The 57671-nt window shown below is 62.9% G+C and carries 42 protein-coding genes and 1 pseudogene (2 of these 43 cut by a window edge); 30 read left to right on the top strand and 13 right to left on the bottom strand.

Annotation, left to right across the window (positions count from 1 at the left end; all coding sequences use genetic code 11):
* From ACX80N_RS04040 to ACX80N_RS04030, 3 genes are all read left to right on the top strand, one after another.
* Positions 1–2597: the 3' portion of a sarcosine oxidase subunit alpha family protein gene (locus ACX80N_RS04040; protein WP_459338376.1), read on the top strand. The gene continues 346 nt to the left of window position 1, outside the view; the window shows 2597 of its 2943 coding nt (coding positions 347–2943); the start codon falls outside the window, past its left edge; its stop codon occupies positions 2595–2597.
* Positions 2590–3225: a sarcosine oxidase subunit gamma gene (locus ACX80N_RS04035; RefSeq protein ID WP_459338375.1), complete on the top strand. Its 636-nt coding sequence runs from the start codon at positions 2590–2592 to the stop codon at positions 3223–3225. Before ACX80N_RS04040 ends, ACX80N_RS04035 begins: the two co-directional genes overlap by 8 nt.
* 117 nt (positions 3226–3342) lie before the next feature.
* Complete coding sequence (locus tag ACX80N_RS04030) at positions 3343–4740, top strand: L-serine ammonia-lyase (protein ID WP_459338374.1); 1398 nt, start codon at positions 3343–3345, stop codon at positions 4738–4740.
* 399 nt (positions 4741–5139) lie between these two features.
* Here the strand turns inward: ACX80N_RS04030 and ACX80N_RS04025 are convergent, their stop codons facing one another.
* On the bottom strand, positions 5140–6321 hold the full coding sequence (locus ACX80N_RS04025; RefSeq protein WP_459338373.1) for an ATP-binding protein: 1182 nt from the start codon (positions 6319–6321) through the stop codon (positions 5140–5142).
* Between the two features lie 524 nt (positions 6322–6845).
* On the opposite strand from ACX80N_RS04025, the pseudogene ACX80N_RS04020 reads away from it, so the two are divergent.
* Positions 6846–7471: pseudogene (locus ACX80N_RS04020) on the top strand (TraG/TraD/VirD4 family protein).
* Between the two features lie 85 nt (positions 7472–7556).
* The gene (locus ACX80N_RS04015) at positions 7557–7901 is read left to right on the top strand and encodes a DUF4913 domain-containing protein (protein WP_459338372.1); all 345 of its coding nucleotides are present in this window, start codon (positions 7557–7559) and stop codon (positions 7899–7901) included.
* Between the two features lie 133 nt (positions 7902–8034).
* Here the strand turns inward: ACX80N_RS04015 and ACX80N_RS04010 are convergent, their stop codons facing one another.
* The 5 genes from ACX80N_RS04010 to ACX80N_RS03990 all read right to left on the bottom strand — a co-directional run bounded on the left by ACX80N_RS04010 (position 8035) and on the right by ACX80N_RS03990 (position 14119).
* Complete coding sequence (locus tag ACX80N_RS04010) at positions 8035–8295, bottom strand: hypothetical protein (protein WP_459338371.1); 261 nt, start codon at positions 8293–8295, stop codon at positions 8035–8037.
* A 282-nt stretch (positions 8296–8577) separates the two neighbouring features.
* Positions 8578–10800: an MMPL family transporter gene (locus ACX80N_RS04005; RefSeq protein ID WP_459338370.1), complete on the bottom strand. Its 2223-nt coding sequence runs from the start codon at positions 10798–10800 to the stop codon at positions 8578–8580.
* Positions 10801–10953: 153 nt separating this feature from the next.
* Positions 10954–11622, bottom strand: coding sequence for a response regulator (locus tag ACX80N_RS04000; protein ID WP_459338369.1), 669 nt, complete (start codon positions 11620–11622; stop codon positions 10954–10956).
* Entirely contained in the window at positions 11619–12665 is a 1047-nt protein-coding gene (locus ACX80N_RS03995) for a sensor histidine kinase (RefSeq protein WP_459338368.1), read from the bottom strand. The genes ACX80N_RS04000 and ACX80N_RS03995 overlap by 4 nt, the downstream gene beginning before the upstream one ends.
* 470 nt (positions 12666–13135) lie before the next feature.
* Positions 13136–14119, bottom strand: coding sequence for a LacI family DNA-binding transcriptional regulator (locus ACX80N_RS03990; protein ID WP_459338367.1), 984 nt, complete (start codon positions 14117–14119; stop codon positions 13136–13138).
* A gap of 606 nt (positions 14120–14725) precedes the next feature.
* On the opposite strand from ACX80N_RS03990, the gene ACX80N_RS03985 reads away from it, so the two are divergent.
* The 4 genes from ACX80N_RS03985 to ACX80N_RS03970 all read left to right on the top strand — a co-directional run bounded on the left by ACX80N_RS03985 (position 14726) and on the right by ACX80N_RS03970 (position 21527).
* On the top strand, positions 14726–16984 hold the full coding sequence (locus ACX80N_RS03985; RefSeq protein ID WP_459338366.1) for a glycoside hydrolase family 2 TIM barrel-domain containing protein: 2259 nt from the start codon (positions 14726–14728) through the stop codon (positions 16982–16984).
* 31 nt (positions 16985–17015) lie between these two features.
* A complete protein-coding gene (locus tag ACX80N_RS03980) occupies positions 17016–19283 on the top strand; it encodes a beta-glucosidase family protein (protein ID WP_459338365.1) in 2268 nt (755 codons plus the stop codon).
* Between the two features lie 212 nt (positions 19284–19495).
* Positions 19496–20680: a glycoside hydrolase family 1 protein gene (locus tag ACX80N_RS03975; RefSeq protein WP_459338364.1), complete on the top strand. Its 1185-nt coding sequence runs from the start codon at positions 19496–19498 to the stop codon at positions 20678–20680.
* A 43-nt stretch (positions 20681–20723) separates the two neighbouring features.
* Positions 20724–21527, top strand: coding sequence for an SDR family NAD(P)-dependent oxidoreductase (locus tag ACX80N_RS03970; RefSeq protein ID WP_459338363.1), 804 nt, complete (start codon positions 20724–20726; stop codon positions 21525–21527).
* 473 nt (positions 21528–22000) lie between these two features.
* Here ACX80N_RS03970 and ACX80N_RS03965 read toward each other — a convergent pair whose 3' ends face one another.
* A complete protein-coding gene (locus tag ACX80N_RS03965; RefSeq protein WP_459338362.1) occupies positions 22001–24544 on the bottom strand; it encodes a glycoside hydrolase family 78 protein in 2544 nt (847 codons plus the stop codon).
* A 34-nt stretch (positions 24545–24578) separates the two neighbouring features.
* Here ACX80N_RS03965 and ACX80N_RS03960 point away from each other — a divergent pair, with 34 nt between their 5' ends.
* The 4 genes from ACX80N_RS03960 to ACX80N_RS03945 all read left to right on the top strand — a co-directional run bounded on the left by ACX80N_RS03960 (position 24579) and on the right by ACX80N_RS03945 (position 28561).
* Entirely contained in the window at positions 24579–24785 is a 207-nt protein-coding gene (locus tag ACX80N_RS03960) for a hypothetical protein (protein ID WP_459338361.1), read from the top strand.
* A 286-nt stretch (positions 24786–25071) separates the two neighbouring features.
* A complete protein-coding gene (locus tag ACX80N_RS03955) occupies positions 25072–26418 on the top strand; it encodes an MFS transporter (protein ID WP_459338360.1) in 1347 nt (448 codons plus the stop codon).
* A gap of 56 nt (positions 26419–26474) precedes the next feature.
* Positions 26475–28277, top strand: a complete 1803-nt coding sequence (locus ACX80N_RS03950) for a family 43 glycosylhydrolase (protein ID WP_459338359.1) — start codon at positions 26475–26477, stop codon at positions 28275–28277.
* A complete protein-coding gene (locus ACX80N_RS03945) occupies positions 28274–28561 on the top strand; it encodes a winged helix-turn-helix transcriptional regulator (RefSeq protein WP_459338358.1) in 288 nt (95 codons plus the stop codon). The genes ACX80N_RS03950 and ACX80N_RS03945 overlap by 4 nt, the downstream gene beginning before the upstream one ends.
* A gap of 196 nt (positions 28562–28757) precedes the next feature.
* On the opposite strand, the gene ACX80N_RS03940 is transcribed toward ACX80N_RS03945, so the two are convergent.
* The gene (locus ACX80N_RS03940; protein ID WP_459338357.1) at positions 28758–29390 is read right to left on the bottom strand and encodes a TetR/AcrR family transcriptional regulator; all 633 of its coding nucleotides are present in this window, start codon (positions 29388–29390) and stop codon (positions 28758–28760) included.
* Positions 29391–29754: 364 nt separating this feature from the next.
* Here ACX80N_RS03940 and ACX80N_RS03935 point away from each other — a divergent pair, with 364 nt between their 5' ends.
* From ACX80N_RS03935 to ACX80N_RS03900, 8 genes are all read left to right on the top strand, one after another.
* Positions 29755–31038 (top strand): extracellular solute-binding protein, encoded by a 1284-nt coding sequence (locus tag ACX80N_RS03935; protein ID WP_459338356.1) that lies wholly within the window; start codon positions 29755–29757, stop codon positions 31036–31038.
* A gap of 81 nt (positions 31039–31119) precedes the next feature.
* A complete protein-coding gene (locus tag ACX80N_RS03930) occupies positions 31120–32076 on the top strand; it encodes a carbohydrate ABC transporter permease (RefSeq protein ID WP_459338355.1) in 957 nt (318 codons plus the stop codon).
* A complete protein-coding gene (locus ACX80N_RS03925; RefSeq protein WP_459338354.1) occupies positions 32073–32915 on the top strand; it encodes a carbohydrate ABC transporter permease in 843 nt (280 codons plus the stop codon). The genes ACX80N_RS03930 and ACX80N_RS03925 overlap by 4 nt, the downstream gene beginning before the upstream one ends.
* Before the next feature lie 216 nt (positions 32916–33131).
* Positions 33132–34583 (top strand): GH1 family beta-glucosidase, encoded by a 1452-nt coding sequence (locus ACX80N_RS03920; RefSeq protein WP_459338353.1) that lies wholly within the window; start codon positions 33132–33134, stop codon positions 34581–34583.
* Between the two features lie 220 nt (positions 34584–34803).
* Positions 34804–36705, top strand: coding sequence for a glycoside hydrolase family 3 protein (locus ACX80N_RS03915; protein ID WP_459338352.1), 1902 nt, complete (start codon positions 34804–34806; stop codon positions 36703–36705).
* A gap of 75 nt (positions 36706–36780) precedes the next feature.
* Positions 36781–39456 carry a glycoside hydrolase family 3 N-terminal domain-containing protein gene (locus ACX80N_RS03910; RefSeq protein ID WP_459338351.1) on the top strand — a complete coding sequence of 892 codons (2676 nt, stop codon included), beginning with the start codon at positions 36781–36783 and terminating at the stop codon, positions 39454–39456.
* A gap of 219 nt (positions 39457–39675) precedes the next feature.
* Complete coding sequence (locus tag ACX80N_RS03905) at positions 39676–41232, top strand: GH35 family beta-galactosidase (protein ID WP_459338350.1); 1557 nt, start codon at positions 39676–39678, stop codon at positions 41230–41232.
* A gap of 185 nt (positions 41233–41417) precedes the next feature.
* Complete coding sequence (locus tag ACX80N_RS03900; protein ID WP_459338349.1) at positions 41418–42413, top strand: Gfo/Idh/MocA family protein; 996 nt, start codon at positions 41418–41420, stop codon at positions 42411–42413.
* 11 nt (positions 42414–42424) lie between these two features.
* On the opposite strand, the gene ACX80N_RS03895 is transcribed toward ACX80N_RS03900, so the two are convergent.
* On the bottom strand, positions 42425–43366 hold the full coding sequence (locus ACX80N_RS03895; protein WP_459338348.1) for an aldo/keto reductase: 942 nt from the start codon (positions 43364–43366) through the stop codon (positions 42425–42427).
* A 412-nt stretch (positions 43367–43778) separates the two neighbouring features.
* Positions 43779–45023, bottom strand: a complete 1245-nt coding sequence (locus tag ACX80N_RS03890) for an endo-1,4-beta-xylanase (protein WP_459338347.1) — start codon at positions 45021–45023, stop codon at positions 43779–43781.
* 963 nt (positions 45024–45986) lie between these two features.
* On the opposite strand from ACX80N_RS03890, the gene ACX80N_RS03885 reads away from it, so the two are divergent.
* Positions 45987–46289 (top strand): DUF4193 domain-containing protein, encoded by a 303-nt coding sequence (locus ACX80N_RS03885; RefSeq protein WP_459338346.1) that lies wholly within the window; start codon positions 45987–45989, stop codon positions 46287–46289.
* Positions 46290–46622: 333 nt separating this feature from the next.
* Here the strand turns inward: ACX80N_RS03885 and ACX80N_RS03880 are convergent, their stop codons facing one another.
* Positions 46623–47306 (bottom strand): FadR/GntR family transcriptional regulator, encoded by a 684-nt coding sequence (locus tag ACX80N_RS03880; protein ID WP_240615124.1) that lies wholly within the window; start codon positions 47304–47306, stop codon positions 46623–46625.
* Positions 47307–47442: 136 nt separating this feature from the next.
* Here ACX80N_RS03880 and ACX80N_RS03875 point away from each other — a divergent pair, with 136 nt between their 5' ends.
* The 6 genes from ACX80N_RS03875 (at position 47443) to ACX80N_RS03850 (ending at position 54542) form a co-directional block, all read left to right on the top strand.
* Entirely contained in the window at positions 47443–48825 is a 1383-nt protein-coding gene (locus ACX80N_RS03875; RefSeq protein WP_459338345.1) for a GntP family permease, read from the top strand.
* Complete coding sequence (locus ACX80N_RS03870) at positions 48825–49595, top strand: SDR family oxidoreductase (protein WP_459338344.1); 771 nt, start codon at positions 48825–48827, stop codon at positions 49593–49595. The genes ACX80N_RS03875 and ACX80N_RS03870 overlap by 1 nt, the downstream gene beginning before the upstream one ends.
* Positions 49596–49643: 48 nt before the next feature.
* A complete protein-coding gene (locus tag ACX80N_RS03865; RefSeq protein ID WP_459338343.1) occupies positions 49644–50663 on the top strand; it encodes an L-idonate 5-dehydrogenase in 1020 nt (339 codons plus the stop codon).
* Positions 50664–50689: 26 nt separating this feature from the next.
* The gene (locus tag ACX80N_RS03860) at positions 50690–52267 is read left to right on the top strand and encodes a gluconokinase (protein ID WP_459338342.1); all 1578 of its coding nucleotides are present in this window, start codon (positions 50690–50692) and stop codon (positions 52265–52267) included.
* A 130-nt stretch (positions 52268–52397) separates the two neighbouring features.
* Positions 52398–53759 carry a Na+/H+ antiporter NhaA gene (gene nhaA / locus ACX80N_RS03855; protein WP_459338341.1) on the top strand — a complete coding sequence of 454 codons (1362 nt, stop codon included), beginning with the start codon at positions 52398–52400 and terminating at the stop codon, positions 53757–53759.
* A gap of 117 nt (positions 53760–53876) precedes the next feature.
* Positions 53877–54542, top strand: a complete 666-nt coding sequence (locus tag ACX80N_RS03850; protein WP_459338340.1) for an HAD hydrolase-like protein — start codon at positions 53877–53879, stop codon at positions 54540–54542.
* A 35-nt stretch (positions 54543–54577) separates the two neighbouring features.
* Here ACX80N_RS03850 and ACX80N_RS03845 read toward each other — a convergent pair whose 3' ends face one another.
* On the bottom strand, positions 54578–55411 hold the full coding sequence (locus tag ACX80N_RS03845; protein WP_459338339.1) for an amino acid-binding protein: 834 nt from the start codon (positions 55409–55411) through the stop codon (positions 54578–54580).
* 310 nt (positions 55412–55721) lie between these two features.
* On the opposite strand from ACX80N_RS03845, the gene ACX80N_RS03840 reads away from it, so the two are divergent.
* Positions 55722–56975, top strand: a complete 1254-nt coding sequence (locus tag ACX80N_RS03840) for an MFS transporter (protein WP_459338338.1) — start codon at positions 55722–55724, stop codon at positions 56973–56975.
* A 188-nt stretch (positions 56976–57163) separates the two neighbouring features.
* Positions 57164–57496, top strand: coding sequence for an ArsR/SmtB family transcription factor (locus ACX80N_RS03835; protein ID WP_459338337.1), 333 nt, complete (start codon positions 57164–57166; stop codon positions 57494–57496).
* 22 nt (positions 57497–57518) lie between these two features.
* Here the strand turns inward: ACX80N_RS03835 and ACX80N_RS03830 are convergent, their stop codons facing one another.
* A protein-coding gene (locus tag ACX80N_RS03830) for a MarR family winged helix-turn-helix transcriptional regulator (protein WP_459338336.1) crosses the window boundary here: on the bottom strand, positions 57519–57671 show its final stretch. It continues 327 nt past the right edge of the window; the window shows 153 of its 480 coding nt (coding positions 328–480); the start codon falls outside the window, past its right edge; the stop codon is at positions 57519–57521.

Raw genomic sequence — 57671 nt, 5'->3', positions numbered from 1 at the left:
GCGCCGAGTACGACAAGAAGTATGTCCACACCGATGTCCTGGTCGTCGGCGGCGGTCCCGCCGGCCTGGCCGCCGCCCGCGAAGCCGTCCGTACCGGTGCCCGCGTCATGCTCCTCGACGACCAGCCCGAGCTCGGCGGATCCCTGCTGTCCGGGTCCACCGCACCCGGGCTGGCCGAGACCATCGAGGGCAAGCCGGCCCTGGGATGGGTGGCGGATGTCGAGGCCGAACTCGTGTCAGGCTCCGAATCCACCGTCCTCAACCGGACTACCGCGTTCGGCGCATACGACGCCAACTACGTCATCGCGGTCCAGAATCGCACCGACCACCTGTCCAGCCCCGCAGCACCCGGCGTCTCCCGCCAGCGTATCTGGCATGTGCGTGCCCAGCAGGTGGTGTTGGCCCCCGGCGCCCACGAACGCCCCCTGGTCTTCGAGAACAACGATCGCCCCGGGATCATGCTGGCCTCCGCCGTCCGCAGCTATCTCAACCGCTACGCCGTGGCCGCGGGACACCGTGTGGTCATCAGCACCACCAACGACAGCGCCTACGCCCTGGCCGCGGATCTGCGCGCCGCCGGCGTCGAGGTCGCGGCCATCGTGGACGCCCGGCAACAACTCACCGATGTGGCTGCTGCCGCCGTCGGCGCTGGCTCCCGGGTGCTGATCGGCAGCGCGGTGGCCGACACCTCTGCGGACGGCACCGGACGCCTGGACACCGTCACCGTCCGCAGCATCGACGACGACGGCGAACTCACCTCCGGCGTCGAGGAGATCGGCTGCGATCTGTTGGCGGTCTCCGGCGGCTGGAGTCCGCTGGTGCACCTCCACTCCCAGCGGCAGGGCAAGCTGCGCTGGGACGACGAGTTGGCCGCCTTCGTGCCGAGTACCGTGGTTCCGAACCAGCAGACCATCGGTTCCGGCCGCGGCAGCTTCGACCTCACGGACGTACTGGCCGAAGGCATCTCGGCAGGCGTATCCGCCGCCAGGGCCGCCGGCTTCGAGTCCGCCACGGAGCCGTCCGTCATCGGCGAGCCGAAGCCCTCCGCACCAACCCGTCAGCTGTGGCTGGTCCCGGGCCAGGCCGGCACGCCGGATGATTGGCACCACCACTTCGTGGATCTCCAGCGCGACCAGTCCGTAGCCGATGTCCTGCGCTCCACCGGGGCCGGCATGCGCTCGGTGGAACACATCAAGCGCTACACCTCCATCAGCACCGCCAACGACCAGGGCAAGACCTCCGGCGTCAACGCGATCGGGGTCATCGCCGCCGCACTTCGCACAGCCGGCGAAGCCTCCCGTGGCATCGGTGACATCGGCACCACGACGTACCGTGCTCCGTTCACCCCGGTAGCCTTCGCAGCACTCGCCGGACGCCAGCGCGGCGAACTGTTCGACCCCGCCCGCAAGACGTCCATCCACCCCTGGCACGAAGCCGAGGGAGCCCTGTTCGAGGACGTGGGACAGTGGAAGCGGCCCTGGTACTACCCGCAGCCGGGGGAGGACATGGACGCGGCAGTACTGCGCGAGTGCGCGGCAGTCCGCGGTTCCGTCGGCTTCATGGACGCCACCACCCTGGGGAAGATCGAGATCCGCGGCAAGGACGCCGGTGAGTTCCTCAACCGGATCTACACCAACGCCTTCAAGAAGCTCGCCCCGGGTTCTGCCCGTTACGGCGTGATGTGCATGGCGGACGGCATGATCTTCGACGACGGCGTCACCCTCCGCCTCGATGAGGAACGGTACTTCATGACCACCACCACCGGCGGCGCCGCCAAGGTGCTGGACTGGCTCGAGGAATGGCTTCAGACCGAGTGGCCCGACCTCGACGTGCACTGCACCTCCGTGACCGAACAATGGAGCACCATCGCCGTCGTCGGGCCCAGATCCCGTGCCGTCATCGCCAAGCTGGCACCGGAACTGGCAGCGGATGGCGGGCTGGAGGCAGAAGCCTTCCCGTTCATGACCTTCCGCGAGACCACCCTCGCATCCGGCGTGCAGGCCCGCGTCTGCCGGATCTCCTTCTCCGGCGAACTGGCCTATGAGATCAACGTTCCTTCCTGGTACGGGTTGAACACTTGGGAAGCCGTGGCAGCCGCAGGTGCCGAGTTCGACATCACCCCCTACGGCACCGAGACCATGCACGTGCTCCGCGCCGAGAAGGGCTATCCGATCGTCGGCCAGGATACCGACGGCACCGTCACCCCGCAGGACGCCGGCATGGACTGGGTGGTGTCCAAGGCCAAGGAATTCATCGGCAAGCGTTCCTACGCGCGGGCCGATACCCAGCGCGGGGACCGCAAGCACCTGGTCAGCGTGCTGCCCGTGGATCGTTCCTTCCGGCTCCCCGAAGGCACCCAGCTGGTGGAGCAGGGCATCGGCGTGGACCCTGCCACTGGTCCCGTCCCGATGCAGGGCTTCGTCACCTCCAGCTACCACAGTGCCGCCCTGGGCCGGACCTTCGCCCTGGCGCTGATCAAGAACGGCCGCAACCGCATCGGGGAGACCCTGGTGGCCGCCGCAGGCGATCAGCTGGTCGACGTCGTCGTCGCCGAAACCGTGCTTTTCGACCCCGAAGGGACCCGCAAGGATGGCTGACACCGCAGCACTCAACGGCATCAATGGACTCCGGGAGATCCGGCGCAGCCCTGCCTCCCATTTGACCGCCGCGATGGAAGCCGGGTCCGTTGAGGGGACGGTGACCCTCAAGGAGGGTCCATTCCAGACCATGGTGGGTCTCCGGGTGGACCCCCGCTCCGAGGAAGGCGCGCGGGTTGCCGCCCTGGCCGGCGGCTTGCCTGCCCGCTGCGGCGAAGTGGGTGGCGCCGACGGCGTCAGGACCCTCTGGCTGGGGCCGTCCGAGTTCCTGGTGGTCGCACCTGAGGAGGCCCACGACTCGCTCGGCGGCGATCTCATCGGTTCCCTCGGCGCCGCCCTGGGCGGAGCCCCGGGCCAGGTGGTGGACCTGTCCGCGAACCGCACCACCTTCGAGCTCTCCGGCACCCGGGCGCGTGCCGTCCTGGAGAAGGGCTGTTCCTTGGACCTGCACCCCCGCAGCTTCCCCCCGGGAACGGCCCTGAGTACCGAGGTGGGCAACATTCCGCTGGTCCTCGAGAAGACCGGGGAGGAGAGCTTCCGGCTCTTCCCCCGTGCCTCCTTCGCGGACTTCCTGGGCCGGTGGCTCCTCGACGCGATGCGCGAGTATGCCTCGCCCGAGGTCCCCTGACGGCCGCCGGCGTTCGGCTTCCGCCTGCTCGGTTCTTCCGCATCACGCGTCGGCGGATCACCGACGCCCTTCCGACAGGATCTTCTGCCGGGCCTCACGACACGAAGGAACGACACCATGGCCGTAGGAGTTTTCGACCTCTTCTCCATAGGGATAGGACCTTCCAGCTCGCACACTGTCGGACCGATGCGGGCCGCAGCGGTGTTCAGCGAAGAACTGAAGGCCTCGGGGGTCCTCGACGAGGTGGAGTCATTGCGAGTCGACCTCTATGGCTCGCTCGCTGCGACAGGGCACGGGCACGGAACGATGACGGCAATCCTCCTCGGTCTTGAGGGTTTCCACCCGGAGCTCATCCAGCCCGAGGAGGTGGAGGAGCGGCTGGCAACCATCGCCGACACCGGCATCCTGCAGCTCGGTCGAAGCGTGTCCCTGCGCTACGGAGTGAAGGACATGGTCCTACGCCCCCTGACGATCCTGCCGCGTCATACGAACGGCATGACATTCACCGTCTACGGGCCGGCCGAGCGAGTCCTCCGTACGGCCACCTTCTTCTCCGTCGGTGGCGGCTTCATCGTGCGGGACGGTGAGGAGGACGCTGCCCGGCAGGAACTCGAAACATCGAGAAAGGAACTTCCGCTACCGTTCCGCACTGCGGCGGAGTTGCTGGAGCACTGCCGTCGAACCTCCTTCGGTATCAGCGATGTGATGCTGACCAACGAGAAGGACAGCCGCACGGAAGAGGAGATCCGGCAGGGCCTGCTCCACATCTACTCGGTGATGGAAAGCTGCGCGGAGGTCAGTCTCACCCGTGACGGACTGCTACCCGGGGGGCTCAAGGTCCGCCGGCGCGCTCCCGACTGGCATGACCGCCTGCTGAAGGAGGACAAGGACCGCGATCCCCGGTACTGGCAGGAATGGGTGAACCTGATCGCTCTTGCCGTCAACGAGGAGAATGCATCAGGGGGCAGAGTGGTCACCGCGCCGACGAACGGAGCGGCGGGCATCATCCCCGCCGTGCTGTACTACGCCCTGCACTTCGCGCCCGGCATGCAGGACGCCGGCCAGCAGGATCGTGACGACGTGGTGGTCAAGTTCCTTCTGACCGCGGGTGCCGTGGGAGTCCTGTTCAAGGAACAAGCCTCGATCTCAGGCGCGGAGATGGGCTGCCAGGGCGAGGTGGGCTCCGCCTCGTCCATGGCTGCCGCCGGTTTGGCCGAAGTGATGGGTGGCAGCCCGTCGCAGGTCGAGAACGCGGCCGAGATCGCGATGGAGCACAATCTCGGCCTGACCTGCGATCCCATCGGTGGTCTGGTCCAGGTGCCGTGCATCGAACGAAACGCCATCGCCGCGGCGAAAGCGATCAATGCGGCGAAAATGGCGCTGTGGGGAGACGGCGTACACCGGGTGTCCCTCGACGAGGTCATCATCACCATGCGGGAGACGGGCAAGGACATGAGCTCCAAGTACAAGGAGACGGCCATGGGCGGGCTGGCCGTCAACGTGGTGGCGTGCTGAGGACAGTTGCGAGTCATCGGGGTGAGACGATCGACGCGTACGTTTCCGCCTTGCACGATGCAGCTGCAAGGAGGACCTTGGTGCTCATTCACCGCTGGCAAGACGTCTGACCCTGGATCGCCGATAACCTAGCGTTATGCCAAGCAACGGACCGGGATGGGTGCACTGAACTGCGACGGCGTAGCGACCTCACTGAGGCAGCGCGATTGTCCAACAGCTTGTTGGACATTTGTGCCCCCGCCGTACCCGCCTTGTCATAACTCGTTCAATGGCTAATCGACTGGCAGATCAAGGACCGAAAAAACGAACGAGCCCCTTGCGGTGGCATTGCGGGATCACGATAAGCCTCCGACTGCGAGAGTGCCGTACTTTCAGAGTTAGTGGCGCTCCGAGCTGCTCCTAAGCAGGTAGGTCCGGCGCGGGGTAGGCGCCCCAACCCCCGTCGTTGCCGCCTTCGCGGGCTTCAGCGGCAAGTTGGCGCCTAATGTAAGCGCCGAGGTACGGCAGGGAGAACTGAACGTAGCCGCGGCCGGCGGGTTGGACGTAGCCGGAGTCGACAAGACGCTTCTTGTAGACCTGGACGTAGGCGTCGGATACGTCCATCCGATTGACGATGTCTGCAACCCTAGAGCGGTCTTCGTCCTCCGCCATGGCGTTGAGAAATTTCTGGTCCACATCGGAGAGATCGCCGTAGACGCGGCTGATAACGCGGCTTTCGATCGCACGAATCGCCCGGTCGTGCGCGACGGTGGCGTCAGCGAGGGTGATGGATGGGGCAGTGCTGTTGTTACGCCAGGCATAGTCCCCCGCGAGCTGTACGAGGTAGGGGTAGCCTTGGGCAAGGGAAACAAGCTTGTCTAGTGCCTCCTCGTTGATGGCGCGTCCGCCGATACCAGCCGTTTCGACGAACACGCGTCGTGTTTCGGGAGCCGACAGGCGTTCAAACTCGAGCTCGCGTGAGCGCCGAAGAAACGTAGTGTGCTCCTCGGCGAGCAGCGCATCCAAGCTGACCTTCACACCCGCAAAGACGACCATGATCTGCGCACCGTCTTCGAGAGCGTGGGAAACTTGCAGCGCAAACCTGCTCAGCTCGCGCAGGCGTACCTTTCCGGCGGACACTTCATCGATGGTGATGAGGATGCCGCCGTCCGCGCCCATTGCGGAGGACAAAGCGACCAGGTCGGTGCGCAACTGTGGTTTTACAACACGGTGCCGGTCAACATACTCGATGTCGGCGCTGAATTCCCAGATGCCGAGGCTGGTAAGGCGCGCGCGAGTTTCTGGTGTCATCTCGTTGATGAGGGTGGGGATGGTCGAGTCCATGACCCGTCCCATGAGTCCGGCGCTGGCGTCATCGCTTATAACGAGCCATCCGGCTTCGCGCGCGGCGTCCTGGAGAGTAGTGAGGAACGAGGTTTTACCGACTCCGCGAAGTCCTGAAACGAGGACGGAGTGGTTCTCACCGAAGTCGAGGGTTTCGAAGACGGCCTTAAGTTCGTTGAGGTCTTCCCCGTGCCCCCCGAAAATGGCAGGCTTCTTGCCATAGCCCGGGGTGAACGGGCTTGGTGCTGTCTCAGCCATTACGGCCTCCGAATCGTATTTACTTTATTCTATCGTAGCGGTTGGAGACCTCCCGCGTCCGATGTGGCGCGGCACCACGGGTAGAGCCTTGTTTGCAGAATTGTGCCTCGTCGCTGTGCACCTTGAACGGGACCTGTATCAGAGAAGAGGACAGTCGTGGTGGGGCCCGCGTAGCTGTTCCACCGGTTTGCGAGTCCTGTTGTCGGGTCCGTCCGCAGTGCTCCCCACGGTGTTGATGCTTGAGGACTGGTGCGTGTCGCGAAGGTGTCTACGGCACCGCACGGCATATAGCCACCTGCCTGAAGAACGAGGAGATCGCCGCCTGGGTGAACCCGAACGGGCCGAATGATCCGCGGCCTCAGTTCACGCCCGAGGACTTCATCAAGGGCAGGAACACCCTCTACGCGCTGTCCAAGGAAGGCGCTGGCACCGCAGGTCCTCTGGTGACGTCTTTGACGGTGGCCACGGCCACCGCAGCGGAGGAGTACGCGGCCACCCAGTCGGGTGGTCGCCTGGCTGTCCCGATGCTGTGTGTGCTCGATGAGGCCGCAAATGTGTGCCGGTGGGGGAACCTGCCGAACCTCTACAGTCACTACGGTTCCCGAGGAGTCGTGGTTTCTACATTCCTACAATCCTGGTCTCAGGGCGTCGACTGTGGGGCGAGTCCGGGATGAAAAAGCTGTTTTCCACGGCCAACGTCTTCACCTACGGCGGCAATGTGAAGGAAGAGGGCTTCCTGAAAATGCTTTCCGAGCTGGTGGGTCAGTACCGGTACACCGCGGTATCAACCTCGCGGCAGAAGGACAGCCGATCCACGAGCCGCCAGGACTCCACCGACGACATCCTCTCCGTCGCGGACCTCGCTGCAATGCCCAAGGGCCGGGCCATCATGCTCGGCTCCGGCTCCCGGGCCGTCCTGCTCCGCACCGTCCCGATCAGCGAACGTCCCTATGCCGATAAGGTCGCGGCGTCGGAAGCCGCTCACAACAGCACACTAGTCGCCTCTGCATCCGCTGCAGCGACACCTCCGGCGGTGGAAAGCATTGCTGAAGTTCCTGCCAGCCCTGCTGTCACGTCCGGCGGCAACCGCTGGTCGGCCATGGTGAAGGAGTACCCCAATGGATCTACACTCACCCTTCGGGTCCGATGACTCTGCCGATGATGTGTTCCCCGGCGAGGAGCCCGACACCGATAGCATCCCCCAAGGTCAGGGGACCGCGCAGCCTGCTCCCGGAATGGTCTTCAACAACCTCGAGGAGTTCGTGACGCAATTTCTGGTGCACCAGTATCAGCGGCCCGTCGTATCTCATGGACGTGCGGAGTTCACCTGGTGCGCGAGCTGGTGGCGGCACAAGGAAGCCGTTAACCGGCTCAACGCGCTCTGGCGTGCATGGGAAGCTCTGCGCACGGACCCGACCACAGGGCTCGCGAACTGGTGGAACAGCTACGCCGACCCCACCATGGCTGTCCTTTTCTCCGGCACCGGCCCCTTCCAGGGTTGCACGGTCACCGAGCACAAGCCGGCGAACAAGCCGCTACCCGTGGTGCCTGCACCGGAGGGGCTTTACTCCAGTCAGTAGAAGACGCCGCTTGATCTTGAACCAAGTAGTTACCTGAACGGATGGGCAATCGCACACCGAGCGACCTCACCCAGGGATCATGATGACCTAAGACCCGATCTCTGTCGCGCAGGACCAACTCGCACAGGTGAACTCATGTCAGCTCGCGAAGTTCGAAGACTTGTGGGCCGCGTTCGCTCACGATCCCCGCATCCGCTGCTCTGCTGATATAAATTCCTTGAATCGTGGCTGATACGTCCTCCAGAGTGCTGAGAATCCAGTTTGCGGCATCTAGATCCTCTTCGTTCATCCTGCAGTTGTTGGCTAGCGTTCGCACCGCTGCCACAGCGTCGTCAATCGCGATCCTGGCGATTTCGAACGGTTCTGCGGATTTATCAGGATGCTCGGTGAGCATACGGAAAAGTCCTTAACATTATGGCGGTTTCTGAATGCGGTCAGACGACCTTGCAGAGCTGGCTTTCGCGACTCGCTGACGACGACCATCACTGACGGTGACGAGGTTATTGACGCCCGTAGCACAAAGAATCTGGCTACGACCTGTTGTGCCAGCAATGGTCGCAGCCTTGAGGTGACGCACAGTGGACCTTGACTGCTACCTGCTGCAGTCAAGGACCGCTGTTCTGCCGGGTGGACAGCGGCTGCTATTCGGGCTGCTGTCCACCTGGCAGTGCCAGCGTCAGGTGCCCGCGTTGGTCATTTCGTACCGGTTATCGAGATGTTTGGGTGTGCTGCCAGCGTCGAGGGCATGTCCTTCGGTGTCGATGTTCGGCAGAACCTTCTCCAGCCAGGCCGGCATCCACCAGGCGCTTCGTCCGAGGAGGGAAAGAGCGGCGGGGATGATGATCATGCGGACGATGAAAGCGTCGGCGATGACTCCGATGGTGAGGGCCAACGCGATGGACGCGACGAGAGGCGAGGGACTGAGCGCGAATCCGCCGAAGACGGCTGCCATGATGGCGGCTGCGGCGACGACGACGAACGCTGATTTCGCGAATCCATCGAGGATCGCCTCCTTGGCGCTGTAACCGTTGACAAAGGCTTCTCGCATACGCGAGACCAGGAAAACCTGATAGTCCATGGCGAGGCCGAACAGGATGCCGACAATAAGGATCGGCAGCAGACTGAGCATTGGCGATCCGGTTGGTGCGGGTATGAAAGCGTCCGCCCATCCCCATTGGAAGACGGCGACAGTTACACCGATACCCGCGCCGAGGGAGAGCAAGAATCCCAGAGTTGCGAGCAAGGGTACGAGGATCGACCTGAAGAGAATGATCAGCAGGACCAGGGCGAGACCGACGATGACACCGATGTAAACGAAAAGTGCCTGGCTGAGCTGGTTGTCAACATCAATTGATACCGCGGTCTCTCCGGTGACGGACAGAGTTGTCTGGTCGTCGGTGTTGATGCTACGGATGGATTGGACGAGGTCCTTGGTGCTGGCGTCGGTAGGTCCGCTGTCAGGAATGACGCTGATCAGAGCGGTGCTTCCCGAGGCGCTGATCATCGCGGGGGTGGCCATGCTGATGCCGTTCATCGTTGCGAGCGTACTGCTGATCTGCTCAGCCTCGTCCTGCAGGTTGCTGTCGGATTCGACGAGGACCACCAGAGGGTTTTGTGCGCCAGCACCGAATTCCTCGGCGATCAGGTTGTAGGCCCGCCGTTGGGAAGTTTCCGGGTCATCGCCCCCTGGCGTGTTCAGGGCTGTCTGGAGAGACAGGACGGGGATGGCGAGGACCGCTAGGACCGTCAGGGCCGCGATGAGGGAGCGCACCGGTTTGAAGACAACGGTCGCTGCCCATTTCTCAAGGAAACCGGCTTTCGTGCCGTCTACCGCACCCTTGTCTTGTGGGAGATGCGCTGCACGGTTGCGGTCCTTCCGTGGAAGGACCTTGTATCCCATACCGCGGAGGAACACCGGTAGGAGGGTCAGGGACATCAGGACAGCGATGAACACGGTGAACGCGGCTGCCAGTCCCATTTCGGTGATGAAGGGGATTTTCACGATGGCCAGGGCTACCAGGGCGATGATGACGGTGGCCCCGGCGAAAACGACAGAGGAACCGGCTGTCCCGGTCGCGCGCCCGATGGCGGTGTGTAGATCTCGGCCTGCCCGTAGCTCTGCCCGGAATCTGGCGACGATGAACAGGGAGTAGTCGATGCCGACGGCAAGCCCGAGCATGACGGCGAGGATCGGGGTGATCGATCCGACGGGCTGGAAGAACGCCGAGGATGCCAGTACGCCCAGGATGCCGACGCCGACGCCGAGCAGAGCGGTGAGCATGTTGGCGCCAGCTGCGACGAGGGAGCCGAAAGTGAGGAACAGAACCCCAAAAGCGATGAGTGCACCGACGATTTCACTGGGTCCTAGAATCTCGGGAATGGGGCTGGCAAGAGTACCTCCGATTTCTGCTGTCATGCCTGCCTGACGTGCCGCGTCTGCGAGGTTCTCAACGTCAGCCTGGACCTCCTCGGCGTTGTCCTCGGTGATGCCGGTGAAGTTCAGGGTCGTCACAGCGGTGGTGAGGTCGGGTGAGACATAGGGGCGGTTGGGGTCGAAGGCTGACTGCACGCTGCTGAGGTGAGGCAGCGCTGCTGCCTCCTCGGCGAGAGCGGCGACCTCGGCTGCGAAGGTACCTTCGGTGATGTTCTGTCCGTCGGGTGTCCGCAGCACGACCTGAAGCGAACCGGCCCCGTCAGGGGCGGAGGTGGGAAATTCCTTCTCGACGACGGCGAGTGCTGTGCTGGACTCCGTACCGGGGATCTCGAACGCCCCGTCACTGAATTTCATACCCGTGAGGCTGGTGATGGTGACTGCGGCGAAGACCGCCGCCCAGCTGAGAATAACCGCCAGCCGGTGACGGGCGCTGAAGATGCCTAGGTTATGGAGAAAACGGGCCATGTTCGATGAGCTCCTGAAGGGGAAGAGGCGCCGATACACGTCGGCTGATTCTTCTCAATTCTTGGTTGCAGGAGCGCTGGCGGAATCCCGCAGAAGGCGTGCCTTCATGTACTGCGGTGGCAGTAGTCCCAGAGTTTTACCGTCACTGCACTGCTACTGGTGTGTCTCGGTCAGGCGTGCACGATAGGCGAGGACAACGAGTTGTGCCCTGTCTCGAGCACCTGTTTTGGTCATGGCGCGGTTGAGGTGCGTCTTGACCGTGTAGGGGGAGATGAACATGCTGGCCGCGATCTGGTCGTTGGTTAGCCCTTGAGCAGCGGCCTGGACGACTGAACGTTCTCTGTCGGTGAGTTCCTCGACCAGGGCCTGTGCTTGTGGGTCGATAGCGTATCGGACCGGTTGTGCAACGTGAGCTACCAGGGACCGTGCTGCAGCTGGTGAGAGTGTTGTTCCGCCGCTGGTGATGGTGTGCACGGCGTCGATTAGTTCCTGGGGTCCGACGCTTTTGCTCAGGAACCCCTGGGCTCCGGCCTTAATGGCGGTGATGACGTTCTGGTCGTTCTCGAAGGTGGTGAGGATGAGGATCCGCACGCTGTCGCAGGCCGGTTCGCGGCGGATTCGGCGGACAGCTTCGACTCCGTCGATGCCGGGCATCCGGATGTCCATCAAGATGAGGTCCGGTGTCATGCTGGCCGCCAGCGATACGGCCTGAAGCCCGTCTGCTGCTTCGGCAACGATGCTGAAGTCATTCGATGAGCTGAGGATGCCCCGCAGACCGAACCGGATCATTTCCTGATCGTCGGCGATGAGGATACGTATCATGATGCGGGTCTTTCAAGGAGAGCTAGGTGGGGGAAGACCACCAGGATGGTGAACTGTTCGGCAGTGCGGCTGATGTCGAGGTGACCGCCGGCGGAGGAGACACGTTCCTGCATACCAACGAGACCGAAATGTGGTCGCGCTGGGTCAGCTTCCTCAGTCTGATCCTGACGTGGTGTGTTGGAGATCTTCACCGTCAGGGTAGATGCGGTCTGGTGTATGACGACGTGGGCGGACCCTTGTCCGTGGCGGTGGGCGTTGGTCAGTCCTTCCTGTACGACACGGAAGAGCGCAAGATCCTGCGTCGGAGACAGCCTGTGTGAGAGGTCCTTCGAGTAGTTCTGGGTGAATTCGACGTGCAGTCCGAGGCGTCGGAAGGAGTCGATGAGCTCGGGGATCTGTTCGCTTCCGGAGGTGGGAGCTGTGGTGTCCTCCATGCCGTCGTCGGAGCGCAGCAGTTGCAGGATGCTTTGAAGCTCGAGAAGGGCGGAACGACTGGCATCACGGATGCGGGTCAGTGGGTCTTTGAGATGGCCTGCGTCTGCTGGCAGGTTCGCTTCAACTGATCCGGCATGGACGTTGATCGCGGCGACGTGATGGGCCATGACGTCGTGCAGTTCACGGGCGATTCTCAGTCGTTCTTCGGCGATGTGCCGGGCCACAATGGCTTCCCTTATCTCCAGGGCGCGACGGTTCTGGTCCTCGAGTGCCTTCACGTAGGACCGGTGGGCCGAGATGGCTGCTCCTACGCCGCCGGCCGCAGTCGTCCAGGCAACCAACGCTAAAGCCAGCGGATCATAGATTGGTACTGGTACCTGAATCAGTGCTTGAGCCAGGACAAGTACGCCTACGGAGGCGGTGGCGTAGATGGCCTGGGTCCGCGAGTTGATCATCGCGAAGGACATGAGGCAGACCTGCAGGAAGACCCATCCAAGGACATAGTCGCCAGCGAGTTGTGGGTAGACAATGCTCGTAACGGCAGCGATGACGAGACTCGTTACAGGGGCACGCAGCCGCAGGATTACCGTGGAGCAGGAGCCGATCATCAGCAGAGCGGTAGTGAGCCCCGATGGTTCGTGCAGTATGTGTAGAACCTCACGAGCCATAACGGCGAGGACAACGGCACTGAGTGCGAGTTGCCACCGGTCGGACCAGCTCGGCAAGGACCTGATGGTGGTCGCCGGATGCGACGTGGTTGCACGGTGCGGGGCGTCTTTTGCGGTTGCCCGCGTGTGCCTAACAGTCATGGGTGGGCGATCCGGAAAGCTGCTTCAGTGCAGCTACGGCGACAATATGCTGAGAGGCCTGCATGGCGTTTGACTGGTCCTCCCGAGGGGCTTTATGACACTGATTGCTGAGGGCCACCCGTCGTTGTGCGGATTGCGTTCTTACACCGAACACCTTCGTGCCTCCGCTTGGGGATGATGTGCGGTATTCAGCGCCCTCCCTAAAATGTGCACGTCTGACAAGGGCGAGCATGGTGACGTCGTTGGTCGCCAATGAGCTGCGCATCGCCTCAGCTGCTAGAGAGCTCCACTGGCATGCAGGTTGTTTCGCCCTGAACGACGCGAAGGCGTTGCTCGACCTGCGAGACGGGGTCTTCCAGGGCAGGATCAGGTGTGCTTTGAAGCAGCAGCTGAACGATGCTTTCGCCGCTGAAGGTGATGTCGTAGTCGACCGTCGTGATGGAGGGTGTTGCAGCATGGGCTATATGGGAGTTGTCGATCCCGATGATCCCCAGTTCTTCAGGGATGCGATACCCCTGGTGGACGGCAGCGCCGAGGACAGCCATCGCAATGTCATCGTTGTAGGCGGCTACCCCAATTTTCCCCTCTGGCAGGCCTTGGACAGCCTCCGCGGATCCGCCACGCTCAAGGGCGATATGCATTGGCGGAAGCACCTGAAGCCCGTGTTGCGTCGCCCACTGCTCCACCCCACTGCCGCGTGGTACGGAGAAGGGCTGTTCACGCAGCGGAAGGGGTGCGGCGACGACGATTTTTTCGTACCCGGCAGCGGCCAGGTGCCGGGCTTGAAGCCGTCCGATGGCTTGGTCGATCTCGATCTGAGCGCTTTGAGGTTGTTCGACCAGACGCACGCTCTGCGCTAGCAGTCGTTCCTTCAGAGCCTCATTCAGCGGGGCGAGACTGACGACGCCGTAGGGTTTCAGACCCAGGATCGCATCTTCGAGCGATCCGGTAGGGCCGACGAACCGCAGAAGATTCGTCAGTCCTGCTGCGGCTAGTCCGTTGGTGACAGTATCGACGAGTTCGCGGAGCCGGGGGTTGAACGTCACATCCGGGATGAGCGTCAGAACGATATCGCTGGTTCCGCGGGCAAGCGTTCTGCCTGCTACCGAAGGCCGATATCCAAGGGCCATGGCCGACGCTCGGACCTTCGCAATGGTGTCTTGCGTAAATAGGTGCTCGTGCCCGTTGAAAATCTGACTGACCGTTGACCGGGAAAGCCCAGCATGCTGTGCGACGTCAGCGCTTGTTGCCATCAGTCTGCCTTTCCCTCGGACTAAGGCCAGCTTCGCATACATCGCAGGACCCGCGAAGCCGGCACCAGGAACTGGGGCGCGGCCCCGATCCCAGACTCCGTGACCGCGGCGGCATACAGAAGGACCAGACCAATGATGCGCAACACGACTCGGTATCTACTACCTGCGATGGAGGCGATAACCGGTCATCACCCAACCGGAAGTAGCCGGCGCGAAGGCTGTTCATCACGGTGACTCCAATGGCGTCCGGCTACGGGCAGACAGGCAACTCCAATGAAGCACCTGACAAATCTGACCCTAGCCAACTAGTTGACGCGCGTCAATAAGCTGTGGTTCTGTTGTCTCGCTCGATACCTGACAGCAATGACGCGCAGCGGAAGGACCATGATGACCGGCAAATCTCGGCCTTCGACCCAGCAGGAACTCCGGGTATGGGAGTTCTGCGCTGTCGGGGCGGGGGACTGGTCTCGCATCCGCCTCCCGCACGATGCGATGATCCACGAGAAGCGGACATCGTCGGCTCCCGGAGGAGCAGAGGTGGGGTACTTCCCGGGCGGACGGTATACCTACCGCACGTCTTGGCGTGCTCCCGAGGAGCCCAGCGCCGTGGCCGCTTTGTTCTTCGAAGGCGTGCAGGGCGACGCCACCGTGAGCGTGAATGATGCTCCGTGCGGGTTGGTCCGCAGTGGTTACACCGAGTTCATGATTCCCATCCAGGACGAGGTCCGCTGGGGCGCGTTGAACGAGATTGTTGTGAACGTGGACAACTCTGCCCAGCCCTCCAGCCGCTGGTATCCGGGGTCGGGTCTGTACCGGTCCGTGTCTGTCATCCTGCAGCCGGAAATCCGCTTCGCTACAGATGGCCTCCGGATTCGCACGACTCACATGTCCCCTTCGGTCGCCCTGGTCGACGTCAGTTTCACTGTCGTGAACGACGACAGCGAGGACGTGAGGGTCGTAGTTGAACTGCTCGATAACGACGTCGTCGTTGCCTCGGCTATCGGTGAATTGATGGATGGATCTGTGCAGTTGAAGGTTGCGAACCCTCGACCGTGGTCAGCGGATGAACCCCACTTGTATGACGTATCGGCCCGGATCGTGCGGGCGGGCATCACGGTGGATGAACGCCGTGAGCGGGTGGGGCTGCGCACGATAGACCTCGACGCCCGTCAGGGTCTTCGCATCAACGGGCGAACAGTGCTGTTGCGAGGAGCTTGTATTCATCACGACAACGGTGTGCTGGGGGCAGCAACACACAGGGCCGCGGAGTTCCGGCGCATCTCGCTGTTGAAAAGGGCTGGTTTCAACGCGATACGCAGTGCCCATAACCCGATGTCCCGTCATCTCTTGGACGCATGTGACCAGATCGGCATGTACGTCCTGGACGAGTTGGCGGACTACTGGTTTGCCTCCAAAACGGCCCACGACCATGCCGGCCGTTTTCATAGCACCTGGCGGGAAGACGCGGACCGAATGGTGGCCAAGGACCGCAATCGCGCGTGCGTCATCATGTATGCCTCTGGCAACGAAATTCCCGAAACGGCCACGCCGGAAGGAGTAGCTCTTGCGCGCGAGATCACCGATTATCTGCACACAGCCGACCCGGACAGGCCTGTAACCGTCGCCGTCAATCTGTTCCTCAACACGCTCGTATCGATGAACAGATCACCCTATAAATCTGCCCCTTCCGGCGGTTCCGACGACACTCCCCTGGCCGGCAGCACCGAGGCCAACGTCATGATCAACCAGATCGGCCGGATGATGGATCTTGTGTCCCGTCTGCCCAGGGCAGATAAGGCATCCAGGGATGCGTTCGCGGCGGTCGACGTGGCCGGTTACAACTATGGACTGGGACGTTATGGCCGTGATGTTCGCGCCTATCCGGACCGGGTGATTCTCGGATCGGAAACCCTTCCTGGAGATGTCGCCAAGGCATGGCATGCGGTGCAGAAACACACCGCTGTGATCGGTGATTTCATCTGGGCAGGATGGGAGTACCTGGGCGAGGCGGGCGTCTCCGTATGGGTTCCCGGGAAACGCGCCGGCCTGTTCAAGCCCTACCCGTACATCATTTCGGGGCCCGGAATGTTCGATCTGATCGGCAACCCGGACATCACGCTGCGCTTGGCGCAAGCGGCATGGGGCAGACTGCCTGAACCGGCTATCGGCGTCAGGCCCGTCAACCTCAGCGGTGCGCCCATGGTGCGATCCGCCTGGCGAAAAACCGACGCCGTCGAAAGCTGGTCCTGGCAGGGTTGCGAGGGACGCAGAGCAGAAGTCGAGGTGTACTCCGCTGCCAGCCGCATCGACTTGCACCTCAATGGTCGCCTCATCGGTTCCCGCCGGGCAGGGCCCCAACACGGCTACGTCGCCAGATTCACTGTCCCGTACGAGCCAGGCGCGTTGACCGCGATCGCTTACGATCACGGCAAGGAGGTGTCTCGCTCGTCGCTGACCAGCGCTACGGGGCCGCTGACACTGAAGATCTCAGCCGATAAACCGACCATCAGTGCTGACGGCCAGGATCTTCTCTTCGCCGAGATCAGCATCAGTGACCACTTTGGCGCCGTCGAGATGCTCGCTGATGAGCAAATCCATGTCGAGGTATCCGGCCCTGGTGAGCTCATCGGCTTCGGAAGCGCGGCACCGGCCACCGAGGAAAGCTATGTCGGCAGTACGCATTCAACGTTCCGCGGCCGCGCTCTGGCGGTCATCAGGTCCACCGGCGCCCCGGGGACCATCACTGTCACCGCTGCTGCTCGCACGAGCGGCGAGGCCGAACTGACTGTTGTCGCACTTGCAGCGGCTGACACATCTGCAATCCACGCCGACCTCATCGACGACGCCATAGCCGTCGCTGAATGACCCTGCCCGACCACGCTCAAGGGACATCATCATGATTGAAAACTCAGGCACCACCAACGCACCGACTCCCTCGCCACTGGATCAGGTGCGACCTGATGTTGCCGCACTACCTGCCGAACGCAAGGCTGCCCTCGTATCCGGCAGGAACTTCTGGGAGACCGAACCGATTGACGAACTCGGGACAGCGGCTGTTGTTCTCGCCGATGGCACGTACGGGCTGCGGCACCAATCCGGTCGCCATGATCACCTGGCAATGTTCGACAGTGATCCTGCAACCTGTTTTCCTCCCGGTGTTGCGATCGGGTCGAGCTGGGATCCAGAGGTTGCCGGGCTTCTCGGTTCGGCTATCGGCAAGGAAGCGATCGCCCAGGGAGTCGACATCGTCCTCGGGCCCGGCATCAACATCAAACGCTCCCCGCTGTGCGGAAGGAACTTCGAATACTACTCCGAGGACCCACACATCACCGGTTCCCTCGGGTCAGCGTTCACCACCGCTCTCCAGGCCGAAGGCCCAGGAGTTTCCGTCAAGCACTTCGCCGCCAATAATCAAGAAACCAATCGTCAAACCATCAGCGCCGATGTAGACGAACGCACCCTGCGCGAGATCTACCTGCGGGCCTTCGAGCAGGTCGTCACAGAAGCACAGCCGGCCACCTTGATGTCCGCCTACAACAAGATCAATGGAACCTTTTCATCGGAGAACCGATGGCTCCTGACCGACGTACTACGCGACGAGTGGGGATTCACCGGAGCTGTCATCTCAGATTGGAACGCGGTGACCGATCGCGTCGCAGCACTCAAGGCTGGACTGGACCTCGAAATGCCAGGAGGCCCTGCCAGCCAGGACGACGCGATTCGCGCCGCTCTCGCAGCAGGACACCTTCACTCTGCGGATCTCGATGCGAGCGTGTCCCGCATCGCCGCTCTAGCAGCACGGGTTCCTGAGGAGCGCCCCGACGTCGACTACGCAGCCCATCACCGCCTGGCACAACGTATCGCTGCCGAGTGCGCGGTCCTGCTACGTAACGAGCAGGACGTTCTTCCCATCCCCGCAGGGGTCAACATGGCGGTTATCGGTGCGTTCGCCGAATCCCCGCGGTATCAGGGCGGTGGCAGTGCTCATGTCAACGCGATCACCGTCGATCAGCCACTGGAAACAATTCGGGCCGCAGCCGTGGAGCAGGAGCTGACCGTCAGCTATGCCCCCGGGTACCGCTTGGATGGGGAGGTGGACTCCTCCCTGGTACGGGAGGCGATCGACGTCGCGCGCTGGTCAGATGTGGCGGTTGTCTTTGCCGGACTCACGGAAGTCACCGAGTCCGAAGGTTTCGACCGTGCGACGCTGGACCTTCCATCCGACCAGGTCGCGCTGATCAGGGCTGTCGCAGCAGCAGCTCATCGAACTGTGGTGGTACTGGCCAACGGCGGTGTGGTGTCTCTCGAGGGATGGCATGACGATGTGGACGCCATCCTCGAAGGATTCCTCCTCGGACAAGGAGGAGGACAAGCAATCACCGACATCCTCCTGGGGAAGGTCAACCCGTCCGGTCGCCTGGCGGAGACCATACCGCTACGCCTGCAGGATCATCCCAGCATGCTCAACTTCCCGGGCGAACAGGGCCATGTGCGCTACGGCGAGGGAGTCTTCGTCGGCTACAGGTACTTCACCACCTTCGACCACCCGGTGCGGTACCCCTTCGGCCATGGCTTGTCCTACACCACGTTTGACACGGCCGAGCCCGTCATCGACGTAGGTGACGACGGTTCGGTGACGGTGCAGGTGCAGATAACGAACACGGGGCAACGCTTCGGCAAGCACGTCGTCCAGGTATACGTCTCCACCGACGCCGGTCCGGTTCATCGTCCCCGTCGTGAGCTACGCGGTTTCCGGAAGGTCAGCCTTGAACCGGGGGAGAGCACAACCGTCAGCATCGATCTGCCGCGTCGGGCCTTCACCTATTGGGACATCCAACACGAACGGTGGATGGTCACCCCTGGCGACTACCGCATTGCAGTCGCCGCTGATGCCGCGACCGTGCTCCACGAGAAGACCATCAGCCTCGCTGGCGACAGGATCATCACCGAACTGACCATGACCACAGCCATGAGCGAGTGGTTTGACCACCCACATGTCGGCGAACGCGTTATGCGCGCCCTCGGATTGGACTCCGTTGAAGTCTCGTCCGAGCATCTGGCCATGATGGCCTCCATGACGATGCAGCAATTCGTGAACATCTCGGGGATCAGCATCCCTGCCGAAGAGCTCGACGACATCATGGCGTCCAGCCGGCCCCGGTAAACCTCCTACATCTGGCGAACCGACGGGGGTTCTAGATTGCAGCCGGTGAGCTCTCGTCCACAACTGAACGATCTTAACACCCCCACAGAAGCATGTCCGCTCCGGATGTGGGCGATCGAAGGGACCTATAAAGGGCCATCCCGCCCTCACCGTCGGTCCGTCCGTTCGTCAACACGGTGCTTCCTCCTATCTGACAAGAATTGAGACGAACCATGGGCACTTCCTTCCCTGACGCATTCCTCTGGGGAGCGGCAACAGCAGCCCACCAGGTCGAAGGCAACAACGTGAACAACGACTGGTGGAGACTCGAGCAGATTGCCGCCGGCTACATTGACGCCAGTGGGGATGCTCTCGACAGCTACCACCGCTACCCGGAGGACATGCGCCTGCTCGCCGACGCCGGCTTCAATACCTACCGCTTCAGTATTGAATGGTCGCGGATTGAGCCGATCGCAGGAACGTTCTCGAACGCGCTTCTGGCTCATTACCGGCGCATGATCGATACCGCACTCGAGCTCGGACTCACTCCGCTGGTTACCCTCCACCACTTCACTCATCCTCTCTGGTTTGAGGATCGGGGAGGTTGGCTTGCCGACGACGCCGTGGAACTGTTCACGCGATACGTGGACAAGGTCTGCACCATCCTCCAGGGCGTCGAGTGGATTTGCACGATCAACGAGCCCAATGTTTTGGCCATGAATCACGGCGCCTCGAGGATCATGGCGCAGGGAAACCCGTATCCAGAGCACCCCTTCCCTGATCCCGAGTTCGGACAGGTGTACATCAGGACCCATCACGCCGTGGCGCCCCGCATCCGGGAAGCGACGGGCGCCAAGGTCGGGTGGACGGTAGCCAACCAAGCGTTCGTGGCAGCTCCTGGCAGTGAACACAAGCACGCCGAGATCCAACAGCTGTGGGAGGACATGTATCTCACGGCCGCGCGCGAGGATGACTTTGTAGGCGTGCAGTCATACACCAGCCAAAGCATCAATGATGACGGAATCGTCCCTCATCCGCAGGACCCCGGTAACACTCTCATGGGCTGGGCCTACCGCCCTGATGCCCTCGGCATCGCGCTTCGCCACACACGGGACGTCGTGGGAAACATCCCGCTTCTCGTGACGGAAAACGGCATCGCCACAGACGATGACGATCGCCGTATCGCTTACACAACCCGCGCCCTGTCCGACATGGCCGACGCGATCGAGGACGGCATCGATATACGGGGCTATTGCCACTGGAGTCTGCTCGACAACTTCGAATGGGGCCGCTGGCACCCGACCTTTGGACTCATAGCCGTGGACCGGGACACCTTCGAACGGCGACCGAAGCCGAGCCTCACCTGGCTGGGAACGATCGCACGAAACAACTCCCTGACGCTGAGCGCGCGTCCCTAAAATCCGGCCCGGCCGGCTTCGACCTTTCGAACAGGAGAGCATGATGAGAATTGACGAGAACGTATTCGTCGTCACCGGTGGGGGAAATGGCATCGGTAGGCAGGTCGTCCTAGAGCTTCTTCGGCGCGGCGCACGAGTGGCTGCTGTTGACCTGAACCAGAGGAGTCTGGAGGAGACCGAACGCATTGCCGGAGGCCGGGCACGGTACTTGAGTATCCATTCGGTGAATGTCACCGATCGTGCCGCGCTCGATGACCTCGCCGGCACCGTTACCGCACGGCACGGCCAGGTCGACGGAATCATCAATGTCGCCGGCATCATCCACCGCTTCGTGCCGCTGGAAGCTCTGACGGTAGATGAACTCAAGCGGGTCATGGACGTCAACTTCTGGGGCACCGTCAACATGTGCGAGGTCTTCATGCCAATCCTGCAGAAGCGGCCCAGTGCGGGGATCGTGAATATTTCCAGCCTCTCCGCCCTGATCCCGTTCTCGGGCCAAAGCTTCTATGGAGCATCGAAGGCAGCAGTGAAGCAGTTCAGTGAAGGCCTATACCAGGAGCTGTCCGGCACGCATATCTCCGTCACGACGGTGTTTCCCGGCAACATCAGCACGAACCTGTCCGGCAATTCGGGTGTCACCATGATTGATGCCGGCGGGCGGAAAGTCCGGGCGACCACTCCGGAAGCGGCGGCACACAAGATCGTCGAAGGACTCGCGCGCGGCAGCTTCCGTGTGCTCGTGGGAACCGATGCACATGTCCTCGATGCGATGGTCCGGATCGCTCCCCGTCTGGCCACGGACTTCATCGGCAAGCAAATGAGGTCCGTCCTGGCCCCGTCCCGCTGAGCGGGTTTTCCAACGCCACCATCGCAGCAGCACCATCCGCCCCCCTGTAGGACCGGATGGTGCTGCTCGTCGTTGAAGGCAAGCCGACACGAGAATGAAGGCGCTTGTGGTGGGACCTGCGCACACATTGAAGCGCATGGAACCTGACGTCTGGTTCTGAACGGCACCCTAGTGGGCGATCTTCTGGTCAGGCCTGCAACAGCAGGAAGCCGATCCGCAGGGCTTTCTCCCGAACCCTCGATGGCGCTGTTCCTTAAGCTCGCGGGTCCTGTGCCGTCCTTGTCTCACCAAATCACCCGTGATCTGGATACGTGGATATACCCCGGAGGGCGCCGCCTTCGCTGAGGACTATCGGGGAGCTGCTGAGGCAGATCGGCCGTCAATCTCAGAAGCGTCTGGGCGCACCGCTTGTCCCAGCTCGGGGGAAGAAGGTGCGCCCGGACGGTTTTGGCTAACCGGACTGTGCTGTTGTTCTAGGCAGGCGCAGGAGCGGACACCGCGTCCCGGAGAGCTTTCTCGAGGTCTGAGCTGCCATGGGAGAGGGCCGTGAGCAGAGTGTTCAAGGACTCGGGACTGTTCTCGATTCCGGAAGCCTCGAGCGGGAAATGCGGCAGGTGCTGCAGCAGGACCCGTTGTACTGACCGCCAGACCGCCGCATTGGCTGACAGCTTTTCCATGGGGGTGTCCATGGTCAAGCTGGCTTCCTGTTCGTGACGGTCGTCGGCCTCATACGTCCAGGTGTGGGTTCCCTCGGTCACGTCTTCGACGTGACCGGCAGGGTGTCGTGGGAGCACGACCGTCGCGGTGGTGCCCGCCGGAATCCGGACGGTCATCGTGACGTTCCCATCGGCAATCGCCCATTGGACTTCTGCAGTACCTCTGGTGGTGTCATGGCGGGTGGTGGCCGAGGTCAAGCCGCCTCCGGGTTGGGGCGCTATGCGCAGGTGCATCCAGCCCGGTGCGGTACGCGTCAGCCCACCGACAACCCGGTGTAACCAACTGGCGACAGCGCCTAGGGCGTAGTGGTTCAGCGAGGTCATACCCGTCGAGTTCAGTGTGCCATCGGGTCGTATCGAGTCCCAGCGTTCCCATATGGTGGTTGCGCCCATCGTCACCGGATACAGGAACGATGGACACTCCTTCTCGAGCAGCATCGCATACGCCTCGTCGAGGTAACCGGTGCTGCTCAGGGCGTCGAGGACGAGGGGAGTCCCGGCGAAGCCTGTCGATATGCGGTATTTGGCCTTCTTGACCAGCTTTGCCAGCTGCGCCCCGGCGGTCCTCTTTTGATCGTCCTCGAGGATCCCGAACATGATGGTAAGGGCGTACGCCGTCGCTGATTCGTTCACCACGCGGCCTGCTTCGGTGACGTATTCCCGCCGGAAAGCTGTTCGAACGCGCTCGTGCAGGAGCCTGAACTGGCGTTCGTCCTCGTTCATGCCGAGCACCGCGGCCGTGTCGGCCATTTCCCTGGTGGTTTTCACCAGATAGGCCGACGCGACCAGATACCGGTCGGTCTTGCCTCCCGCAGCGTTATCCGCCGGGGCGTCCGGGTCCAGCCAGTCACCGAACTGGAAGCCTGAGCTCCACAACCCGTTCTCGTCCAGCTGGCTTTCAACCTGACGTATGAACGTCGCCATGGAGGTGTAACTGCGGCGAAGAACGTCACTGTCCCCATATTCCTGATAGAGCTCCCACGGCAGACTGACTGCCACGTCGCTCCATACTGCTGTGGGGGAGGAGGGAGTGGTTTGGACATCCGGAACAGTCCAGGGGACCTGCCCCGTTTCCTGTTGCTCCGCGGCAAGGTCCTGTAGCCAAGAGCCAAGGACGCCCCGGACGTCGTATAAAAAGGTTGCAGTCGAGGAGAACGCGTTCAGGTCACCTGTCCATCCCATGCGTTCGTCACGTTGCGGGCAGTCCGTGGGTACTCCAACGAAGTTGTCCCGCATCGACCAGGCTGCATTCTCATGCAGTCGGGTGATCATGTCATCGGAGGTCTGGAACCACCCTGTTCGACTCATATCGCTGTGTACAACGATGGCGCGCACCGCCTCCGGGTCGAGATCCCCGGGCCACCCGTCGATCTCGACATACTGGAAACCGTGGAAGGTGAACTGAGGCTCCCACACCTCAGGGCCCCCACCGCGAAGGATGTAGCGATCCGTGGCTTCTGCAGTTCGATTGGGTTCCGGCTCGAGTTCCCCTGACGGGGTGAGTAGCTCCGAGTGACGCAGCGTGATCATCCGCCCCCGCTCCCCTTCGACCTCGAAGCGAACCCAGCCGGAAATGTTCTGGCCAAAATCGACGATCAGGGTGCCGGTTGGGGTGGAGTGAATTTCGACAGGTGCAAGCTCTTCGATTCGACGGATGGGCGGAGCGCCTGAATCGACCAGGGTGGACAGAGACCAGTCAAAAGGCCTTGCAGGTTCCCAGGCCTCGTCATCGAATCCCGCGGTAGCCCACCCCATTGGTTCCTGCCGGGCGTCGTAGGTCTCGCCGGCATAGATGCCGTTGGCGCGAACCCCTCCTACACCCGTACGGAAAAGCTCGTCGGTCCCAATGACTTCCGTCCGCTCGGAGTAATGGAGTTCGAGCTGCGCGTACAAGGCAGGGCGGTCCGCGTAGTTGTGCCGGATGTTGTCCCAGGTCAACGGGCCTACCGCCCACCCCTCCCCAACGATCGCGCCCATGGTGTTCGCGCCGACACCCATCATGGAGGTCACGTCATAGGAACTGATGTGCAGCCGGTGACGGTAGGACGTCCATCCCGGCGCGAGAACCTCATCACCCACCCGACGCCCATTCAGATACGGCACTACTATCCCAAGGCCCGTCACATGGAGCACTGCTCGTACGGGGACGTCCGTCACAGTGAAGTCCCGGCGGAAGTACACCGCAGGATCGCCGGAATTGGACGGCTGAGCCGCGCTGACGAATGAACCCTGCCACGGGATGGCAGGGGCCAACAGCGGACGCAGGGCGGCAGGCGAATCATCGAAACCAGCGCTTGTCATGGAGTTACCTCTTCATCGACGGGCCCCGGAAGGCGTGGGTGCAGCAAAAACATCGCAGGAGGAAGTGCTGAACACGTCGACACAGCTGCCGCCGAAAACCTTCGCGGAAGCCTCCGGCGTCTTCCGCCAGAAGCTCGAAGCCCTGGACAGGCCGTCAGCTAAGTTCCTGATACTCCACTTGATGTCCTGGGACCTCGACGCGTCGACGTCTGTTGCTGCCGGCACGTCGAGTCAGCAATGACTTCCGAACGGCACTTCCCTAGATGCATATCCAGATAACCGCACGGTTTGACGCGCGTCAATAGTTCCCATGCTCATACATGTAGCTTGCCGCCCCCGGCCCGCCTAGCGTGGGGCCGACCGCCGCGCCCAATGAACTCACCCTGAATCCCGCAATCCGACCGGACGGGGTACTGGGTGCTCGTAAGTCTTGGAACCTCATGCATTGACGCGCGTCAAATACCGTGGTCCTATAGACCGCTAGGGGCGCCAGACCGTTCGACCCCACCGATGCCAATGGAGCTGTCATGGAAGAAAAACCTGAGTACGTTACGCCGCTGTCGTCTCGTGTCCTTCCCACAAGTACGCCGCAGGTGCCCGTCTCTCATGACGTGGAAATTCTTGACCTGGATGATGCTCGGCAGTCACCGACCATTCCTCGCGTGAACGCATGGTTCACCCTCACATACACCTTCACCTACTTTGCCTTCTTCCTCGTGTTGTTTATGCCGTCACTGTTCAGCCTCGCCTACAAGGTGCAGTTGCTCGATCCGACGATGAAGGAAACGAGCCTGGGGCTGCTCACGGGCGTCGGAGCGCTCGTATCTCTCGTCACCGGGCCGATCTTCGGTGTGATCAGCGACGCAACACGCCTGCGGTGGGGGCGCCGACGGCCATACCTCGTCATGGGGCTGGTACTGGCCCTCGTAAGCGCCGCTACCATCGCCCTGGCGCCGAATCTCTGGATCGTACTGATTGGTTGGCTCATTGCCCAGCTTGGCGGAGGCGCAATCAGTGCTGCCCTGAACCCCACGCTTGCTGAGCGTGTTCCGGATTCCCAGCGAGGCAAGCTCGGCGCTCTCAATGGTGTCGCGGCGTCCATCGCTGGCGTCGCCGCAACTCTCGTCGGCAGCTTCCTGACCGGGAATCTGCTTCTGCTCTTCCTGGCACCAGTTGCCGTCCTTGCCGTGGCTGTGACTCTCTGGTGCTTCACCGTCCCTGACGCGCCAGCCTCAAGTGACGCTCGCGTCGGGTCGCTGTTCGACATCTTCCGGAGTCTCGCCTTCGATCCTCGCAAGCACAAGGATTTCGCCTGGGTCTGGTTGGGCAAGTTCTGCCTCCAGTTCGGCTACGCCTTCTTTGGGACGTACCAGTTCTACTTCCTGCTCGACCGGATGGGTTACACGGCAGAAACAGCCGGCCGCCAGCTGGCAGTCGTCGGCGGATTCAGCCTGCTGGGCACCATCCTCTTCACGATCGGCGGCGGTTACCTCTCCGACAAATTGCGACGCCGCAAACCCTTCATCTACATCGCTGCCTCCATGATCGCGGCCGGTTCGATCGGCGTGGCGTTCTCGTACGACTTCCTCTCCTATGCTCTCGCCGGCCTTGTCCTCGCCGCTGGTATCGGCGCCTTCAACTCCGTCGACCTCGCCCTCGCCGCGGACGTCCTGCCGAAGGATGACGAGAACGGCAAATGGATGGCCATCTACTACCTGTCGGGCAGCCTTGCGGGTGCCATCGGCCCTGCCATCGCTCCCGGAATCCTCGCTGTCGGCGATGGAGGAGCGAACTACGCACTCCTCTTCGCCTCCGGAGGCGTGCTCAGTCTGGGTGCTGTCATCACCGCGATGCGTGTCAAGGGTGCGCGGTAACGCGCAGGCAGGAATAAGAACCCATGACTGATCCTGACAACCGGAAGGTACGTTCCATGTCACGCGTCATCTGTAACCCCATCGACCTGCCATATCGCTACCAAGACTTTGGCAGAGGACCACTGCGTGCGGTTTTCCGCGAGGCCGCGGACCCGTCGATCGTCCTGTTCCGCGACGTGTTCTACCTTTTCGGCTCCATGTCTGGCGGGTTCTGGCACTCTCCGGATCTGGTGTCATGGACCTACGCTCATGCGCCCCAGCTACCGGCAGGAGACTATGCGCCCGACGTGCGGGAGATCGACGGCTCCCTCTACGTCACAGCCTCCCGCCGCAAGAGCCCTTCACCGATCTTCCGATCGACCAATCCCTTGACCGATCCGTTTCGTGAAGTCGCTCAAGGTGCATTCCCCTACTGGGATCCCAACCTGTTCCAGGACGACGACGGGCAAACCTTCCTGTATTGGGGATGTTCCAACAAGGAACCACTGCGGGGGGTGCAGGTTGATCGCAATACCTTCCAGAGTGTCGGCGAGCCCATGGACCTTCTGAACGGCAATCCGGGCCAGCACGGGTGGGAACGCCCCGGGGAATCCAACCATGTCCGCCCGGCTGCAACGCTGAAGGACAAAGTGTCATCGAGGCTCTTTGGTACCCACAGTCAGGCTCCGTTCATTGAAGGGCCCTGGCTCACAAAACATGACGGAACCTACTACCTCCAGTACGCGGGCCCGGGAACCGAGTACAACGTTTACGCCGATGGCTACTACACCGGCAAATCACCCCTGGGGCCCTTCACCTACTCCCCGCACAGTCCGTTCTCCTCAAAGCCAGGTGGCTTCATCACCGGCGCCGGCCATGGCAGTACTTTCCAGGACCAGCACGGTAACTGGTGGCACGCAGCGACAATGCGTGTCTCGGTCAACCACCATTTCGAACGTCGCATCGGCATTTTCCCGGCCGGATTCGACGCCGATGGGGTGCTCTTCTGTAACCAGGTCTTCGGTGATTACCCCCTCGTCGTACCCGACGGGAAGATCGACCCGTGGGAGGAACCCGCGCAGCGGTGGATGCTTCAGTCCTACAAGGCCGCCGCTATCGCGAGCTCATCGCTTGCCGGTCACGGGGCTGAGCTTGCCGTCAATGAGGACATCCGCACGTGGTGGGTCGCTGGCACGTCGCAGGAAGGTGAAACACTCACCCTGGACCTCGAATATCCGCGCACGGTCCATGCAGTGCAAGTGAGTCTTGCCGACCACAACGTCCGCCAGTACAAGCCCAAACGACCGCTACGAGACCCTGATGAATCCCGGGATGCTTTCCGCACTGTCCTCACGACGGATCACCCAACCCTGTACCTCCTCGAAGGATCTGAGGACGGAAGGACCTGGCAGACCCTGCACGACGGGCGCCTCGATGCCTCCGACGCCCCCCACAGGCTCGTCGTTCTTCCAACCGCATCAGTCTTCCAGTTCATGCGGATCACTGGCCTGTCTACGCCATGGAACGCAGCCCTCGCTGTCAGCGGTGTTCGCGTCTTCGGGGTGGACAACCGCAAACGGCCCGATATCGTCACTCCGTCAGCGTCCCGGACCGAACCACGAAGCGCGCTTATCCGGTGGTCCCCAGCGGATGGCGCCGAAGGGTACAACGTCCGTTACGGTCGCCAACCAGACAAGTTGTACCACTCATGGCAGGTGTGGGAGGCGGCCGAGCTCGAGCTTCGCACGCTCACAGCTGGCGAGGAGTACTGGGTGTCCGTTGATTCCTACAACTCCGGTGGAGTCACACCCGGTCAACCGATTTGCATACCGGCAGGGCAGACACACCACACCGAGGCAAAAAGCGGGGGTCACCCATGAGTGCGGTCAGCACCTCACGTGTTGAACAGAACCGGCTGTGTGATCAGCGTCCGGGTTCGCAGCAGGCGCTCAGGGCGCGCAATCTCGACGCCCTGACCTACGACCTGAAAGTCAACGGACCCAGCACGCAACGCCAGCTCGCCGACCGGACAGGCCTCTCGGCAGCGACCGTCTCGAACCTGGTGAGGATATTGGTCATCGAGAAACGAGCCATAACGGCGCCGACAATCAGTTCGGGTCGACGCGCGACCCTTGTTTCCGCAGTTTCGTCCAATGAGGCCTGAAGATCGCGCCTGCTACGGCAGCAAGCTCACCATCGCGATGCAAGATCACGATGCAAGAAACGGTCCTGGGCAACGCCCCCTTCGGTCCCGGCCCGGGGGATTTGCACTGGTACCTACGTGGCTAGGGAAGGACCTACCGAGGCCGAACTATCCGCATCGCCAGATGCACCAGGAGCGATGCCTGTGGGCGACACCGTCAGTCAGTGGTGGGCGGAAAATGCTCGACAGCCTCCGGGGTGAGTCCCTCGAAGAAGGACCGCATGGAGCCCCCCATATCGACCGTCGGATCGATGAGCCACTGCAGTTGCAGACCATCCCAAACGCCTGTCAGTAGGGCGCTGAGCATATGCGGATCATGCCGGGCATCCAGCCGGCCAGAGCGCTGATCGAAGGCGAATGCCGCGGCGAGATCATTCTTCTTTCGGCGGTACCGATCGACGAACCACTCATGCGCGGGATGCCCCACCGTGGAGGCCTCTGCAGACAAGGTGGCCAGCAGGCGCAGCAGACCGGGACGATCGGCGTTCGAGCGCACACGCCTCATCGTCGCGGTCATGACACCGAAATCCCTGCAGTCGGCTTCAAAATCACTGCTGCCCGTATGGTCGGCATGCTCAAGGACTGCTTCGAGCAGCTCGTACTTGGACCCGAAGTGGTGGACGACGCTGGTAAGACTCACCTCGAGCTGACGTGCGATATCGCGGAGGGAACCTCCGTGGTAGCCGTGGGTCGCGAAAACCTTCGTCGCGACATCGATGATGTCGGACGATCGCTGCGCAGATTTGGCATAGGGACCACGGCGCCGGGGGACCTCCTGCACTGTACTCATGCCCACACGGTACCCCTCCCACAAGCAATGTCTACGCCGTAACCGCGCATGCAGCGACCCGTCATTCTGGTCCGCTCCCTTGGTGTTCACGACAGGCAGTGCAAAAGTTCTAGAAATTGTAGCAACTGTAACAATTTTGCCGTAGAGTCTCCTGCCAGTGGGGCCAACGGTCGCTGGAAGTCGAATCCGCGAGTGATCATCGCGTATCCGGGAAGCGAGCAGTACGGGGTGCAATCCCACCCGTCGAAGGGCTCGGCAGAAGTTCGTCCGCTTCAAAGCAGAAGCAGAGAGCTCCTTCCACCACTCATAACTTGAGTCGCGTGAGCTACTCAGAACCCTCAACACATGAATTGAGATTGACGCTATGAAAATGCAACGCAGCATTGCAGCGATCGCTGTTCTCGGCTTGGGCCTCGGTGTCGCCGGCTGCTCGTCGTCCTCGTCCGAAGACACCGCCAATGCGGGTACCACCATCGAGTGGTGGCACATCCAGACCGGTGAAACCGGAAGTGGTATTTGGCAGGAGCTCGCCGACGAGTTCGAAGCAGAGAACCCAGGGGTCACGGTCGATATCACCGTGCAGGATGGCAGCGCCTTCCGTCCGGCTTTGGATGCCCGGATCCAAGCCGGCGATGTCCCCGACCTTTTCCAGGCCTGGGCCGGGGCCGGTTTCGAGAACCAGATCAGTGCTGGTGCTGTGCAGGACATCACGGAGGCCACGGAGCCCTGGATCGACGGACTCGCTGAAGGGCCGGTAGACGCGGTCACGATCGACGAGAAGCGTTACGCCGTGCCCTACAACGCCGGGCTCACCGGCTTCTGGTACAACAAGGCGCTCTTCGCCAAGGCCGGTATCGACTCCCCACCTCAGACGTGGGAAGAGTTCACGGCCGCCATTACCGCACTGAAGGACAGCGGCGTTACCCCGATCGCCGTCGCCGGCTTCGACAAGTACCCGCTGCAGTTCTACTACTCCCAGCTCGCCCTGCGCATCGGTGGAGCAGACGCGCTGAACGAGGCCGTCGCCTCGGGCAACTTCGAGGACCCCATGTTCATCGAAGCCGGCGAGAAGATCAACGAACTTCTCGATCTCGATGCATTCCAGGAAGGTTTCATCGCCGCGCCGTTCGCTGAAGCCGGAGGCGAAGCGAGCCTGGTGGCCAACGGGCAGGCCGCAATGGACCTGATGGGGCAGTGGGCACCAGCATCCATGGCCACCGTCGCCGAGAACGGTGTCGGGCTCGGCGAAGACCTCGGATGGTTCCCCTTCCCGACCGTTCCCGGCGGTGAGGGTGAGCTCACCGACGGCTATGGCGGCACAGACAGCTTCGCTGTTGGCAAGGACGCTCCTGCGGAAGCAGTCGAGTTCCTCGAGTTCATCTCATCGCCCGAATCCGCCAAAAAGATCGCCGAAGGCGGGGAACTGCTTCCCGTCACTCTCGGATCGGCAGAGGCCGTCAGCGACCCGAACCTGAAGAACATTGCCAAGGCACTTGAGACGTCGACCACCGTCACCAACTTCCTCGACCAGTCGGTGGCACCGCCCGTGGCAACAGCCATGAACGACAACATCGCGGGAATCTTCGCGCGAAGCCTGACGCCCGAAGAGGCCTCGAAGGCGCTTGCTGAAGCCGCAAAGGCCCAGTAGCACGACCCGCCAGGTAGGGGCGCTTTCGGCGGCCCTACCTGGCGCCCGCAACTTCAGCCGCAGGATCGAGGAATCCTAGACATGCCCACCACACTTGTAGATCCACCAACCACAGGAACGAAAGCGACGCGTCGCCGCAGTGCGCAACGGTCCCCCCGGGGACTGACCGTTCTCCTGCTCGCTCCTGCCCTTGCCATCTTCGTACTCTTCGTCATCGTTCCCGTCCTTCAGGCGGTCCGGTACAGCTTCTATGACTGGAACGGCCTCGAACAACTCACCAACTTCATCGGGGTAGACAACTATGTGCGTCTGCTCAAAGACCCCGGGTTCCTCAAGGCACTGCTCAACAACGGCCTGTTCGTCCTAGCGGCCCTCTTCATTCAGCTTCCCTTCGCCCTGATGATCGCGACCCTGCTCACCGGCCGAGTCCGCGGTCGGCTCTTCTACCGCTTGGCGTTCTTCGTCCCCTACGTCATCGCCGAGGTCGTGGCCGCGGTGCTCTGGAAGCTGATGATGGCACCCGAAGGCCTCATCAACCACACCCTCGAGGCATCCGGTCTAAGCAGTGCCACGCAGCTGTGGCTAGCGGACCCGAACATCGTGATGATCTCCCTCATCTGGGTACTGACCTGGAAATACTTCGGTTTCTACACGCTGCTGCTTCTAGCCGGGTTGCAGGCCGTGCCAGTGGAACGCATCGAAGCCGCCATGATCGATGGCGCCAATAAGTGGCAGGTCTTCTGGAACATCACGCTGCCAGGCATTGCGCCGACGGTCAGGATCGCAGGCTTCCTCGCTATGGTCTCAGCCATCCAAGTCTTCGACCTCGTCTGGGTCATGACCAAGGGCGGGCCGGTTGGAGCGTCCTCCACCGTCGTGTCCTACATGGTCGTCGGCGGACTGCAGAACTACCAGTACGGCTATGCAAGCGCCGTCGCAGTCACCATCTCCGTCATCGCCTTCGCCACAGCGATGGCGTACCAGCGGCTGATCCTCTCCCGTGACAACGAAGCCGACCCGAAGGGTGGAAAACGATGAGCCGGACACGTGGAACACATCACGACAGACGCGGCCCAGTCGGCTACGTCGTCCTGATCCTCGCAGCAGTAGTAACTCTCATACCGTTCCTCTACGCCATCTCGGGAAGTTTGCGGACGACCGGGCAGATCGCCGCGAATCCACTCGGACTCCCCTTGCCTGCGACGTTCGAGAACTACTCCACCATCCTTGGGGGTGACCTGTTCTGGCGGCCACTGTTCAACAGCATTGTCATCGCGGTTCTGACCGTGGCCATCATGCTCATTACAGCGTCACTGGCAGCGTATCCGCTGGCCCGATTTCAGTTCCGCGGCCGGGAAGCCGTCTACGCCTTCATCACCCTGGGCCTGCTCTTTCCTGCCGCCGTCGCCATCACACCGCTGTACCTGCTCCTGCGGCAGCTTGACCTGCTCAACACACCCATCGGCGTCGCCTTGCCTCAGGTAGCCTTCGGCATTCCAATCGGTATCGTCATCCTTCGCCCCTTCTTCCAGGGGATCCCCCGCGAACTCGAAGAAGCCGCCACCCTCGATGGGGCCGGGCACATACAGTTTTTCCTCAAGGTCCTCATCCCCATGTCGGTACCGGCATTGATGACGCTCGGCGTGCTGACCTTCGTGGGCAGCTGGAACGGGTACCTCCTACCCCTGCTGCTGCTCACGTCCCAGGAGAACTGGACTCTGCCCCTGGGTCTCGCCCAGTTCTCCGGTACCTACGCGTTCGATACAGCGTCGATTCTCACCTATACCGTCCTGTCGATCATTCCGACGCTGCTCGGCTACGTCGTCGCCGAGAGATACCTTGTCCAGGGCCTGAATTCAGGCGCACTCAAGGGCTAGTACCTGCACTTACCGGGTTCAGCCGGCACCGCCAGGACGCGACCACACGGTAGTTCGGGGCCGGCTCGATCGCAAGCAGCCACTAACGCTCAGCAGTTGCCTTGTGACCACGACGGCGCATAGGGCGCTGAGCGCACCAGGCGCAACACCTGCGTTCGCCAAACTCATCGACCGGCTGATTACGACTGACCACAGATGACAACAGAAAGTTCTTCCATGTATCACGATGCCTTTGTCCCTGGCACCAAAACTCTGCCTGAGGACTTCATGCTCGGCGCCGCTACTGCCGCCTACCAGATCGAAGGTGGAGCGAACGAGGGAGGGCGCGGCCCGTCCATTTGGGACACCTTCAGCCACACCCCGGGGACGACTGCCGGCGGAGCCACCGGTGACACTGCCGCCGACCATTTCCACCGCACTGAGGAGGACCTTGACCTCATGGCGGCGCTGCACTTGCAGGCCTATCGATTCTCCATCTCCTGGTCCCGCGTCATGCCCACAGGCGAGGGGAAGGTCAATGATGAGGGGCTGGCCTTCTACTCCACCCTCGTTGACGGCCTCCTTCACCGGGGCATCGAGCCGATCATCACGCTCAACCACTGGGACCTTCCACAGGCTCTGGAGGACAAGTACGGCGGATGGCGGGGACGGGAAACGGCCTACGCCTTCGAGCGTTACGCCGAGATCGTCGGTGCTGCTCTCGGCAGCCGTGTTGCACGATGGTCAACCCACAACGAGCCTTGGAACAACTCCTATGCCGGATATGGGAACGGTGCTTTTGCCCCAGGCGTAAAGAATCACACCGACGCGCTTCGTGCAGTCCACCACCTGAACCTCGCCCACGGACTGGGCGTTCAAGCACTGCGCCGAACCGTCACCCACGCAGCCGCGGAAGTATCCATCGTGCTCAACATCTTCCGAGTCGAGGGCGAAACACCCGAGGACGCCGAGGCTGTGCGACTGTTCGACGCCGTTGCGAATCGCGCCTTCACCGGCCCTGTCCTGCGAGGGGAGTACCCGGCGGACCTGCTCAACGACACCCGCCACCTGACCGATTGGGCCTTCGTTCTCCCAGGTGACCTGGAGATTTGCCACCAGCCCATAGACCTGCTCGGGGTCAACTACTACGAAGTCATGCATGTCCAGTCGAACCCTGACTTCGTCGCGGGCACTGAGAGCACGGGAGGTACACCCTTCCCGGGTTCCGAACGAGTACGCATGGTGCGTCGGGGTGAATTGGGACGCACGGCCATGGACTGGGGCGTAGAACCACGGGGACTCGAGGACCACCTGGTGGCCCTGTCAGCAGACTTTCCAGGCCTGCCGATCATGGTCATGGAAAACGGCGCCGCATTCGACGACATCGTGGAAGAAATCGACGGCGTCCTGGTCGTCAACGACCGAAACCGAACCCAATTCCTGATCGATCACCTCTCCGCCACCCTTGCCGCGAGAGAGCGCGGCGCCAACGTCGTCGGATACCTCGTCTGGTCGCTACTGGACAACTTCGAATGGGCCGAAGGGTACGGGCCCCGTTTCGGGGTCGTCCGCGTCGACTACGACACCCTCGTGCGCACCCCCAAGCTGAGCTCAGCCTGGCTTTCGGAGCTGTGCAGGACCCGCTCGGTGCCGGGCCTCCAACCACTGCCGGCGAACGAACTGGTCTGATTTGGCCTGTGCTCCTCCACCGGACAAAAAGCGTGTCGTCGGTAAGGACACATTGACCGGCGCGGAACGCCGCACTGCACACCCTCGCCATCAGAACCCCACCCCTATGCAGCAGGAACCTGCTGTCGTCGGCAGTAGCGTCCGGGTGAAGAGGTTCTCCAGGTCGGTTTTCCCTGCCGACCGCTAGTGCCGTATCCCATCACTAACGCAAGAAGATGACATGACCTCCCTGCAGCTCTCGAAAGCACCAGACGGAACCCAATACCGCGACCTCAACGGGAACGGGCAGATGGACCTGTACGAGGACCCGCGCAGAAGCCCCGAGGAGCGCACCGCGGATCTGCTGGCGCGACTGTCGGTGCACGAGAAGGCGGGTCTGATGTTCCAGACCGTGATCGAAGCCGGCGAGCAGGGCGCCCTGCTGGAAAGCCCCGGTCGGATCAGCAAATCTCCTACCTCCACCGTTGTCCTCGGCAAGAACATGAACCACTTCAACGTGCACGGATTGGATGACGCCCGATGCGCGGCGCGCTGGAACAACGCCCTGCAGCACCTTGCAGAAGCGACACCTCATGGGATTCCTGTCACGATTTCGACAGATCCTCGACACGCCTTCGCCGACAACGTCGGTGTCGGCTTCTCAGGCGGTCAGTTCTCGCAGTGGCCGGACGGGCTGGGGTTGGCGGCCATCGATGAAGTAGAGACAACTCGCACGTTCGCCCTTGTCGCGCGCAGGGAGTACCTGGCCGTAGGAATCCGGTCCGCACTCCACCCCCAGATCGACCTGGCCACAGAACCCCGGTGGGGTCGGCAACTCCAGACTTTCGGTGCCGACGCGTCGAAAGTCTCGGCCCATACCGCTGCGTACATCTCCGGCTTTCAGGGCTCGTCACTTGGCCGGACTAGCGTGAGTTGTACGGCAAAGCACTTTCCAGGGGCGGGCCCGCAGAAAGACGGCGAAGACGCGCACTTCCCCTACGGTCGGGAACAGATTTATCCCGCGGGCCTGTTCGAGGAACACCTTGCCCCGTTCCGGACCGCCATCGATGCCGGCACCGCTGCGATCATGCCCTACTACGGTATGCCGGTGGCATTGGAGCTCAACGGCCAGCCTGTGGAGGAAGTCGGTTTCGGCTACAACCGCCAGATCCTCACGGATCTCTTGCGCGGCGAACTCGGCTTCGATGGCGTCGTCGTCACGGACTGGGAACTCGTCAACGACAACGTCGTGGGTACGCAGGTCCTACCGGCACGGGCCTGGGGCGTCGAAGAACTCGACGCCCGTGCGCGCATGCTGCGGATCCTCGAAGCCGGCGCCGACCAGTTCGGCGGCGAGGAATGCGTCGAGCTTCTCGAGGACCTGGTGGCGGAAGGCCTCATCCCGGAGTCACGCCTCGATACCTCAGCTCACCGGATCCTGCGGGTCAAATTCGAGTTGGGTCTGTTCGACGATCCTTTCGTCGACGAGGACGAGGCTGATCGGATCGTAGGGGCCTCAGCGCACCGTGCAGCCGGTCTCCTGGCCCAGTCCCGATCGGTCACGATCCTCGAGAACAAACCGTCCGGAATGTCTCCGACGCTTCCGCTTCCGCGAGGGCTCCGGCTGTACACGGAAGGGGTCGACCCTGATGTCATCGCAGGGTTCGGGGAAAGGGTCTCCGAGCCCGAGGACGCGGATATCGCAATCATCCGGATCGATGCCCCCTTCGAGCCACGGGATGACCTGTTCCTTGAGTCCTACTTCCATCAGGGGAGTCTTGAGTTCCCTCCCGGACTGATCTACAGGCTCCAAGCGATCGCTCGCCGTGTCCCCCTGGTCGTGGACGTTGCACTGGACCGCGGGGCCGTCCTCACTCCGATCGCCGCCCTAGCAGCCGCATTGACCGTCACTTTCGGAGTATCGGACCTCGCCCTCCTACGAGCAATCAGCGGCGAAGTCGACCCCGTAGGCAAACTCCCTATCTCACTGCCCCGCTCCATGTCGGCAGTCCGCAACGTCCCCGAAGACGCAGGACTGCGACCCGAGGATTGCCTCTACCCGATCGGGTACGGCCAGAGCATCACCGCTAGCCCTCGCCAGAACACCCCAGCACCCTATGACGGTGGATATAATCGGAATTGACGCGCGTCAATTTTCCCTTCTGGAGTGAGGCACCCCTCTTTTCTCCCTCCAGGACGACGATGAAGAAGGACAATGATGACCAAAAGCACGCAGGACGCATCTTCACATTCCAACCCTTCACCCGAGACCCCTTATCGCGATCCGTCGCGTCCGGTGGGGGAGCGGGTTCTCGACCTGCTGCGACGCATGACGCGCGAGGAGAAAGTCGCGCAGATCATCTCCCCTTTCGGGTCGATGGTGGACACCCATACGCCGCCGCCAGCCGGGTGGGGCGTCGTGACGGCCGGGCTGTGCTCGCTGCACCTCTCACCGCCCGAGACAGCACGACGAGCCAATGAGCTGCAGCGCAAGCACATCGAAGACACCCGTCTGGGGATTCCGGTGCTCTTCGCCGAAGAGGCTCTGGTCGGTTTCAAGGTGCGTGACGCCACCATGTTCCCCGAAGCGATTGCCCAGGCATCGACCTGGAATCCGAATTTGATCGAACAGATGGGTCGTGTGATCGGCGCTCAGATGGTGGCGGTCGGAGCCCGGCAGGCCCTGTCTCCCCTCGCCGACGTCGCACGGGATCCCCGCTGGGGCCGGGTGAGCGAGACCTATGGCGAGGAGCCGTACCTCGTCGGACGGATCTCATCCGCGTTCGTTTATGGGCTGCAGAACGCTGTTCCCGGGACCCCTGTGGTGGCGACGCTCAAACACTTCATCGGCTATGGGGCCAGTGACGGGGGGCGAAACACGGAGAGTGCAAACATCGGTCAGCGGGCATTGCGTGAGGTTCATGGCCGCTCCTTCGAGATGGCCATCCGCGACGGAGGCGCCCGTGGCGTCATGCCGTCCTACAACGACCTCGACGGCATTCCCGTCTCAGGTAGCCATGACCTGCTCACCGGCCTGCTCCGGGATGACTTCGGCTTCTCGGGTCTGGTGATTTCCGATCTTGGTGCCGTCCCGCAGCTCCACACCAAGCACGGAACAGCAGAGTCTCTTCCCGCCGCATACGCGCAGGCCATCCATGCCGGCATCGACGTGGACCTCGACAACCGGGTGTCCTCTGACCGGTTCGAGGAGGCCCTCGACTCGGGCCTGCTGCCCGAAGCGGACCTTGATCGTGCCGTCTCCAACGTTCTACGCACCAAGTTCCAGTTAGGACTGTTCGACAGGCCCTACGTCGACATCGATGATGTGCCTTCGATCCTGGATACGGCATCGGCGCGGGAACTCGCGCGCACCATCGCCGACGAGTCGATCGTGCTCCTGCAGAACAAGCCCGTCGAGGGTCAGCCGCTGCTTCCCCTGGCACCGGATGTCCGGTCCATTGCAGTCATCGGACCGAACGCCGATCGCCCTCTCGGGCAGCTCGGCCACTACAGCTATCACGTGTTGGACAGCATGACGACACTTTTCGCTGCCGCCAATGACCCCGAATCGCGTGCAGCGGACTCGGATGACCTTGCAGGAGCAGGCCCCGACGATGCACGTCTGCTCGTTGAATCAGTTCCGATCGTGACGTTCCTGGAGGGCATTCGCGCCCGCGCTGGCAAAGAAGTCGAGGTCTCCTATGCGCCGGGAAGCCTGATCGCCAGCGATGATCGGTCCGGGTTCCAGGAAGCAGTGTCTGCAGCACAATCAGCTGAGATTGCCATCGTCGTTGTCGGTGACCAGTCAGGTATCAACAGCCTTGGCACGGTAGGCGAGGGACTGGACAGCAGCACACTTGACCTGCCGGGGGTACAACGTGAACTCGTCGAAGCGGTGGTAGCGACGGGCACCCCAACTATTGTCGTGCTGAGCCACGGGCGTCCCTTCGCGCTGCACTGGATGGCGGACATGGTACCCGCGATCCTCACCTCCTGGTTCGGCGGGGAAGAAGCCGGACACGCTGTAGCCGGCGCTCTCTTCGGCGATACGAACCCCGCCGGTCGGTTGCCCATCGCCATGCTCGAGAGTCCGGGGGCGGCACCGGTGCCCTACGGCCGGACGCTTCAGGGTCCGGCATACGTGGATGGGTCGGTGCGCGCCCTGTACCCCTTCGGACACGGGCTCAGCTACACGTCCTTTGACTACAGTGACCTTGCCTTCGAGAGGGTGCAGGTCCCTGCGGACGACACGATCCGTCTCGCCTTCACAGTGACGAACACGGGCAGCAAGGCAGGCGATGAGGTGGTGCAGGTATACGGTCGTGACCTCCACGGCCGGACCGTCCGTCCCGCCAGGACCCTCGTCGGTTTTCATCGGGTACACCTCGAACCGGGGGAGCAGACGCGCATCGTCGTCGAGGTTCCCACCGACCTGTTCGCTCTGTGGGACACGAACGAGGGCTGGGTCGTTGAGCCGGGCCGTATCAAGTTCTTCATCGGTGCATCATCTGCTGACACACGGCTGAGCAACGAGGTGGTACTGGTGGGGAAGGTATACGCACCTGGCACCCAGCGCGCACTGTCGAGCCGGGTCCGCCTCGAGAAAATGGATTTCGCTTTCGCGTCAGCTCAGCAGGCGGACTCACGCGGTGACGTCGACCTGCCTACCCTCACGGAGCACAGCACGGTAGGGGAGTGGTTCGCCCACCCGGTAGGACGGAACGTCCTGCAGGATGCGCTCGGCGGCGTTGACGAGGAATCCATGGACGCCGCGGCCGGCCTTACCCTGACGCAAATGGTCGGCTACAGCAAAGGAGCACTACCTGACACACTGCCTGCCGAGCTCCTCGTCCGGGTAGATGAAGTTATCAGTGCATCCGACCGTTCGTCCTGACGTCGCCGGTAGGACCACCAGCACACCCAAACCACTCAGCGAACCACTCAATCGAACCTGAAGGATCCCGCCAGCGGTGCTGATAGATGCAGCTGGCGGGGTCCACGCCATACCCGCGATGTCTGCGCCCCTAGGAGTTTCCACGTGACGACGCCCACCCCTCAAACTTCCACTCCAGCCTCTACCCCGGCGTCCTCGCAGTGGGACGGACCCTACGCCGTGTCTGGCGGCAAGCCGTTTCTGATCGTCGGATCTGAAGTACACAACTCGAGTTCCAGCAGCGTCCAAACCATTTCCCGGTCCTTCGGCACTGTGCGCGACTTGGGGGCCAACACGGTCCTCGCTCCGGTGGCGTGGGACCTTTTCGAACCAGAAGAGAATTGCTTCGATTTCACCCTGGTGGATGCGATGGTCACCACGGCACGGCAACTGGGACTTCACCTCATCCCGCTCTGGTTCGGGTCCTGGAAGAACGCCGCATCGACCTACGCCCCCGCGTGGGTGAAAACCGACCAGGCACGATTCCCTCGCGCGGTTCTACCGGAGGGGCGCCCTGTGGAGCATCTCTCACCCTTCAGTTCAGAGTCCAGGAATGCAGACTCCCGGGCCTTTCAGGCGCTCATGCGCCGTATCAAGGAGATTGATACTGACGGGACCGTCCTCATGGTCCAGGTGGAAAACGAGATCGGGCTTCTCGGTGCCGCTCGGGACCATAGCGCCTTGGCCGATGCAGCTTTCGTCCAGGACGTTCCGGCCGGCGTTATTGCCGCCGTAGCAGGCGACACCACGATGCCGCTCCATCAGGATTGGTTGGACGCCGGTTCCAGGTCCGAAGGAAGTTGGCACCACGTCTTCGGCGCTAGTGAGCGTACCGATGAAGCCTTCATGGCGGCGTCCTATGCGACCTATGTGGAGGCCATTGCCGAGGCCGGCAAGCGCGAGCTCGACGTCCCGCTGTTCGTCAACGCCTGGCTGGACGCTGATAGTGCCTTGGACGGGCCTGTTGCTGTCGCCGGCGGCAAAGCGCCAGGAGCTTACCCCAGTGGAGGACCTGTCCTGCGGGTGGCCGCGATCTGGGAAGCCCTGGCGCCAGCCATCGATTTCCTCGCACCGGACATGTATGTCGACGAGGCCGAAGCCATGCTGGCCGACTATGCAGGCCGACGCGGGCGCCTGTTCATACCCGAACTGCGCGCCGACGCTGAAGGCATCGCGCAAATGTTTAGCGCAGTGGGTACCCACCGTGCTCTCGGAGTCTCTCCCTTCGGAGTCGACAGCATGGACCCCACCGCGGACAGCAGCACGGCTTTGAAGGATGCCTTCTACCTGCTGTCCGCGGCCGGGCACATTCTCAGCAAAAACCCGCAAGCGACGATGCAGGGGTTCGTCCTGAACCATCAGAGCCCTTCGGTTACATTGACCTTCGCTAACGCTTCGCTGCAGGTGGACACCCAGTCGGAGTGGGTCCCAAGTGAACCGGTCTACCCTGGATACGGGATCGCCATAGAGGACGGCGATGGCGCTTTTATCCTGGGCCGTGGATTCTGGGTGACGCCGATAGCCACCGAGGGTCGGCAGGTGTCGATTCTGTCCGCCGAGGAGTACACACTCGAGGACGGAAGGTTCGAGGTTACTCGCCGCCTCAACGGTGACGAAACATCCTCGGGCACGCTCGTTCCATTTCCATTCCTCGGAACACCGGTCCTCCCGGATCGTTTGATTCCGACCAAGATACCTGATGCAGGAATTGTCCGGTTCAAAACCTATAGCTACTGAGCTCACCAGTCAGGCAGGCTTTTTTCCAGGACGGTTGTTCCCTTCCCGTGCGGAGTTCTCCTGACAGCGATCAAGAGGATCTTTCATTCCATCCCCAGGGGCGCGGTAACTGAGGCGTTCATAACGTCACTGCACCGCCCGATTGAGGGCTGGACCCAGATTCATCGAGCAAAGGAACATAGGAGATGGCTTCGTCGGAACCACTGAGGATCGGCGTTCTGGGTGCAGCGGCTATCGTTGGGCATGCGCTCGTTCGTCCCGCGCGCCGGACAGCAGGGGTCGAGGTCGCAGCGATCGCAGCTAGGGATGCAACTCGGGCGCAGCAGGCTGGACATAAGCACGGGATAGCTACAACCTATGCCGGCTATGAGGCCCTGCTCGAAGACTCCTCCCTCGACGCCGTTTACATACCCCTACCAGCTGCATTACACGGCAGGTGGACGCTGGCTGCACTGGAGGCTGGTAAGCATGTGCTGGTCGAAAAGCCCTTCAGTGCCAATGCCGAAGAGGCGGCACTGGTTGCGGAAGCGGCTCGGCGCAGCGGTCTGGTCGTCATGGAGGCGCATCACGCCACGTATCACCCTCTGGTTGGACAGGTACGACGGATACTTCGGTCTGGTGTTCTGGGCGGCAATCTTCGCGCACATGCGTCCTTTTGCGTTCCAATTCCCCCCGGTAAGAACATCCGGTGGAACGAGAAGTTGGGGGGAGGATCTCTGATGGACCTGGGCTGCTACCCCCTACGGATGCTGCGCGATGTCCTGGGCTCGGTTCCTGTCATTCGTGATGCCTTCGCCTTGGTGCGCGATGGTGTTGACCGCTCGATGACCGCCTCGCTGGGATTCCCGGATGGCACTCTGGCGACAGTGCAAAGCTCGATGTGGTCCCACCGCGTCTTTCAGATGCACCTGCGCATCAGTGGTGATCAGGGTTCGATGAAGGTCAGTCGCCCCTTTCATCCTCAAACAGGGGCGCGGATTCATGTTCGAACCGCCACTGATCGCTACACCGAGACCACGTCTCGAATAGCGAGCTATGACTACCAGCTGCGTGCCTTCGTCGCTGCAATTCAGGGGAAAGATACGAACATGACGGGCCCTGACGAAGCAATCATCAGCATGCGACTGATTGATGACATTTACCAGGCTGCAGGGATGGTACCGCGCCAGAGCGCAGCGTAGAGCGAACTGAATCAAAGGGGTGGGTCGAGAACCGGTGACGGGGCGGGGCCCAAGGCGGTGAGTTGGTCCCAGAACTGGTCAGGGATAACTTCCTGACTGAGACGGGTCAGATCGGCGATTCGTTCTACCGAGGAGGCCCCGACAACGGTGGAATCGATCAGCGGGCTCTTCAGGGAGAAGGCCAGGGCTACAGCAGGCAGCGTCACCTGTAGCTCAGCGCAGAGAATTTCAACTTGTTGGACCCAGGACGTGAGCTTCTCATCCGCTGATTGGTATGCGTAGCGAGCGTTCGGCTGCGCACCGGTAGATAGGATGCCTGCTCCGAAGGGAGCGGCGTTGAAAATGGTCATGTTCCGCTGCCGGGCTTCTGTGAAGAGGACCTCTGCGCTCTGATCGATCAGGGTGTACCGGTTGTGGCAGAGAACTGCGTCGAATTCTCCTGTGGCCAGGTATGCGGACATCATCGGCACGGATCCGCCAGCGACGCCGATGGCATCAACAGCACCGGAAGACCGCAGTTCCACCAGGCCCTCCACAACTCCTCGCCGCCCCAAAGCCTGGGCCATGGTCAGCATGTCAGGGTCGTGAAGGTGTAGGAGAGGTAACCGGTCGACGCCGAGTCTGCTGAGGCTCTCCTCGAACGAGGCCAGGACCCGGTCCCGGTCGAACCGGCCGCTTATCGGGTCAGGATCAACCTTAGTAATGACCTCTGTCGAGAGTCGATCGCCTAGCCTCTGGATGGCCTGACCGATGACTGCCTCTGACCGCCCGTCAGCATAGTTGTTCGAAGTGTCGAGGTACGCGTGCCCTGCGGTGAGTGATGCCTCAGCGAGGCTAATGGCCTTCGCCTCACCATCCGACTGCGGGCTCGTGCCCCGACCGAAGTTGGAGGCCCCGATAGTCAGTGCGGACGGAGCTCTCATCGTGGTGCCAATGAGTAACTCGCGCAACATCCTGCCAGATGGTGTGACCGTCGGGGGCCCTGGAAGTCGCTCATTGGTAAGGATCTCCTTGTTGAAGTGGGGGCCATGTTGTCGCCGTTGGTGCACTCAGCGCTACCCTGCGGCGGGACTGAATGACTACTGCGTTCTCCTCAGGCGATGCCCTCACCGCGCTCTTGTCGACACGGTGGGCGAGCAAAGAAGGACTCCGGTTCAGGTGCCAGGCACCGGTCGTCCGTCGGGGGACGGACCGCGATGTCGACGGTCGCACGTGGCGCCTCCGGATTCTCCTACCGGATAGGAGGGACACCCCCGGCTGCGCCGTGCCAGTCTCGCCGACGCTGAGGATCTTGGTTGCTCCTCATTGGATTGCACTGAGCGCCCGGGCGTGAAGCTCCGGGCGCTCAGTGGGCTTAGCGCGCGACTACCGTGAGGTCGCGAGGCAGTTCCGGGGCGCTGTGCGCCTTTCGGCTGGTGTCGTCACTGGTGACTTTACGGGTCTGTCTCCGAGTCGGGGGTGCTCGCTGTCGTTCCGGCAGGAGGGGTGGGTGGTGCCGTTCTCCTCGACGAAGTCCCGCAGGGCGTCACGGACGGCGAAGTAAGCCGGCTTGGGGTTGTAGTACTCGTCGAACATCAGCGGCTTGGCTCCTGGGAGCCAGGTGTAAAGGTGCTTGTCCGTAAAGCCCCAGAAGCTGATTTCGGTGATTCCCGCATCGAGGGCCTCCGAGACCACGTCTCCGTAGATCTGCGCCTGACTGACGGGGTCGTAGGTGTGTACGTCCAGTTCCGCGATGGAGACCTCGAGTCCCAGACCGTGGAAGAAGTCGGTCATCTCAGTGATGACTCCCGGCAGGGGCCCCTGGAATGTCTCGTGCATCTGCAGTGCGACTCCATGGATGGGCACACCGTCAGCTACGAGAGCTGAAACCTGGTCGTACAGTTCTTGCCGCTTCCCGGGAAGAGACTCCACCAGGTTCTCGTTGAGGTACAGCTTCGCCTTCGGATCCGCCTCGTGCGCGATCCGGAAGGCTTCTGCGACGTAGTCGGGGCCGAGAGCGTTGTAGAAGTCGTTCTTCTGCAGGCCCCCACCCATCGTCTCGAGCGACTCGCTCACGACGTCCCACCGGTCCATCTTGTTCTTGTACCGCTTCATGACGGTGTCGAAATGCGTGACCATCGCGGCGCGGAACGCGACCGGGTCATCAATCTTCGCCCTGAGGTAGTCGGGGTTGCAGCAGCTCGAGATGAGGCCGTGACCCTTGACCTGCATTTTGTTCGCTTTGCCGAACTCGACCAGCCGGTCGAGGCCCTCGAACTCGAAAACGCCCTCCGTCGGCTGAACGAACGCCCACTTCAGGTCGTTCTCGGGTGACAAACTGTTGAACTGCTCGGCCAGGACCTCTCTGAACTGCGGGTCGGAGAGGTAGTTCGGGGGCCGGCCGTCGGAGGTCGTGGTCATGCCCTTGATCGAACCTGAACCGATGATCAGCCCGGCCTTCGCTGCTTCCTCGCGCAGCGAACCGATGTCGTCCTCGTTTACCAGACTAGGAGGAGTTGTTGAGCTCAGGTCCCGTGTGGGTGAGGCGGTGGCGATTTGGGGAGAGACTGCCGACAACGCCAGCCCGAGACTGACTGCTAGGAGCACAGCTACGCTGCTTTGCTTCTTCATTCGAGTGGGATCCTTCGAGTAGTTGACTACGAGGAAATTTCTCGGGCCGCTCGAAGTGAGTGCTGGAAGGATGAGCGGGCTGTTCGTAGCTCGCTCGGGCTGACCTGAGGATGGGGGCAGCGCTGCCGTTCCCGCCGTGGCCAAGTGAGGCGACGACACCGAGATTTAGTCCGTGCCACGAGTGTAAACTGAATTTGTAGCATGTGCACTACTTTTAAATCCCGCCCTCTGCCGCAGCGCGACCAGCATGTGCCGACATCTCTTGCCGGGCAGTCGAAGGCGGACTATAGGGAGGGCCTTAGGGCAGTCGGCATCGGCGAGGCTTGTCAGAAAATCCGGGAGCGTAGGGTTGCGACGCATGACTACTTACGCAGAAGGTGCCCCGATTCGGCTTCCTCTGACCGAGTTCACCGAGCAGTAAGAGATCGACGCGTGAACGCCGCTGCGGCGCTTGAACCTGCAAAGTCGTATGACCACGAAGTTCCAGCGAACGATCCGACAGACTAACGGACTCCGAAGTAAGGGGCAGCAGGATCACTGGCCACATTCAACCTAATCGCTAGCTAGAGTGGCGCTGCATCCACAGCAAACAATCCATGCCCACAGATCACCTTCACGTCCAGGTACAGCGACATGTGCCTACCGACACCTAGCACGATGAAGCCCTCGCGAAACGCCGATAACATACCTTCTGTCAACAAAAGTTGACGTGGTTTGATCGGTGCCACTCTGTTGCCAAGCTGCTACGTGGGGACGCAACCACCGTGCGCCACCGATGCCTGACACGGCAGCGGTGCCATACGCCGTCTAGCCGGCCCGTGATTGCCGTGGCGGAGCCCGGCACCACCAAACCGTCTCCGTCTACGAATAGTGGGGACCAGCGACCAGCGCAACAGGAAGGGCTCACCCCGAGGACACCTGTACCTGTTGCGACGAACCCCAACGATTGGACTGAGACACATCATGGCAACCGACTACGACGAGCCACGCGTTCGCCCGGAAGACCAGCCGGCGAACGAGTCCCTCGAGGCCATTCAGGCCCAGCGCAGCACCACCACGCAGACCTCGGTCATCGACGTCGAGGACGGCGACACGGCTGAAGGCCTCGACCTGCCCGGCGCGATTCTCGAGGAAGAACTCCTGGTCCAGGTCGTTCCCGAACAGGAGGACGAGTTCACCTGCACGTCGTGCTTCCTGGTTCATCACCGGATACAGCTCGCCCGCGAAAAGAACGGCGACAAGTACTGCGCCGAATGTGAAGGATGACAGCCGGCCGGCTACATCTCCGCTGAAGGACACGCGGGACCACCCGACCGTCCGCCCCGGGGGTCGCTTCTTCCACGGGAAGCGGAGCTACCCGGCTCTCGTCCTGGTCGCACTCGGCCTCGCGCTCCTCGTGAAGAAGAGCCCCCTGTCGATCCTCGGCGCAATCAGCTGCTTCGCTGGCGCCGGCTTCTGCCTCCGGGCCGGCGAGTGGATGGTTTACCCTATGTCGCCCGGATCTTTCCGCATTATCTGATCAACGCCAACGATACGAGGGCGCTCCTCCTAGCCCTGCATGGACAGGTCCAGGTGTACGCGCCCTCAAGCCCTGTCGGGTTACTGATTACTCAGTTCCTGCCACACTTCCATCACTACGGCTCGGGCGTGCTGCTCCGCCAGGTCTTCATCCCGGTCCACGATGGCACGAGCCACTGCCTCGTGATTGTCGAAGGCGATCGCGACCGGGTGTTCGGGTGAGAGGCCCAACTCGGTACGGCCTGCCAGCACCTCTGTGACGATTCCGTGGAGGGAAGCGATCATGTCGTTTCCACTTGCTGCAAGCAGCAGTGCGTGGAAGGCGATGTCCGTTTCGAGGTAAGGCCGCGAGTGTCCCTGACCGGCCTCACCGAGGATGCGCAGGCGACTGGCAAGTTCGAGCAGCTCCAGTCCTACCTCGGCGGGTGCCTTGTGTGCAGCGAGGCGGGCTGCAGTCGGTTCGAGGGCAAGTCTCATCTCGGTGAGCCGGTGTAGTTGGGTGAGCCGCTCATCTCCCTTCAGACGCCATCGGATCAGCTGAGGATCCAGGACGCTCCAGGCAGCGACGGGAAGCACGGTTATGCCCACGCGCCGGCGGGATTCGACCATGCCCATCGACTCGAGGATGCGTACGACTTCGCGGATGACAGTCCGGGACACACCGATCTCGCCTTCCAGCTGGGCGAGCGTGATGACGCTACCCGGCGGTCGGATGCCCTGTGCGATCTCGATGCCGAGGCGTTCGAGGACGGCGTTGTGCAGCACCGGGGCAGGTGAGGGTTCTGGGGCGCGCCGACTCAAAGGTGTCATCTTTCTTGCTGTAGATGTGATCTTTGTGACACACTATCGCTCCAAGCGGGAAAACGCCCCCCTCGGGGCCTGAACATCGATGGAGAGTTCTGTGGAGACTTGGACCCAAACACTTGGCGCGGGCCCCTTGCTGGGCATCGCGGCCGGTGCAATCGCTCTGATCCTGATTTTGGTGATTCGGTTCAAGGTACACGCGTTCCTCACGCTCGTTCTCGTGTCCCTCGTGACCGCGTTCGCAACAGGGATCCCGACGAGCGAGATCGTGTCTACCCTGGTGACGAGCTTCGGCACTACCCTCGGGTCTGTTGCCCTGCTGATCGGGCTTGGCGCGATGCTGGGCAAGATGATCGAGCACAGCGGTGGGGCTCGTGTCCTCGCGGACAGGCTCGTCGATGTGTTCGGTGAACGGCGTGCGCCGTTCGCCCTCGGGCTCGCTTCGTTGATCATGGGTTTCCCAATCTTCTTCGACGCGGGCCTCATCGTCATGCTTCCCATCATCTTCGCCGTCGCTCGGCGCATGGGTGGAACCAACGTACTGCTGTACGGCATCCCTGCGGCCACCGCGTTCTCGGTGATGCACGTCTTCGTGCCGCCGCATCCCGGGCCTGTTGCAGCAACCGAACTGTATGGCGCAAATCTCGGGCTGGTGCTCCTTATCGGCCTGCTGATCGCCTTCCCCGTCTGGTACGTGACGGGGTACCTGTGGGGCAAGTTCGTCTCCACCAAGTACATCCTTCCGGTGCCGGCACTGTTCGGTGCGATCGACAATGACCAGCCGATCAATCCACCCAAGTTCTCGACGGTGGTCGCGATGCTGCTGTTGCCCCTCGTCCTCATCTTCATGAACACCGGCCTGGACTTCCTGAACGCTGCCGGCGTCGTCAATGCCGAGGAGCAGACCTGGGTGCAGGTTCTGACCGCCATCGGTTCATCGCCCGTGGCGCTGCTCATCTCGGTCCTCGTCGCGACTGCAGTCCTCGGTCACCGGCGAGGCGAGAACGGCACAGCCCTGGAGAAAGTGCTCGACTCGGCGCTGGGCCCGGTCTGCTCCGTCATCCTCATCACCGGCGCAGGCGGAATGTTCGGCGGGGTCCTTCGCGCCTCCGGTATCGGCGATGCACTCTCGGACTCCCTCGCATCGATCGGGCTGCCGATCATCCTCGCCGCCTACGTCATCGCCGTGATCCTTCGTGTTGCGCAGGGCTCGGCCACCGTCGCACTCGTCACGACGGCCGGCCTCATGGCGCCGGCCGTGCTCTCCGGCGGATTCAGCCCCCTCCAGATCGCCGCCATCACGCTCGCCAGCGCGGCGGGATCCGTGTTCGCCAGCCATGTCAACGACTCCGGATTCTGGCTGGTCGGCCGACTCATGGGCATGGATGTGAAGACCACGCTGAAGACCTGGACCGTTCAGCAGTCCCTTGAATCCGTGGCCGGGTTCGGGCTCACCCTCGTCGTCTTCTGGATCGGCTGATGACAACTAACATCTTCGACATCACAGACCGCCTCGCGCTCGTCACCGGTTCATCCCGGGGCCTGGGCCATGCCCTTGCAACCGGTCTGGCCCGAGCCGGTGCCCGTGTCATCGTCCACGGACGCGACACGGACACCGTGACCGACGCTGCCAGGATGATCAGGGAGGCAACCGGCACCGCACCCGCCACCACCACCTTCGATGTCACGGACGTGGAAGCGGTCGAGCAGGGCATCACCTCCCTCGTCGCGGAACATGGAGTACCGGACATCCTGGTCAACAACGCCGGAGTCCAACGGCGGGCACCGTTCAACGACTTCGAACCGGCTGATTGGGACGACATCGTCACAACGAACCTGTCCAGCGTCTTCTACGTCTCCCAGCAAGTCACTCGAGGAATGGCAGAACGCGGCTCGGGCAAGGTCATCAACATCGGATCGGTCCAGTCCATGCTGGCACGTCAGACCATCGCCCCCTACTCGGCTACCAAGGGCGCGGTGGCCATGCTCACCAAGGGTATGGCAGCGGATCTTGCGCGGTTCAACATCCAGGTCAATGCGATCTCCCCCGGATACTTCGCGACCGACATGAACCGCGCGCTGGTCGAAGACGAGGCCTTCAACACCTGGGTCATCAACCGCACGCCCGCTCAGCGGTGGGGCAGCCTCGACGAGCTCGTCGGCACACTCGTCTACCTGGCTTCCGACGCATCGACCTTCGTCTCCGGCCAGAACATCTTCGTCGACGGCGGGATGACTTCCGTCGTCTGACCCTGGAGCTCAAGGTCGGCAGGAGCGGCACCGAATGAAAGGCATCACATGAGAGCGCTCGTCATCAACGGCAAGCTCGACCTCGTCGAGACCGATGTGCCCACGCCCGAACCCGGTAAGGGTCAGGTCCGCCTCCGAATGGCCTTCGGCGGCATCTGCGGCTCCGACCTCCACTACTACAACGAGGGCGCCAACGGTGAGTACGTGGTGCGCGAACCCCTCGTTCCCGGCCACGAAGTGTCAGGCACGGTGGACTCGGACCCCTCGGGTGCGCTCCCATCAGGTACTCCTGTGACTGTCCACCCTGCCACTTTCGGTCATCCCGAACCGGGCATCGAGGACCGCCGGCATCTATGGCCCGGAGGCGCTTATCTTGGCAGCGCCTCCACCCAGCCACACACTCAAGGTGGGATGAGCGAATTCCTCATCGTTGACCGATCCATGGTGCGGCCCCTCCCGAACGGTCTGTCATTGCGGCGGGCAGCCCTCGCAGAACCTCTCGCTGTGGGACTGCACGCAATCACGGTCAGCGGAGGAGTCCGGGGTAAGCGCGTACTCGTGTCCGGGTCGGGGCCCATCGGTCTGCTCACGATGGCCGCCTGCCTCGCTGAAGGCGCAGCCGAGGTCGTCGCCACCGATGTCCTTCCCGGACCGCTGGAACGCGCCCGATCCCTCGGCGTCCACAGAACCATCCAGATCGGTACCGAGGACGTCCCTGCCATGGAGTTCGACGTCGTCCTCGAGTGCTCCGGCGTTCCCGCCGCCGTCAACGCAGCACTGCAGGCCGCCCGCCGCGCAGCAATCGTCGTGCAGGTCGGGATGGTTCCGAACGAACTTCGGGGCATCAACCTCGCCCCCCTGATCTCCAAGGAACTCCAGCTCCGGGGTGCCTTCCGATTCAACGACGAGATGGACCGCGCCATCGAACTCCTCGCTGACAATCCCGCGATCGAGGACGTCATCACGCACGTCCTACCGGCCAGCCAGGCACTCGAAGCCTTCGCGATCGCCAAGGACTCCGGAACCTCCGGCAAGGTCGTCATCTCGCTCTGGCACGACGAGCGATGAATACCACCGCAGCCGGAGAAGGCGAGATGGACCAGGAACCGCGTGCGTCCGACCGCGTCGTCATCGGCGTCGACCTCGGCACGACCAACACGAAGGCGGTCGCCTTCCGGACCGACGGCACCCTCGAGGCCTCGCATTCGGCCGGGTACCCGCTGAATGAGCCACACCCGGGGCACGCCGTGCAGGATCCGCTGCTCATCCTGGCAGCAGTACTCGAGTCGGTGCGTGACGTCGTGAGCCAGGTAGGTGCACACCGCGTAGCCGGCCTCTCGTTCAGCTCGGCGATGCACAGTCTCATCGGGCTGTCCCCGGCCGGAGACCCGGTGACGGATGTCGTCACCTGGGCCGATACCCGCTCACGTGTCCAGGCAGAGCGCCTGCGTGCCTCGGCCGGCGGGCTGGCCCTCCATCGCCGTACGGGCACCCCGGTGCATCCCATGTCACCGCTGCCCAAACTCGTGTGGTTCCGCGAACAGGAGCCGAAGCTGTGCGAGGCCGTCGGATTCTGGGTCGGCATCAAGGAGTTCGTCCTCCTACGACTCTGCGGTGCCCTGGTGACAGATCACTCCATCGCCTCAGCAACCGGCCTGCTCAACATGGGCACCCTGACATGGGATGAGGAAGCGCTCACGATCGCCGGTGTGCAACCCGAACAGCTACCGGAGATCGTACCGACGACGACGGTGCTGCCATCACTGACCGACGAGACGGCCCTTGCCCTGGGTCTGCCGACCGCCACACCCGTGGTCGTAGGAGCCGCGGACGGGCCCCTGGCGAACCTCGGAGTAGGCGCGGTACGCCCGGGCGTCGCAGCATGCTCGGTCGGAACGAGCGGGGCATTGCGTGTCTCCGTCGACCGACCCGCTGTCGATCCGCTCGGTGGAGTCTTCTGCTACGCGCTCACCTCTACCCGGTGGGTTGTCGGCGGAGCAATCAACAACGGGGGAGTGGTCCTCGGATGGGCCGGCGACGCGATCGCGCCAGACCTTCCCGAACCGTCTGAGGAAGAACTGTTAGCTCTCGCAGCACGGGCAGCTCCCGGATCCGGGGGGCTGTTGATGCTTCCCTACCTGCTCAGCGAGCGGGCACCTCACTGGAGCTCGATACCCCGGGGCGCCTATGTCGGTCTCACCCGGGCTCATCGTCGCGAGCACCTCGTACGAGCCGCCCTCGAGGGAGTCTGCCTGCAACTGGCACTGGTACTTCACTCCATGCGCGCCGCCGGACTCGAGGTTACCCACATACGAGCCACAGGGGGCGTCATGCGTAGTCCGCTCTGGCGTCAGATCCTCGCCGACGTCTTCGGGATGCCCATCGAATTCGCCCACGGACAGGAGGGTTCGGGCTTCGGCGCAGCGCTACTGGGAATGGAAGCCCTCGGCCTCATCACGTCCATCGACGTTGTCGCTGACATGGTCGAGATCGAGCAGACCGTCCGGCCCCGACCCGCCGCCGCCGCGGTCTACGCCTCGCTCCTGCCGGTGTACTCCGAGCTGTACAACGCCCTCGTACCGACCTTCACCTCCCTGCGCCGACTTGCTCCATCACTACCCATCGACCTCGACCCTGGTTCAGGAACCGCCGCTGCCGATCGTTCGACGTGAAGCAACACCTGCCTCGGGCTGCCGGCCAAAGTCAGCGAACAGAGGGCTCCGATACGTAGTCACCTCTGGGACAACGAGAACCGGGCCGATGCCTACCTCAGTCTCTCTCCACGTCGTCGAAGGAGTCGGCATGTCCGCCTCAGAACCAGCTGAACCGAATCGTTCTGCACGCGTGCTTCTCGAGCGCTCCAGCTATCCGGAGTACCTGCGGATCACGGAGATCCTGCGGAAGGAGACCGTGGGCGGCATCCTGCTGCTGATCAGTAGCGCCATCGCGATCCTCTGGGCGAATTCCCCGTTCGCCGACTCGTACTTCGCCGTCCGGGACTTCGAGTTCGGCTACGAGCCGTGGCACCTGAAACTCTCGGTCGGCACGTGGGCGTCGGACGGGCTCCTTGCGGTGTTCTTCTTCCTGACGGGCCTCGAACTCAAGCGGGAATTCGTCGCCGGTGACCTCCGGCGGATCAGCCGCGCGATCGTGCCCGTCGCCGCGGCCTTCGGCGGAGTCGCCGTCCCGGCACTGATCTACACCATCGTGAACCTGTCCTCGCCGGACACCCTGCGGGGCTGGGCCATCCCCACCGCGACGGACATCGCCTTCGCCCTGGCCGTCCTGGCCGTGATCAGTTCACACCTACCCGGTGCCTTACGGATCTTCCTGCTGACCCTCGCCGTCGTCGACGACCTCATCGCGATCGCGATCATCGCGTTCTTCTACTCCGAGGACGTCCACCTGATCTTCCTGCTGTGGATGCTCCTGCCGCTGGGACTCTTCGCGATCCTGGCCCAGCGCAATCCGAAGTTCTTCGGCAGTACCACCGTCGGACCATGGCTCATCCTCCTGCCGCTGGGCATCACGGCCTGGGCGCTCATGCACGCCTCCGGCGTCCATGCGACCGTCGCCGGCGTGCTCCTGGGTTTCTGCGTCCCGGTGCTGCGACGCACACCCGAGGGCAAGCCGGCCCTGCCACGCCCCAACAAGCCCGGCCTCGCAGAAGTGCTCGAACACCGGTTCCGGCCGATCTCCACCGGCTTCGCCGTGCCCGTCTTCGCGTTCTTCTCCGCCGGGGTGGCGATCGGCGGCGTCCAGGGTTTCACCTCGGCCCTGGCCGACCCTGTGCTCATCGGCATCGTCCTCGGCCTGGTCCTGGGAAAACCGCTCGGGATCATGGCCACCACGTTCATCGTCACGAGAACCACCAAGGCCCATCTCGACCCCGGCCTGAGCTGGTGGGACCTGCTCGGCGTCGGAATCCTCGCCGGAGTGGGCTTCACCGTCTCCCTCCTGGTCAACGACCTCAGTTTCAGTGCCGGGAGCGAGCATCAGGACCACGCGAAGGTCGCCATCCTCACCGCCTCACTCACCGCCGCCCTACTCGCCAGCGTGGTGCTGCGCAGCCGCAACAAGCACTACCGCCGTATCGAGGAACAGGAAACAATCGATGCCGACGACGACGGCATACCCGACGTGTACGAAGACCACGGGACGTAGGGCGAGCGAGGCGTAGGGAGGCCGGCTGAACTCCGGGGTGGGGAGTCCACCCCGCCGGACGGCGGTTCGGGGGAGTGCGTGATGCATGCCCTCCCGGCACTATGGCAAGCTTGCCCGGTGGCTTCTGTGCATTCGCTGATCCTCTTCGACCTCGACGGCACGCTCGTCGACCCCGCGGGAGCTATCACCGGGGGCATCAGCGCCGCATTGCGCCGCCACGGGCTCCCGGTTCCTGACGACGACACCCTTCAGGCCATGGTCGGGCCATCCCTCGTCGAATCGCTGACCTCGCTGGCCGGGGTACCTGCCTCCCGCGTGCAGGACGTCATCGCCTCCTACCGCGAGGGCTACATCGCCACCGGCATGGCGCGCAGCAGGCCCTACCCCGGGATCGCCCGCTGCGTCGGCGCGCTGGCCGACGACGGCGCCGTCGTCGCCGTAGCGACCCAGAAGCCCGAATGGCTCGCCCAGGAACTCCTCGCCGTACAGGGGCTCCGACACCTCTTCGCCTCGGTGCACGGCTCACCGCGGGACGAAACCACGGCCGCTCCAGGCAAGGCCCCCATCATCCGGGCAGCCCTCGAGCGCCACCCCGACGCGGTCGGCTCCGCCGTGATGATCGGGGACCGCCGGCACGACGTCGAGGGCGCCGCCGCGAACGGCCTGCCCTGCATCGGCGTCGGCTGGGGCTTCGCCGCGCCGGGGGAGCTGGAGGACGCGGGAGCCTCCGCCGTCGTGCAATCCGCCGACGAACTGCTCGAGGTGCTTCAGACCGGTCCGTGACATGACGCGCGCGGGAGTACGTTGGCGCCGCAACCTTAGAAGATGCGGTTCGTGGGGTGCGTGGTCACCGCAGCCAGCTCGGACAGCCGATGGGCCCGCGCCGATTCGGCGGCCGTGAAGGGATCCCCGACCCTGGAGAACACCAACGGTTCTCCGGCGGGGGAGGGGATCTTGAGGACCTCGGACCCTTCGACGAACGACCTGACAGTCGCCGACGGCGCCAGAACGGGCTCGGCCATGAGGAGTTCTGCGACGGCGTAGCGCAGTTCCGCGGGATCCTGGGCGACCCGGCAGGCGAGCGAAAGAGCCTTCGTCTGCCCGTCGGCGAGAGCCAGAGCCGTCGACGGCCACACCCGGGTCGATAGGCTGCCCCCAGCGGTGAAGGCCCGAACGAGGTCCTGCTCAGAGACGCCTGCGGGTACTGCGAGGACGAACTCATCGACACTCGCCTGTGCGCCGGGGTGGATCTGCAGCGAGAGGATGTTGACACCGCGCCGGGCAAGCTGGTGAGAGACACGCTCAAGCGCGCCCGGGCTCTCTTCGACCAGGACGCGAGCCCGCCAGAGATCGGTCGCCGTGTCGAGGTGCCTGCGCTGTCGCAGGGCAGGCGCGTGGAGCCAGGCTCGGAGGAACCTCATGACCGAGGGCTCCGCCACCCAGATCACCAGTGCGGTCGCGGTGAGCGCGAGGATGAGGACCTTGAGCGGGTAGCTGAGGTGCGTCTGCACGATCACGGCGTGGACGGCCAGTTCGATGGGCAGCATCACGGCGACATTGGCCAGCGTCAGCCGGACCTTCCCTGGCTCGGGCAGCTGCCCGCAGGAATCGCATCGAAGCGACGCGGCAGTGGAACCTGTAGAACGTGTCATGGCTTCAGCGTGGAAGGCGCCCGTTTCGACAACGTTGCAGCCCTGTTCCACGACGAACAACTTGACGCATGGGGCTCGGAAGTGATCAGGATCCAGCTCCCGAGCTGTGGGATGTCGTCATGTTCGCCGGTGCTCGTCTAATTCTTGCAAGAGGGTCATGTGGAGGGTGGATGACCCGTTGCACGGCGAGGTTCGGACATATGGTGTCAGTGCTCGTCAGCACCGGGCACCGTCGAGGAGTAGATTTCCCGCACGTCACTTAGTACGACGCGTGTCAAAATATGCCCCCTCTCGGCGTACGGTGGGATCGATGGATACCGCTGCCCGATCCCGTTTCCCGGTTCTTCTTCTGCTGGGCATCGTGTTCATCGGTTTCATCCTTCGGGGGCCGATTGTGGCCGTCGCTCCCATTACCGGCCAGATCAGCGGTGAGCTGTCGCTGAGCGCGGCCCAGGCAGGGCTGCTGACGACGCTGCCGGTCCTGTGCTTCGCCCTCATGACGCCGTTCGCATCCCTGTTCGTCGGGAGAGCGGGCGCGAACTTCGCCACGACGACGGCCATCCTCGGCGTCGGGGTCGGTTCCATCGTGCGCTCGGCCGGCGGCGTGGAAGCCACGGTCGCGGGCACCATAATCATGGGCGCGTTCATCACCGTCGGCAATGTGGTCCTCCCGGTGATCATCCGGCGGGATATCGAGCCCAGGCGTGTCGGCATCGTCACGGGTGCCTACACCTCGGCGCTGAACGTGGGCTCGATGATCACGACCCTCGCGACGGTCCCTTTGGCCGCCGCCTTCGGCTGGCGTGGAGCACTACTGACGTGGATCGGGTTCGTTGTCACTGCTGCCGCAGTGTGGCTGATCGCCATCGGGCCCGGATCGGCCTTCCGGTGGGGGCCGCTCAGACCCGCCGTCGAATTATCCGCGGCCGATGCAGCAGGGCCTGGCACCGGTGCCATGCCGCTCCCGGTCGCGAAACCGCGCACCTGGCTCAGCCTCTCGGCCGTCCTGCTGTCGCTGACCTTCGGCGCCCAAGCGTTCTCCTACTACGGGCTCACCGCGTGGCTGCCGACCATCCTCGAGCAGGAGCTCGGTTACTCGGCCGGCCGGGCCGGGACGAGCTCGTCCATTTTCCAGATCGCGGCGGTCGTCGGCGCGCTCGGGGTGCCGTTGCTCTCCCAGCGGCTGGGTGTCCCGAGGACGTTCGCCCTGGTCGCCGCGCTGTGGATCAGTTGTCCGCTGGGACTGCTGCTGGCTCCCGCCGGCTGGCTGGCATGGGGTCTTCTGGGTGGTGTGGCCCAGGGCGGCGGCATCACGATCGTCTTCATGCTGGTCGTGCAGCTGGCACTGAGCGGTACGCACGCGCGGCAGCTGTCCGCAATGGTGCAGGGCGCCGGTTACGCCATCGGCGCCACCTCTCCCTCCCTCATCGGTGCCGTCCATGACACCACCAGCACCTGGGCGTTGCCGATCGGCGTCGTGCTGGCGGCTACTGTCGTGTTCGCCGCTGCCGGGCTCGCCGGTTCCATCCGTGCAACAGACCGGCGGCGTCGTCGCACCACCTGACTCAGGGAGCGGATGGCGTGCGCCGCTGTGGGCGCCGGGGTGACGGAGCGCTCCGTCGGCGGCGATGGACTCGAAGACTCGATCCGTGCCGCCCGCGGGGGCGGAATGGTCGCCGTCGTCGGATTGCCGGCTCCCGGCACGTTCGGGGAACGGCGCTGTACGATCGATGGCTGAACGGAGGAACGGACATGGCACGAGTGACCGAGGTGACGGACGAACCCGACGTCGAGGACTTCGACTTCGTCAAGGTGCTCTCCGCCGTCGCTGATCCCGTACGGCTCAGCATCCTGAGACAACTGGCCGAAGCCTCGGAAGCAATCAGCTGCGGAGCCATCGACCTGCCCGTCAAGGCGTCAACGGCCACCCACCACTTCACCGCTCTCCGCCAGGCCGGCGTCCTGCACCAGTACTACATCGGCACCTCGAGGATGAACGTGCTCCGGACCGAGGACCTGGAAAAGGCCTACCCCGGCTTCCTGCCCTCCGTGATCGCCGGCTCGGCCGGCATCAACCGCGACTGAACACTCGCCAGCCGCAGTCCTGCTACGACGCTGTAGCAGCGATCAGAGCCCGCATGGTCCGGTTGAGCTCCTGCACGTCCTCCCGGGAGAGATTCAGGCGCCTCATCATCGTGCCGGGCACGGACAGGGCACGTTCGCGCAGGGCGGTACCGGCCTCGGTCAGGCTGACGGCCAG

The sequence above is a fragment of the Arthrobacter sp. MDT2-16 genome (assembly GCF_054510925.1).
Note: the sequence above shows the minus strand (reverse complement) of the source record. Positions and strands in the feature narration are given on the sequence as shown.

What these genes read in the sequence shown, in the direction of transcription:
- ACX80N_RS03900 (WP_459338349.1), top strand. Translation starts at nt 41,418, where the DNA reads ATGGCTTCGTCGGAACCACTGAGGATCGGCGTTCTGGGTGCAGCGGCT.
- ACX80N_RS03925 (WP_459338354.1), top strand. Translation starts at nt 32,073, where the DNA reads ATGAGCCGGACACGTGGAACACATCACGACAGACGCGGCCCAGTCGGC.
- ACX80N_RS03930 (WP_459338355.1), top strand. Translation starts at nt 31,120, where the DNA reads ATGCCCACCACACTTGTAGATCCACCAACCACAGGAACGAAAGCGACG.
- ACX80N_RS03840 (WP_459338338.1), top strand. Translation starts at nt 55,722, where the DNA reads ATGGATACCGCTGCCCGATCCCGTTTCCCGGTTCTTCTTCTGCTGGGC.
- ACX80N_RS03980 (WP_459338365.1), top strand. Translation starts at nt 17,016, where the DNA reads ATGATTGAAAACTCAGGCACCACCAACGCACCGACTCCCTCGCCACTG.
- ACX80N_RS03975 (WP_459338364.1), top strand. Translation starts at nt 19,496, where the DNA reads ATGGGCACTTCCTTCCCTGACGCATTCCTCTGGGGAGCGGCAACAGCA.
- ACX80N_RS03920 (WP_459338353.1), top strand. Translation starts at nt 33,132, where the DNA reads ATGTATCACGATGCCTTTGTCCCTGGCACCAAAACTCTGCCTGAGGAC.
- ACX80N_RS03990 (WP_459338367.1), bottom strand. Translation starts at nt 14,119, where the DNA reads ATGGCAACAAGCGCTGACGTCGCACAGCATGCTGGGCTTTCCCGGTCA.
- ACX80N_RS03890 (WP_459338347.1), bottom strand. Translation starts at nt 45,023, where the DNA reads ATGAAGAAGCAAAGCAGCGTAGCTGTGCTCCTAGCAGTCAGTCTCGGG.
- ACX80N_RS03835 (WP_459338337.1), top strand. Translation starts at nt 57,164, where the DNA reads ATGGCACGAGTGACCGAGGTGACGGACGAACCCGACGTCGAGGACTTC.
- ACX80N_RS03865 (WP_459338343.1), top strand. Translation starts at nt 49,644, where the DNA reads ATGAGAGCGCTCGTCATCAACGGCAAGCTCGACCTCGTCGAGACCGAT.
- ACX80N_RS03965 (WP_459338362.1), bottom strand. Translation starts at nt 24,544, where the DNA reads ATGACAAGCGCTGGTTTCGATGATTCGCCTGCCGCCCTGCGTCCGCTG.
- ACX80N_RS03955 (WP_459338360.1), top strand. Translation starts at nt 25,072, where the DNA reads ATGGAAGAAAAACCTGAGTACGTTACGCCGCTGTCGTCTCGTGTCCTT.
- ACX80N_RS03940 (WP_459338357.1), bottom strand. Translation starts at nt 29,390, where the DNA reads ATGAGTACAGTGCAGGAGGTCCCCCGGCGCCGTGGTCCCTATGCCAAA.
- nhaA (WP_459338341.1), top strand. Translation starts at nt 52,398, where the DNA reads ATGTCCGCCTCAGAACCAGCTGAACCGAATCGTTCTGCACGCGTGCTT.
- ACX80N_RS04005 (WP_459338370.1), bottom strand. Translation starts at nt 10,800, where the DNA reads ATGGCCCGTTTTCTCCATAACCTAGGCATCTTCAGCGCCCGTCACCGG.
- ACX80N_RS03895 (WP_459338348.1), bottom strand. Translation starts at nt 43,366, where the DNA reads ATGTTGCGCGAGTTACTCATTGGCACCACGATGAGAGCTCCGTCCGCA.
- ACX80N_RS04030 (WP_459338374.1), top strand. Translation starts at nt 3,343, where the DNA reads ATGGCCGTAGGAGTTTTCGACCTCTTCTCCATAGGGATAGGACCTTCC.
- ACX80N_RS04025 (WP_459338373.1), bottom strand. Translation starts at nt 6,321, where the DNA reads ATGGCTGAGACAGCACCAAGCCCGTTCACCCCGGGCTATGGCAAGAAG.
- ACX80N_RS04015 (WP_459338372.1), top strand. Translation starts at nt 7,557, where the DNA reads ATGGTCTTCAACAACCTCGAGGAGTTCGTGACGCAATTTCTGGTGCAC.
- ACX80N_RS03915 (WP_459338352.1), top strand. Translation starts at nt 34,804, where the DNA reads ATGACCTCCCTGCAGCTCTCGAAAGCACCAGACGGAACCCAATACCGC.
- ACX80N_RS03910 (WP_459338351.1), top strand. Translation starts at nt 36,781, where the DNA reads ATGACCAAAAGCACGCAGGACGCATCTTCACATTCCAACCCTTCACCC.
- ACX80N_RS03885 (WP_459338346.1), top strand. Translation starts at nt 45,987, where the DNA reads ATGGCAACCGACTACGACGAGCCACGCGTTCGCCCGGAAGACCAGCCG.
- ACX80N_RS03860 (WP_459338342.1), top strand. Translation starts at nt 50,690, where the DNA reads ATGGACCAGGAACCGCGTGCGTCCGACCGCGTCGTCATCGGCGTCGAC.
- ACX80N_RS04010 (WP_459338371.1), bottom strand. Translation starts at nt 8,295, where the DNA reads ATGCTCACCGAGCATCCTGATAAATCCGCAGAACCGTTCGAAATCGCC.
- ACX80N_RS03945 (WP_459338358.1), top strand. Translation starts at nt 28,274, where the DNA reads ATGAGTGCGGTCAGCACCTCACGTGTTGAACAGAACCGGCTGTGTGAT.
- ACX80N_RS03950 (WP_459338359.1), top strand. Translation starts at nt 26,475, where the DNA reads ATGTCACGCGTCATCTGTAACCCCATCGACCTGCCATATCGCTACCAA.
- ACX80N_RS04035 (WP_459338375.1), top strand. Translation starts at nt 2,590, where the DNA reads ATGGCTGACACCGCAGCACTCAACGGCATCAATGGACTCCGGGAGATC.
- ACX80N_RS03870 (WP_459338344.1), top strand. Translation starts at nt 48,825, where the DNA reads ATGACAACTAACATCTTCGACATCACAGACCGCCTCGCGCTCGTCACC.
- ACX80N_RS03995 (WP_459338368.1), bottom strand. Translation starts at nt 12,665, where the DNA reads ATGATCGGCTCCTGCTCCACGGTAATCCTGCGGCTGCGTGCCCCTGTA.
- ACX80N_RS04000 (WP_459338369.1), bottom strand. Translation starts at nt 11,622, where the DNA reads ATGATACGTATCCTCATCGCCGACGATCAGGAAATGATCCGGTTCGGT.
- ACX80N_RS03970 (WP_459338363.1), top strand. Translation starts at nt 20,724, where the DNA reads ATGAGAATTGACGAGAACGTATTCGTCGTCACCGGTGGGGGAAATGGC.
- ACX80N_RS03845 (WP_459338339.1), bottom strand. Translation starts at nt 55,411, where the DNA reads ATGACACGTTCTACAGGTTCCACTGCCGCGTCGCTTCGATGCGATTCC.
- ACX80N_RS03935 (WP_459338356.1), top strand. Translation starts at nt 29,755, where the DNA reads ATGAAAATGCAACGCAGCATTGCAGCGATCGCTGTTCTCGGCTTGGGC.